At 45.5% G+C, this 57,671-nt stretch carries 52 protein-coding genes and 1 pseudogene (1 of these 53 cut by a window edge); 33 read left to right on the top strand and 20 right to left on the bottom strand.

Annotated elements, in window-relative coordinates; all coding sequences use genetic code 11:
* From priA to L5M51_RS12120, 4 genes are all read left to right on the top strand, one after another.
* On the top strand, positions 1–1,388 hold the 3' portion of the coding sequence (priA, locus tag L5M51_RS12105; protein WP_113940093.1) for a primosomal protein N'. Its footprint begins 808 nt before the window's first position; only the last 1,388 of its 2,196 coding nucleotides appear in the window; its start codon lies beyond the left edge, outside the window; the stop codon is at positions 1,386–1,388.
* A gap of 123 nt (positions 1,389–1,511) precedes the next feature.
* Positions 1,512–3,257 carry an arginine--tRNA ligase gene (gene argS, locus L5M51_RS12110; protein WP_105251263.1) on the top strand — a complete coding sequence of 582 codons (1,746 nt, stop codon included), beginning with the start codon at positions 1,512–1,514 and terminating at the stop codon, positions 3,255–3,257.
* A 3-nt stretch (positions 3,258–3,260) separates the two neighbouring features.
* Positions 3,261–3,977 (top strand): SPOR domain-containing protein, encoded by a 717-nt coding sequence (locus L5M51_RS12115; protein WP_168825699.1) that lies wholly within the window; start codon positions 3,261–3,263, stop codon positions 3,975–3,977.
* A gap of 315 nt (positions 3,978–4,292) precedes the next feature.
* The gene (locus tag L5M51_RS12120; RefSeq protein WP_006083282.1) at positions 4,293–4,517 is read left to right on the top strand and encodes a hypothetical protein; all 225 of its coding nucleotides are present in this window, start codon (positions 4,293–4,295) and stop codon (positions 4,515–4,517) included.
* A 181-nt stretch (positions 4,518–4,698) separates the two neighbouring features.
* Here L5M51_RS12120 and L5M51_RS12125 read toward each other — a convergent pair whose 3' ends face one another.
* From L5M51_RS12125 to L5M51_RS12135, 3 genes are read right to left on the bottom strand one after another with little or no spacing between them, the layout of a single operon-like run.
* The gene (locus L5M51_RS12125) at positions 4,699–5,637 is read right to left on the bottom strand and encodes an SPFH domain-containing protein (protein ID WP_168825701.1); all 939 of its coding nucleotides are present in this window, start codon (positions 5,635–5,637) and stop codon (positions 4,699–4,701) included.
* Positions 5,637–6,572, bottom strand: coding sequence for an SPFH domain-containing protein (locus L5M51_RS12130; protein WP_263172935.1), 936 nt, complete (start codon positions 6,570–6,572; stop codon positions 5,637–5,639). Before L5M51_RS12130 ends, L5M51_RS12125 begins: the two co-directional genes overlap by 1 nt.
* A 12-nt stretch (positions 6,573–6,584) precedes the next feature.
* On the bottom strand, positions 6,585–7,055 hold the full coding sequence (locus L5M51_RS12135) for an NfeD family protein (protein WP_212600510.1): 471 nt from the start codon (positions 7,053–7,055) through the stop codon (positions 6,585–6,587).
* A 475-nt stretch (positions 7,056–7,530) separates the two neighbouring features.
* On the opposite strand from L5M51_RS12135, the gene L5M51_RS12140 reads away from it, so the two are divergent.
* Complete coding sequence (locus L5M51_RS12140; protein WP_028759442.1) at positions 7,531–8,283, top strand: outer membrane protein OmpK; 753 nt, start codon at positions 7,531–7,533, stop codon at positions 8,281–8,283.
* A 101-nt stretch (positions 8,284–8,384) separates the two neighbouring features.
* On the opposite strand, the gene udp is transcribed toward L5M51_RS12140, so the two are convergent.
* A complete protein-coding gene (udp, locus tag L5M51_RS12145; protein WP_263172938.1) occupies positions 8,385–9,143 on the bottom strand; it encodes a uridine phosphorylase in 759 nt (252 codons plus the stop codon).
* Between the two features lie 413 nt (positions 9,144–9,556).
* On the opposite strand from udp, the gene L5M51_RS12150 reads away from it, so the two are divergent.
* Positions 9,557–9,769: a YdcH family protein gene (locus tag L5M51_RS12150; RefSeq protein ID WP_006083288.1), complete on the top strand. Its 213-nt coding sequence runs from the start codon at positions 9,557–9,559 to the stop codon at positions 9,767–9,769.
* Positions 9,770–9,834: 65 nt separating this feature from the next.
* Here the strand turns inward: L5M51_RS12150 and L5M51_RS12155 are convergent, their stop codons facing one another.
* Positions 9,835–11,010, bottom strand: a complete 1,176-nt coding sequence (locus L5M51_RS12155; protein ID WP_105251256.1) for a type III PLP-dependent enzyme — start codon at positions 11,008–11,010, stop codon at positions 9,835–9,837.
* A 377-nt stretch (positions 11,011–11,387) separates the two neighbouring features.
* On the bottom strand, positions 11,388–11,867 hold the full coding sequence (locus L5M51_RS12160) for a hypothetical protein (protein ID WP_105251255.1): 480 nt from the start codon (positions 11,865–11,867) through the stop codon (positions 11,388–11,390).
* Positions 11,868–12,036: 169 nt separating this feature from the next.
* Here L5M51_RS12160 and L5M51_RS12165 point away from each other — a divergent pair, with 169 nt between their 5' ends.
* The 3 genes from L5M51_RS12165 to L5M51_RS12175 all read left to right on the top strand — a co-directional run bounded on the left by L5M51_RS12165 (position 12,037) and on the right by L5M51_RS12175 (position 15,538).
* A complete protein-coding gene (locus tag L5M51_RS12165; RefSeq protein WP_131523458.1) occupies positions 12,037–12,873 on the top strand; it encodes a mechanosensitive ion channel family protein in 837 nt (278 codons plus the stop codon).
* Positions 12,874–12,991: 118 nt separating this feature from the next.
* The gene (locus L5M51_RS12170; RefSeq protein WP_263172943.1) at positions 12,992–14,530 is read left to right on the top strand and encodes a tetratricopeptide repeat protein; all 1,539 of its coding nucleotides are present in this window, start codon (positions 12,992–12,994) and stop codon (positions 14,528–14,530) included.
* Between the two features lie 231 nt (positions 14,531–14,761).
* Positions 14,762–15,538: a substrate-binding periplasmic protein gene (locus L5M51_RS12175; protein WP_168825709.1), complete on the top strand. Its 777-nt coding sequence runs from the start codon at positions 14,762–14,764 to the stop codon at positions 15,536–15,538.
* A 33-nt stretch (positions 15,539–15,571) separates the two neighbouring features.
* On the opposite strand, the gene L5M51_RS12180 is transcribed toward L5M51_RS12175, so the two are convergent.
* Positions 15,572–16,411: a LysR family transcriptional regulator gene (locus L5M51_RS12180; protein ID WP_263172946.1), complete on the bottom strand. Its 840-nt coding sequence runs from the start codon at positions 16,409–16,411 to the stop codon at positions 15,572–15,574.
* Positions 16,412–16,603: 192 nt separating this feature from the next.
* Between L5M51_RS12180 and L5M51_RS12185 the strand changes: the two genes are divergently transcribed.
* From L5M51_RS12185 to L5M51_RS12205, 5 genes are all read left to right on the top strand, one after another.
* Positions 16,604–17,335 carry an SDR family oxidoreductase gene (locus L5M51_RS12185; protein WP_105251250.1) on the top strand — a complete coding sequence of 244 codons (732 nt, stop codon included), beginning with the start codon at positions 16,604–16,606 and terminating at the stop codon, positions 17,333–17,335.
* A gap of 495 nt (positions 17,336–17,830) precedes the next feature.
* A complete protein-coding gene (locus L5M51_RS12190) occupies positions 17,831–18,160 on the top strand; it encodes a c-type cytochrome (protein ID WP_105251249.1) in 330 nt (109 codons plus the stop codon).
* Between the two features lie 191 nt (positions 18,161–18,351).
* Positions 18,352–20,076, top strand: a complete 1,725-nt coding sequence (locus L5M51_RS12195; RefSeq protein WP_198573047.1) for a DUF3373 domain-containing protein — start codon at positions 18,352–18,354, stop codon at positions 20,074–20,076.
* Between the two features lie 55 nt (positions 20,077–20,131).
* On the top strand, positions 20,132–21,520 hold the full coding sequence (locus L5M51_RS12200; RefSeq protein WP_263164305.1) for a tetrathionate reductase family octaheme c-type cytochrome: 1,389 nt from the start codon (positions 20,132–20,134) through the stop codon (positions 21,518–21,520).
* Between the two features lie 314 nt (positions 21,521–21,834).
* The gene (locus L5M51_RS12205; RefSeq protein ID WP_263164304.1) at positions 21,835–22,995 is read left to right on the top strand and encodes a putative sulfate/molybdate transporter; all 1,161 of its coding nucleotides are present in this window, start codon (positions 21,835–21,837) and stop codon (positions 22,993–22,995) included.
* Between the two features lie 104 nt (positions 22,996–23,099).
* Here the strand turns inward: L5M51_RS12205 and L5M51_RS12210 are convergent, their stop codons facing one another.
* From L5M51_RS12210 to L5M51_RS12220, 3 genes are read right to left on the bottom strand one after another with little or no spacing between them, the layout of a single operon-like run.
* Positions 23,100–24,092: a polysaccharide deacetylase family protein gene (locus tag L5M51_RS12210; protein ID WP_263172950.1), complete on the bottom strand. Its 993-nt coding sequence runs from the start codon at positions 24,090–24,092 to the stop codon at positions 23,100–23,102.
* Complete coding sequence (locus tag L5M51_RS12215) at positions 24,089–24,727, bottom strand: ester cyclase (RefSeq protein WP_263172955.1); 639 nt, start codon at positions 24,725–24,727, stop codon at positions 24,089–24,091. The genes L5M51_RS12210 and L5M51_RS12215 overlap by 4 nt, the downstream gene beginning before the upstream one ends.
* Positions 24,727–25,863, bottom strand: a complete 1,137-nt coding sequence (locus tag L5M51_RS12220; protein ID WP_263172956.1) for an alkene reductase — start codon at positions 25,861–25,863, stop codon at positions 24,727–24,729. Before L5M51_RS12220 ends, L5M51_RS12215 begins: the two co-directional genes overlap by 1 nt.
* Before the next feature lie 111 nt (positions 25,864–25,974).
* Here L5M51_RS12220 and L5M51_RS12225 point away from each other — a divergent pair, with 111 nt between their 5' ends.
* The 3 genes from L5M51_RS12225 to L5M51_RS12235 all read left to right on the top strand — a co-directional run bounded on the left by L5M51_RS12225 (position 25,975) and on the right by L5M51_RS12235 (position 28,545).
* Positions 25,975–26,886 carry a LysR family transcriptional regulator gene (locus tag L5M51_RS12225; RefSeq protein WP_006087077.1) on the top strand — a complete coding sequence of 304 codons (912 nt, stop codon included), beginning with the start codon at positions 25,975–25,977 and terminating at the stop codon, positions 26,884–26,886.
* 408 nt (positions 26,887–27,294) lie between these two features.
* Entirely contained in the window at positions 27,295–28,122 is an 828-nt protein-coding gene (locus L5M51_RS12230) for a hypothetical protein (protein ID WP_263172959.1), read from the top strand.
* A gap of 96 nt (positions 28,123–28,218) precedes the next feature.
* On the top strand, positions 28,219–28,545 hold the full coding sequence (locus L5M51_RS12235; RefSeq protein WP_263172962.1) for a hypothetical protein: 327 nt from the start codon (positions 28,219–28,221) through the stop codon (positions 28,543–28,545).
* Positions 28,546–28,609: 64 nt separating this feature from the next.
* Here the strand turns inward: L5M51_RS12235 and L5M51_RS12240 are convergent, their stop codons facing one another.
* Entirely contained in the window at positions 28,610–30,421 is a 1,812-nt protein-coding gene (locus L5M51_RS12240) for a PhnD/SsuA/transferrin family substrate-binding protein (RefSeq protein ID WP_263172964.1), read from the bottom strand.
* Between the two features lie 212 nt (positions 30,422–30,633).
* Here L5M51_RS12240 and L5M51_RS12245 point away from each other — a divergent pair, with 212 nt between their 5' ends.
* From L5M51_RS12245 to L5M51_RS12285, 9 genes are all read left to right on the top strand, one after another.
* The gene (locus L5M51_RS12245; protein WP_263172966.1) at positions 30,634–31,236 is read left to right on the top strand and encodes a response regulator transcription factor; all 603 of its coding nucleotides are present in this window, start codon (positions 30,634–30,636) and stop codon (positions 31,234–31,236) included.
* 210 nt (positions 31,237–31,446) lie between these two features.
* The gene (gene fliB / locus L5M51_RS12250) at positions 31,447–32,631 is read left to right on the top strand and encodes a flagellin lysine-N-methylase (protein WP_263172968.1); all 1,185 of its coding nucleotides are present in this window, start codon (positions 31,447–31,449) and stop codon (positions 32,629–32,631) included.
* 428 nt (positions 32,632–33,059) lie between these two features.
* Positions 33,060–33,335 (top strand): hypothetical protein, encoded by a 276-nt coding sequence (locus L5M51_RS12255; RefSeq protein WP_006087082.1) that lies wholly within the window; start codon positions 33,060–33,062, stop codon positions 33,333–33,335.
* Between the two features lie 15 nt (positions 33,336–33,350).
* The gene (locus L5M51_RS12260) at positions 33,351–33,902 is read left to right on the top strand and encodes a dihydrofolate reductase family protein (protein WP_107946418.1); all 552 of its coding nucleotides are present in this window, start codon (positions 33,351–33,353) and stop codon (positions 33,900–33,902) included.
* Positions 33,903–34,095: 193 nt separating this feature from the next.
* Entirely contained in the window at positions 34,096–34,674 is a 579-nt protein-coding gene (locus L5M51_RS12265; protein ID WP_261274000.1) for a type II secretion system protein, read from the top strand.
* Positions 34,675–34,823: 149 nt separating this feature from the next.
* Complete coding sequence (hslV, locus tag L5M51_RS12270; RefSeq protein WP_011918556.1) at positions 34,824–35,348, top strand: ATP-dependent protease subunit HslV; 525 nt, start codon at positions 34,824–34,826, stop codon at positions 35,346–35,348.
* A gap of 19 nt (positions 35,349–35,367) precedes the next feature.
* A complete protein-coding gene (gene hslU, locus L5M51_RS12275) occupies positions 35,368–36,696 on the top strand; it encodes an HslU--HslV peptidase ATPase subunit (RefSeq protein WP_105251238.1) in 1,329 nt (442 codons plus the stop codon).
* Positions 36,697–36,890: 194 nt separating this feature from the next.
* The gene (locus L5M51_RS12280; protein ID WP_063883307.1) at positions 36,891–37,277 is read left to right on the top strand and encodes a gamma-butyrobetaine hydroxylase-like domain-containing protein; all 387 of its coding nucleotides are present in this window, start codon (positions 36,891–36,893) and stop codon (positions 37,275–37,277) included.
* A 119-nt stretch (positions 37,278–37,396) separates the two neighbouring features.
* On the top strand, positions 37,397–37,981 hold the full coding sequence (locus L5M51_RS12285; protein ID WP_263172979.1) for a DMP19 family protein: 585 nt from the start codon (positions 37,397–37,399) through the stop codon (positions 37,979–37,981).
* Between the two features lie 34 nt (positions 37,982–38,015).
* Here the strand turns inward: L5M51_RS12285 and L5M51_RS12290 are convergent, their stop codons facing one another.
* Complete coding sequence (locus tag L5M51_RS12290) at positions 38,016–38,492, bottom strand: hypothetical protein (RefSeq protein WP_263172981.1); 477 nt, start codon at positions 38,490–38,492, stop codon at positions 38,016–38,018.
* Positions 38,493–38,783: 291 nt separating this feature from the next.
* Positions 38,784–39,278 (bottom strand): annotated as a pseudogene (locus tag L5M51_RS12295) (transposase); the annotation flags it as partial.
* 209 nt (positions 39,279–39,487) lie between these two features.
* On the opposite strand from L5M51_RS12295, the gene L5M51_RS12300 reads away from it, so the two are divergent.
* From L5M51_RS12300 to L5M51_RS12315, 4 genes are all read left to right on the top strand, one after another.
* Entirely contained in the window at positions 39,488–39,925 is a 438-nt protein-coding gene (locus L5M51_RS12300) for a hypothetical protein (RefSeq protein ID WP_263172983.1), read from the top strand.
* A gap of 709 nt (positions 39,926–40,634) precedes the next feature.
* Positions 40,635–42,200 (top strand): cryptochrome/photolyase family protein, encoded by a 1,566-nt coding sequence (locus L5M51_RS12305; protein WP_263172984.1) that lies wholly within the window; start codon positions 40,635–40,637, stop codon positions 42,198–42,200.
* Between the two features lie 71 nt (positions 42,201–42,271).
* Positions 42,272–42,979: an SDR family oxidoreductase gene (locus tag L5M51_RS12310; RefSeq protein WP_263172987.1), complete on the top strand. Its 708-nt coding sequence runs from the start codon at positions 42,272–42,274 to the stop codon at positions 42,977–42,979.
* Between the two features lie 520 nt (positions 42,980–43,499).
* Positions 43,500–45,833, top strand: a complete 2,334-nt coding sequence (locus L5M51_RS12315; protein WP_263172988.1) for a M4 family metallopeptidase — start codon at positions 43,500–43,502, stop codon at positions 45,831–45,833.
* 189 nt (positions 45,834–46,022) lie between these two features.
* Here the strand turns inward: L5M51_RS12315 and L5M51_RS12320 are convergent, their stop codons facing one another.
* The 3 genes from L5M51_RS12320 to L5M51_RS12330 are packed head-to-tail and all read right to left on the bottom strand — an operon-like array spanning position 46,023 to position 48,804.
* On the bottom strand, positions 46,023–46,574 hold the full coding sequence (locus tag L5M51_RS12320) for a response regulator transcription factor (RefSeq protein WP_263172991.1): 552 nt from the start codon (positions 46,572–46,574) through the stop codon (positions 46,023–46,025).
* Entirely contained in the window at positions 46,571–47,881 is a 1,311-nt protein-coding gene (locus L5M51_RS12325) for a sensor histidine kinase (protein ID WP_198573033.1), read from the bottom strand. The genes L5M51_RS12320 and L5M51_RS12325 overlap by 4 nt, the downstream gene beginning before the upstream one ends.
* Positions 47,882–47,889: 8 nt before the next feature.
* Positions 47,890–48,804, bottom strand: a complete 915-nt coding sequence (locus L5M51_RS12330) for a dTDP-4-dehydrorhamnose reductase family protein (protein ID WP_263172994.1) — start codon at positions 48,802–48,804, stop codon at positions 47,890–47,892.
* A gap of 178 nt (positions 48,805–48,982) precedes the next feature.
* Here L5M51_RS12330 and L5M51_RS12335 point away from each other — a divergent pair, with 178 nt between their 5' ends.
* Positions 48,983–50,833, top strand: a complete 1,851-nt coding sequence (locus tag L5M51_RS12335) for an alkaline phosphatase family protein (RefSeq protein WP_263173034.1) — start codon at positions 48,983–48,985, stop codon at positions 50,831–50,833.
* A gap of 4 nt (positions 50,834–50,837) precedes the next feature.
* On the opposite strand, the gene L5M51_RS12340 is transcribed toward L5M51_RS12335, so the two are convergent.
* The 4 genes from L5M51_RS12340 to L5M51_RS12355 form a co-directional block, all read right to left on the bottom strand.
* Positions 50,838–51,230 carry a hypothetical protein gene (locus tag L5M51_RS12340; RefSeq protein WP_263172995.1) on the bottom strand — a complete coding sequence of 131 codons (393 nt, stop codon included), beginning with the start codon at positions 51,228–51,230 and terminating at the stop codon, positions 50,838–50,840.
* Between the two features lie 147 nt (positions 51,231–51,377).
* The gene (locus L5M51_RS12345; RefSeq protein ID WP_263172997.1) at positions 51,378–52,295 is read right to left on the bottom strand and encodes a pseudouridine synthase; all 918 of its coding nucleotides are present in this window, start codon (positions 52,293–52,295) and stop codon (positions 51,378–51,380) included.
* A 53-nt stretch (positions 52,296–52,348) separates the two neighbouring features.
* Positions 52,349–52,924, bottom strand: a complete 576-nt coding sequence (locus tag L5M51_RS12350) for an LON peptidase substrate-binding domain-containing protein (protein WP_105251225.1) — start codon at positions 52,922–52,924, stop codon at positions 52,349–52,351.
* Between the two features lie 197 nt (positions 52,925–53,121).
* Entirely contained in the window at positions 53,122–54,177 is a 1,056-nt protein-coding gene (locus L5M51_RS12355) for an alpha/beta hydrolase (protein ID WP_263173000.1), read from the bottom strand.
* A gap of 347 nt (positions 54,178–54,524) precedes the next feature.
* Here L5M51_RS12355 and L5M51_RS12360 point away from each other — a divergent pair, with 347 nt between their 5' ends.
* Positions 54,525–56,918 carry a TonB-dependent receptor plug domain-containing protein gene (locus tag L5M51_RS12360; RefSeq protein ID WP_263173003.1) on the top strand — a complete coding sequence of 798 codons (2,394 nt, stop codon included), beginning with the start codon at positions 54,525–54,527 and terminating at the stop codon, positions 56,916–56,918.
* Between the two features lie 176 nt (positions 56,919–57,094).
* Positions 57,095–57,556 (top strand): YhcH/YjgK/YiaL family protein, encoded by a 462-nt coding sequence (locus L5M51_RS12365; RefSeq protein ID WP_105251222.1) that lies wholly within the window; start codon positions 57,095–57,097, stop codon positions 57,554–57,556.
* Positions 57,557–57,671 lie beyond the last annotated feature (115 nt).

Below are 57,671 nucleotides of genomic sequence, written 5' to 3' on the forward strand. Positions count from 1 at the left end.
GCTTCAAAGTCAATGTTGCCATTTTGCATTCAGGGTTAACCGACAATCAGAGACTCGAAGCATGGCGCCAAGCCCGCTGTGGTCAGGCTGCAATCATTATTGGCACGCGTTCAGCCTTGTTCACACCTATGGCGTATCCCGGCATCATCATACTCGATGAAGAACACGACAGTAGCTTCAAACAACAGGAAGGCGTTGGTTATCATGCCCGCGACTTGGCAGTCATGCGTGGCCATTTAGAAGCGATTCCGGTGATTTTGGGCACAGCGACGCCCTCACTCGAAAGTCTACAAAATGCCTTAAGCGGCCGTTACCATCATTTACAACTGGGTGAACGCGCAGGTGCGGCTAAAAAAGTGCGCCAAGGCATTATCGATATTAAAAATATGCCGCTGAAAGCCGGTATGTCAGTGCCGTTACTGAACGAAATCCGCTTGCATTTAGACGCAGGCAACCAAGTCTTGTTGTTTCTCAATCGCCGCGGCTTCGCACCAGCCCTGCTTTGCCACGAGTGTGGGCACTTACACGAATGCGACCGCTGCGACGCGTTTTTCACAGTACATCAATCCCTTGGCGAAATTTGCTGTCACCATTGTGGCAATCAATACGCTATCCCCAAGCAGTGTCACAAATGTGGCAGTACTATGTTGATGGGCCAAGGCATAGGCACAGAACAGCTCGCCGAAGCGCTGCAACAAGAGTTTCCTAAACATCCAGTAGTGCGCATCGACCGTGATACGACCCGCCTTAAAGGTTCATTAGAAACCCACTTAAATGCGATTCATAAGGGGGAATATAAAATCCTCGTCGGCACGCAAATGCTAGCTAAGGGCCACCACTTCCCTGATGTGACGCTTGTTGGGTTACTCGATGTCGATGGCGCTTTATTTAGCGCCGACTTCCGCGCGCCCGAACGTTTTGGACAACTCTATACCCAAGTTGCAGGTCGCGCAGGGCGCGCCAGTAAACCCGGCACGGTATTATTGCAAACTCACCAGAGCGACAATCCCATTTTGCGGGATTTGCTGCACCGCGGTTATGGCGAGTTTGCTCGCAGCCAGCTCAAAGAACGTCAACAAGCACTGCTGCCGCCAGCATGGCACATGGTGTTGGTGCGCGCCGAAGCACATTTAGCCAGTGATGCCGATAACTTTCTCAACGCCTTTGCCGCGCTTTTGCCGCAAGATAAAGAATTTGAGGTGATTGGTCCTATGCCAGCGCCCTTAGATAAAAAAGCCGGCAAGTTCCGCCGCCAACTCTTATTCCAAGCTAAAAACCGCAATCGCTTACAACAAGAGTTTGAACGTATTCATCCGCTTGTAGAACAACTTATCGAAGCTAAACGCTGCCGATGGAGCTTAGACAGAGATCCACAGGATCTCCTCTGAGTCGAGTATTTGACAATCATTTGATAAAAAATCATCGGGAAGATAGCAATTGTTAACCACAAACGGCTAAAATATGCGGTTATTCCCTGTATTCACTCTTAAAGTTAGTGCCGATTAGAACCCATGAAATCACATATCCAATCATTACTTGAACAAACTCTAGAATCCTTTAAACAACAAGGTATTGTGCCTGCTGACTTTGAAGCACGCATTCAGGTAGATCGAACCAAGGATAAGAGTCATGGCGACTTGGCAACCAACTTAGCCATGATGCTGACCAAGGTCGCAGGCAAGAATCCACGCGAATTAGCCCAACTGATCATAGATACCTTACCGGCTTCGGCTTTTGTGGCTAAGGTTGAAATTGCAGGCCCAGGCTTTATCAACTTTTTCATCAACGACAGCGCCTTAGCAGATCAACTGCAAAATGCCGTCAACGATGAGCATTTAGGCATTAAGTTACCGACACCACAAACCGTTGTTGTCGATTACTCTTCACCCAACCTCGCCAAAGAAATGCATGTAGGCCATCTACGTTCAACCATCATTGGTGACAGTGTTGTGCGTGCGTTAGAATTTTTAGGCCACAAGGTTATTCGTCAAAACCATGTGGGCGACTGGGGCACACAATTTGGTATGTTGCTGGCCTATATGGAAGAGCTGCGCGCCAAAAATGGTGAAGAAGCTCAACTTGAACTGTCTGATTTAGAAAACTTTTATCGTGCCGCTAAACTGCGTTTCGACGAATCAGCAGAATTCGCCACCCGCGCTCGTCAGTTAGTGGTTGAACTGCAATCTGGCGACGAGTATTGCAACAAACTGTGGCGCGAATTTAACGATATTTCGTTAAGCCACTGCCATGAAGTCTACGCCCGTTTAGGTGTGAGCCTGACCCGCGCCGATGTACACGGTGAAAGTGCTTATAACGCCGATCTCGAGCAAGTGGTTAAAGATTTAGATGCCCAAGGTTTATTAACCGAAAGTAACGGCGCTAAAGTCGTATTCCAAGAAGCCTTCCGCAACAAAGAAGGTGAGCCATTGCCTGTTATCATCCAAAAAGCCGATGGCGGCTATTTGTATGCCACCTCAGATCTTGCGGCAATGCGCTACCGCTCGAACGTGTTAAAGGCCGATCGCGTCCTGTATTTTGTTGACCTACGTCAGGCACTGCATTTCCAACAAGTCTTTAGCCTAGCGAAACTGGCTAAGTTTGTCCGTGAAGATATGTCGTTAGAACACTTAGGTTTTGGCACTATGAACGGCGAAGATGGCCGTCCATTCAAAACCCGTAGCGGCGGTGTCGTTAAGTTAGTTGACCTGTTAGAAGAAGCCAATGTGCGCGCGCTAGAACTCGTTCGTAGCAAAAATCCTGATATGGATGAGGCCACGCTGACTGAAATTGCCCGCGTCGTTGGGATCAGCGCCGTTAAATATGCTGACTTGTCGAAAAACCGCACCAGCGATTACATTTTCAGCTTTGAACAAATGCTCAGCTTCGAAGGCAATACCGCACCTTACCTGCTGTACGCTTACACCCGTGTTGCGGGCATATTCAAGCGAGTAACCGATCTGGATCTCAGCCAAGCGAAAATCGTGCTTGAGCATGAAAAAGAGAAAGATCTGGGTAATAAGTTGGCACAGTTCGGTGAGATCCTCAATCGTGTTGTCGATAAAGGTCAGCCGCACGTACTGTGTGCTTATTTATATGAATTAGCGGGTGCTTTCTCTAGCTTTTACGAAGCTTGTCCAGTGCTTGCCGCCGATAATGACGCGCAAAAGAACAGCCGTTTATTACTCGCGCAACTGACGGCTCGTACGTTACAAAAAGGCCTAAATCTACTCGGTATTGAAACCTTAGAGCGGATGTAAGCCATGAGTAATCGCGATTATGCCAATAGAAGGCCGCAGTCGGGCGCTAAACCGCGCCCAATCCGCGCGACTCGCCCAACTCGAGCAAAGCCTTCACAATCTAAATCGGCGCCGCGTAAGAAGCTGCCGCTGACCTTGATAGGCTTTGTCATACTCGCTGTGGGTTGTTTCGTCTATTTCCTGTCAAGCATTAAAGATAATGCTAAGCAAGAAGTGAAGCCGATACCCGCTCCAGCCAAGAAAACGGAAGTACAAGTTAAGCCTCAAGAGACAGCAGTGCTTACTCCTAAGGTCAAAGAACCTGAACGCCAAGCGGTCGTTATCCCAGTAGAGACAACTGAAACTGCTGAGCTTATTGTTCCGCCAAAGAAAGATCCAAATGCTCTGCCACCACAACCAAAGGAAGAATGGACCTATCTCAACGAGCTTGAAAATAAGCATGTTGAGGTCGATATTCCCGATATTGTTGCGAGCAGAACACCGATGCAATATCAGTTGCAGTGTGCTTCTTTCCGCCAAGAATCACAGGCGAACGAGATGAAAGCTGTCATCGCTTTCCAAGGTTTAGAGGCGCAAGTGAGACAAGTCGAAGGTACGACTGGCGTATGGTACAAGGTTGCTTTAGGCCCCTTCGAGCGTAAACGTGATGCAGAGCGTAAACGTCATACACTGCAAAAAGCGGGAATTAATGGTTGCCAGATTCTGGCGATTCCTAAATAAGGCTTTAGCCTACTCCTGATAGACTATTAAGAATAAATAGCGGCCAGCGTTTTATCGCTCGTCGCTATTTTTTTATCCGTATAACATGACTTACTTATTGATTCTGCCTACCCATAAAAACTCAGTTTTAAACAACAACTCATTTCAAATTTTCTGATCTACTAAATTTATAACCCATTATTTGTAAACAACAAAATCCTTTATTAAGAAAGATTAATATGCAGTTTAATTGACCTAGATCAAACTTAGGCGTATCTCTTAATTAACAGCAAGACCGCTGTATCTGTGTCAAATCCAACCTCAGGGTGAAGTATTATGAATGCATTAATCGAGATAGAAGCCACCGAATTCAGCCAATTGTTCAAGAGTGGCGACATGCTGGGAATTAGGATGTTTATGGAACATGTGCGCATGCCACTGGATGTTCAAGACAAGATTTATGACGAAATTTCTGCGCTTCAGCAATTAGAACAAAACCAAATTGCCAAGCTCATTGAAACCCACGCCCATTCCCAAATTCATGAACGCCTAGCTTATTAGCCTTCCATTCAATGAAAAATTTAACTATGCCCAACTGCAGCTTCTGGCGGTTCATTCAACAGAAGCTGTCTAACCCACCCACTCTCCATCACACAGAATCAAATTTCAGCCAAAAAATAAGGCCAAACACCTGAGTATTTGACCTTAATGAACTAGTTAGTTTCAGATTTTAACCACAGCCTTAGCTCGGTTTTTCTTCCGTTAAGCCTATGCTATTCATCCAGTAATCGAAATCCACCATATTACCCGGCAATACGACTCGACTATTCTTCTGGCTTAAGCCATCGAGCTGTTTAAAGTATTGCTCACCGAGTTGCATCCGCAGGGCATTGTGACCACCCGGTGCGGCAATAACAGAGGCGAGACGTTCAATCGATTCTGCCGTCGCACGGGAAATGGTTAAAATTTCCTCAGCCTTACCTTCGGCTTCGTTAATCCGGCGCTGCATCTCACCTTCAGAACGGTTTACCGTTTCAGCTTTAACCCCTTCAGAACGGTTAATTTTACTCTGTTTGTCACCTTCACTCTTAGCCAATAATGCACGGCGCTCACGCTCGGCATTTACTTGCATTTCCATGGCATTTTTAACGGTTTCAGGTGGTGTAATATTTTTAATTTCATAACGATGCACGCGTATTCCCCACAGGGCACCCGCTTGATCTAAGACTTGCACTACCTTGGCTGAAATCACATCACGCTCTTCAAACGTACGATCAAGATCAAGTGTCCCGATGACAGAGCGCGTCGTCGTTTGCGCCAACTGAATTGCTGCATAACGATAATCAGTAATACCATAGCTGGCCTTCACTGGGTCAGTCACAGAGATATAAATCACCCCATCCACTTCAACGTTTACTTCGTCGCTCGAGAAACATTCCTGCGGTGGTACGTCAATGGTTTCTTCTTTCAAATCATGAATAAAAGCCACTTTATCCACAAAGGGGATCAAGGTATGGAACCCTGCATCTAACGTACTGTGATACTTACCTAAACGCTCAACAATAAAAGCCGATTTAGTGGGTACTAGGCGGATCGATTGAAATAGTTTAATCACAAAAATGGCAAATATCAGGCCCCAAATCGCCATCACAATCAAATCTGTATCTACTGGAATATTCATTATCGCGCTCCTTTGCCAAGATTATTCTGGCCACTCATAGTCTGAGTGACTTGCTCCATGCCTTCGAAGAAACCTTCAAGTTTTGCCATTTCAGCGGGAACAACAGAGACTTGTGCAACATTGAGGATCTTGCCAACTTGAGCAATAAACTGTTCTTTTAATAGCATATTCATCGCATCTGTACCGCCATTGACGGCTAATGCTTGCGAGATCATTGCCATACCTTCGGATTTTGCTTTGGCTATGATAGCGATCTCCTGACCTGTACCTTTAGCTTCATTAATCCGTTTCTGTTTTTGACCTTCTGACAGGTTAATGGCCTCTTGGCGCTCACCTTCAGACATATTGATCATCGCGGCTTTTTCGGCATTCGCTAAGGTAATTTCGGCACGTTTACGACGCTCAGCTTCCATCTGCTTCTCAAGAGTGTGGATCACATGGCGTGAAGGCGTGATATTACGAATTTCATAGCGCAATACCTTGATTCCCCATGGCTCGGAAGCCTTATCTATTTCCCGCACGATTGATTCATTTAAGCTATCACGCTCAGAGAAAGTCTCACTCAAACTCAGCTTACCGATTTCAGATCGCATAGTGGTCTGGGCTAAATTCACCGCTGCTTTACGGTAGTTTTCAATACCATAACTCGCCAATTTGCCATCCATCACTTTTAGGTAGACTAAGCCGTCCACTTCAAGTTGAGTGTTATCTTTGGAGATACAACTCTGTGGCGGCACATCTAATACTTGCTCACGGGTATCGTGACGGTAGGAGACGCGATCGAAAAAAGGGATCAAAATATGAAATCCGGGGTCTAATACTGCGCGGAATTTGCCAAGACGCTCAATGACATGCACTTCACGCATCGGCACAATTAACATCAACTTATAAAGAATAAAAAAGATAAATAAAATGACTAAGGTAAATACAAACATAGATTCCATCCTTTAGTTTTTGGAAGCTTCTATTGAAATAGGCTCAACGACTAGAGCGATATTTTCACGACAAATAATTCTGACTTCGGTACCCGCCTCAATAATGCTGCCATCGCCAAGCGCTGGCCATTCACTACCTTGAAACTCCACCCGCCCAGGTGTTTGCCCAGGACCTATGGTCTGCTTTACGCGAACAATTTGATTGTATAGTTCGATTGCTTCATCCGTGTTATCCACATGGGAATCACCACCAACGAGCCTCTGAGTGACTTGCCTGAAAGCCAATAACAATACAATGGCAGAGATAAACCACAGGGTCATGCTCTGCACGACACCTTCGACCAGTCCTATGCCTAACGCACTTGCCACGACTAAACAAGCCGCACCCAGCAACACTATGATGCCACCTGGAACCACTATTTCGGCGAGCATTAACACTAAACCAATCACTGCCCACACTAAAATCGGATTTGAAAACTCCATATTTCCCCCTGAAATGAGAGTGTCCTTTACTGCACTATAACAGCAGAGTTTCGGATAATCGACATAATATGTCAAAATTTACCCTGTCAAAACGCACACTCAATCACCTATGACTTAATCCTCATTCTCCCATATCCGCCCACGAAAGCCGTCAGGTTGTTTTAAAATTAAGCATAATCAATTCAAAAAGATAGCAAGCCCCCAATCCACAAGCGGCGCAATGACAATAAAAAACATTAAAAATCAATTATCTAAAAATAAAACTCCTCACTAATGATTATGTGATTTTGACAACAACATTCGATAAAAACTTTGAATAAATGTAAATTTTTGCATATATTGCCCCCACTTTTGTGCCAGTCCTTTGACGTACACTCGCGCTAGGTTTGAACTTACCCATCAAACCATGCCATAGGTCAGAGAGCGGATTGAGTAAGACACGAATTAACTTCGACCTATACAACAGGAAATAACAATGAAAAAAACATGCCTATGCCTAGCACTAATGCTTTCTCCTCAAGCATTTGCGGGTGACTTAGTACAGTGGTGGGATTTCAGTGCAACAGCCCTCTATGGCGAAGACTACGATTTAGCGCCATCAGATAAACAAGCCACTATTACCTTAGAAACGGCTGGCGGCTGGAAATACGGTGATTGGTTTGCCTTCCAAGATTTTATCTATTTCAAAGGTAACGATACAGGCATGGAAAGCACTACCTATGGTGAAATTTCGCCACGTTTTAGTGCCAGTAAAATTCTTGGCGAGAAAATCGCCTTTGGCCCAATAACAGACTTGTCTCTAGCGTTAACCTATGAAGAAGGTGAAGGCCCAGTCCATAGCCTACTTTACGGCCTAGGGGTCGACGTAGCAGTACCATACTTTACTTATCTTAACTTTAATACCTATCGCCGCGATGGTATGAGCACTGGTAACAATAGTGACGGCTGGCAGTTCACTCCTGTATTTCGTATCGATATCCCTGTTGGATCTGCCAACATAGTACTCGATGGCTTTATCGACTGGGTATTTGCCACCGACGATAACGGCTACGAGGAAAACTTCCATTTCAACCCACAGCTAAAATACGATCTCGGTAAGAGCCTGTTCGGTGATCATCAAGCCAATAAATTATTGGTGGGTATCGAATACGATCTGTGGACCAATAAATACGGTGTGAAAGGCGTCGATCAAGACACTTACTCTGTGATTGCTCAATACCATTTCTAATCGGTATCGGCATAGTTTTAAAGCAACAAAAAAGGTGCCATTGGCACCTTTCTATTCTGAGCACTCACTTTGCAGGGGAGTGTTGCTTAGCTTACTAAAAATTAAGCTAACAATTTTTTCGCTGCTGCAACCACGATAGAAACCACACTCACTTCAGTTTTCTTCATTGTGGCTTCATTAGGAATTTCTTGTTGGGTGCGGTTTACAATCACACCAGCAACGCAGGCTGCACGCCAACCTTGAGTAGCACACATAGTGAACAAAGTGGAAGACTCCATCTCATAGTTCAGTACGCCCATATCTTGCCATTCTTTCATTGAACCCGCGAAACGACGCGTTACACGGCCTGTGACAGTGTCATAACGCTCTTGGCCTGGGTAGAAAGTATCAGAAGAAGCTGTTACGCCAATGTGTGGCTCAACGCCAGCATCGCGACACGCCGCAACCATAGCAGTGGTACATTCAAAGTTTGCAACCGCTGGATATTCCATAGGTGCAAAATGTAAGCTTGCGCCATCTAAACGCACTGAAGCTTGAGTCACAATCACATCGCCCACATTTACATGAGGTTGGATTGCGCCTGTAGTCCCTACACGCAGGAAGGTATTCACACCTAATTGTGCAAGTTCTTCTACTGCAATAGAAGTAGATGGACCACCGATACCGGTTGAACACACTACTACTGGCTTGCCATCGGCATACGCTAAATAGCTTGTATACTCGCGGTGGCTAGCAAGAAACGTCGCATTGTCCATTAGTTCGGCAATACGTTTTACACGCTCTGGATCACCAGGAACGATTGCTAAGGTTGCACCATCGAGCATCGCTTTGGTCAAACCTAAATGAAATACATCAGCCATTGTGAAAACCCCTTTCATTTTTGATAATTAAATTCTTATAAAATCGACTTTAACCTAGTATCGAAGCGGTGAAGGTTAACTTGATCACAGAATTATCGGCAAGAAGTAATTGTTTAGTCGTAATGAAATTACCAACTACACCAGCATCTGCTCACAAGATAGCAAATTTGCCCATATTTCGAATGTCAGTCTGATTTATACCAAACAAAGTGTGAACCAGATCCAGAACTCATGCCAGAGGCTGTGGCAACAAATACCTAAGATACTGATTTAAAATAGATTAAAATAAATCATCCATTAGTATTAATCTAAGTGACCGCTAAAAGTGATCTAAGTCACGTTTAACGACTTGGTATAAGGTTAGGGTTAAGGCGTAACCTGAAGTGTAGTAAATGACGACAAGGAGAATGCCGATGTTTCCAGAGTACAGAGAATTAATTTCCACCCTGAAAACCCAAGATGCTCATTTTCAACGTAAGTTTAATGAGCATAATCAGTTAGACGAGGAAATCAAACAACTGGAAAAACGTGTCGCCAGTGATTTCAACCCCACTGTGAAAGAACTCAAAAGCAGAAAGTTACACTTAAAAGAGGAAATTTATCAGATCCTCAAATCCCACGAGTAATCCCGCTATTACTCTAAAGACAAATAAGGGCGCCTAAGCGCCCTTATTAATGTCACCACAATCGCTTACAGATAGTAATCCTTCAGCGGTGGGAAACCGTTAAAGCATACTGCTGAATACGTCGTCGTATAAGCCCCTGCGGTTAACCAATACATACGGTCGCCAATGGCTAAGTCATTTGGTAAGCCATAGCTATAGTGCTCATACATGATATCTGCACTGTCACAGGTTGGGCCGGCAATCACGCATTTATCCAGCTCGCCTTGACGCTCAGTATAAATCGGGAACTTAATCGCCTCGTCCATCGTTTCAATCAAGCCAGAGAATTTACCCACATCGGTAAACACCCAACGCTCTAACGCTGTGTAAGATTTTTTGCTGATCAGTACCACTTCAGACACTAAAATCCCCGCGTTAGAGATCAACGAACGACCTGGTTCCAAAATAATTTGTGGTAAATCATCACCAAAATCTTCCTTCAAGAAGTGGGTGATTTGCTCGGCATACACACCCAATTGATTGGTTTTATCAATATAGTTAGCAGGGAAACCGCCACCCATGTTGATCATCTTCAAGGTGATATTGTGCTCATCACGCAAACGGTCAAAAATACTTTTCACTTTACCAATAGCGGAATCCCAAGCACCTATGTCACGTTGCTGAGAACCCACATGGAAAGAAATACCAAAAGGCTCTAAGCCTAATTCCTGTGCCAATACTAATAGCTCATAGGCCATTTCGTTTTGGCAGCCGAATTTACGGGATAACGGCCAATCAGCGGTATCTGTACCTTCGGTCAGAATGCGCACATAAATACGTGAACCCGGTGCTTCTTCAGCGATCATTCGCAAATCAGCTTCTGAGTCAGATGCATACATACGCACGCCACGCTCATAAAATGCACGCACATCTTGGCGCTTTTTAATGGTATTACCATAGCTGACTCGATCGGTTGTCACACCGACATTCATGACCATATCTAGCTCATAAATCGAGGCAATATCAAAGTTTGACCCTTTATCTTTTAGTAAAGATAAGATCTCGGCCGCGGGGTTTGCCTTAACTGCATAATAAACGTTGGCGTAAGGAAAACTATTAACCATGTCATCGTATTGTTTCGCTATGATACTGGTATCGATCACGACGAACGGGGTTGCTTTGTCTTTGGCAAACGCTTCAATACGCTTGAATGTGTCCATATCATAATAGTCAGCAACATCAATAGATTGAAATTGGCTCATTGGGCCAGAGTCTCCTTTGGGTCAGATAGATAACAGTAAGTGTGATGTATTAAAAACGTGCGCAGTAAACGATATTTTTTCGCTTTACGCAACGAATTTTTATGCTGAATTAATAACTTTTTATTCCACAACTCTTTAAGGAACTGAACCATCAAAAAAAGGCGCTATAAAACAAATAATTATGCACACAAACCTTAAGGTAAATTTGTGCTCATTATCAGAATAAAAAGTGAATTTTTTACGACGTTATCGGAAGGGAGATGGATAGACTGGCTGGGGCCAAAATATCCATCTAAAAACAGTTATCTTGAAGTAACAATCACACAGCGAAAAGAAGACTAATGGATGCCTTAAAATACGTCCGTTAAATCGAGTCGTTACTGCGGCTGATTGAGTTTTGCGAGAGCTTGGTTCAAGGCTTCACTGGAATCAAAATAGGCAATGTCCAAAATGTTACGCTGCTTGAGCAATATCATAGTGGCCATATCTTTGTTATCAGGTAATAAACGACTGATCTCACCATCCCTATCTAACCCAATCGCAAAAGGTAAATCTTGCATCTGTGGCACAGCCACAAATTTAGCGATCAAAGAAGGCATACCACTGATATCGGCAACATAAACTAAACCCGTTGGCATTTGAGTCGCGCTCAAGGGAGTAAGTGCATCCTTTATCACATCACCGCCTTTCATGCTGCGACTAAAGAGCAGCACTTGAGTCTCATCAGTCACATTAATGGTTTTATCATTTTGGTCGAGAAGTGAAATGGGATTAATCGCATCTCCGGCAACATAACTCGCAGCATACGCCCAGATTGGGGTTAACAGACAAGACAAACATAACAACAGCGTTTTCATAAACACTCGACTCCATTATTGGATAGGCGAACAGCATACCTGACTCCCCCTATCGACTCATTAAACCAACCACGATTACATGATACGCTTCACACATGAAGGGCGAAAAGTATTTGGTGAAATTTCTACGCTATAATCGCACAGTTAATTTTATTACAAGGATATCATAATGATAACACCTGGACTCGATCAAGAATTGCAGCAACTACAAGGCGTTTATCAACTCATCACCGAGTTTTTAGTCACCTACAGCTTTCAACTCGTAGGTGCTTTGCTGATCTTTTTGTTAGGTTTATGGGTAGCCAGTAAAGTATCACGCTTAGTCGCTAAGCAATTCGACAAACACAATATCGATATCACCCTAAGCAATTTTGTCAGCAATCTTATCCGCATTCTGATCATCGTCATGGTCGGGATTATCGCCCTCGGCAAGATCGGCATCAGTATTACCCCTATGGTTGCGGCAATTGGTGCCGCCTCCCTCGGCGCAGGTTTAGCCTTACAAGGTATGCTAGCGAACTATGCCGCAGGCGTGACTATTATCGTCACCCGCCCTTTTGTGGTAGGCAATACTATTGAAATTAAAGGGGAAAGCGGCGTTGTTAAACGTATCCACTTAGGCATGACCATACTGACCAATGAGGAAGGTGAGCAAATCAGCATTCCTAATAAGCATATCGTCGGCGAAATCTTGCACAACTCCTTCAGCAATAAGCTAGTCGAAACCCAGTTCAATCTCAGTTACAACACAGATCCCGAACGAGCCATTAGTGTGATTACTGAGTTATTGAGCAATAATCCCTATGTTTATCAAGAGACCACACCTAATATTGGCATCAATGGTTTTAATGCTAATGGAATTGAAATGGGGGTTCGTTACTGGGTGCCCACACAAAGCTATTTTCAGCATAAATATAAGGTGAACCTTGCTCTTTATAACGCCCTTAAGCAGGCAGGAATCGAGATTGCCTGCCCCATTAGGGAGATCCATCTGCAAGATAAATAACGCTAATGCCCATGGGATTGATCGGCTTAGTCGATCAGCCTAGCCCAAATTGTAAACTTGCATTCTTGTAAAAATTTACGTTTACTATACTCCCAAATATCGATAGTGATGGACTACTATGTTGTTGATACTCATAATTATTGCTTTTATTGTACTGTTTATTTTTTTCGCTAAATATCAAAAAAAACAAGTGCAAGCTAAAGCACTTGCCGCAGGTGATCCTACTGCGCTACTCAATCATGGCTTAACACTGATTAATCAAGGCGAAGTCAACTCTGGCCTAGATTATATTCAGCAGGCAGTCGATAAAGGCTTAGCCGTTGCCGCCATTGCTATGGCCGAACTTTATTCCGGTCGATTCCCACAAGTTCCCGCCGATCCCAAGGCATCTAACGATTGGTATAAAAAAGCCGCCGAAATAGAGCCTCAATATTTACCCATGCTCACCCTACCTAATTTGCTCTCTTCTGAGTCGCAAACACTCGATGAGTTAATCGCACAGGTAGAACAGCTCAAACCTAATGCCGAAGCGGGGCAAGCCGAGTTTCAATATGAGCTTGCTTACTTGTATCTAAGCCAGCCCTTTCTCGATCCCTATGCTAGCCAAGCAATTTACTGGTTCGAAAAAGCCGCCGCACAAGAAAACCAAAGAGCCTATTACCATTTAGCCACACTCTACTGGCATGATGAGCGCGTCACTTCGGACTATATCAAAGCACGGGAATACTTTGAGAAATCCGCCGCCGCTGGTGATGAATTAGCAAAAGATGATCTAGGACATATGCTTGCTGCTGGCCAAGGTGGACCTAAAGATTTAGCGCGTGCAGAGGCATTACTAAGCGAGCGCGCCGCAGACGATGATTTCCGCCAGTATTATCTTGGTAAACGTTTCCTCTACGGTGAAGATTTGGCTGTCGACTATGACAAGGCGCGCCATTGGTTAAGCCAATCTGTCGCTAGAGGTAATGACTTCGCTAAGATTGAATTTGCTCATCTTTTACTGAAAGCGCCACAAAATGAGAGTGATTACCAACAGGCTAAAATTGACTTTGAAGAATTCGCACTTAAGTGGAATGAAGACGCACTGCTAGGCTTAGGCAAGATTTATGAGCAAGGTTTAGGCGTGAGTCGCCAACCGATTAAAGCGTTAATGTATTACCAGCTCGCGGCCATGAGCAATAGAGCCGATCATCTAAAAGAATTAGCCAGATTCAGTCAGCAACTAGGTACCTTAGAGATAAAAGAGGCTGAGCGTCTACGTGACAGTTTCTTGCATCAGCATCCAATCCCCGCTGAGCAACAACAATATTTTTATATCTATAAGGCTGCATCATTTTTAAGTGATGAAAAACCCACTCAAGAGGCTCTACAAGCGGCAGAAGCTTGGTACGTCAAATCGGCAGAGCTAGGTCATGAAATTGCTATGCGGGAACTGGTCAATATTTACGGCGCAGAACAATTAAATAAACCTATACAAATGTTTATTTGGTCTAGTTTATTGCTACGTCATTTTGGTAAATACGGGATGAATAGCGCTCAACGACTCCATCAAAACACCGCAAAATCATGTTTAACCGAATCCGAACTTGCCTACGCCGAAACTCAAATTGAGGCTATTGAAACCCAATTAACGCCCCATCTTGAGTCGGATAGGTAAGTTTCCTAGCAGCGAATGAGCCCCTGAAAAGGTTTGGTCAGATTTAACAGACCAAACCGTTTGGTTACAAAATAGAGTGAATTTATAATTACTTAAAAAGCACAGTGGATGTATAAGCACTACAATCAATTATTGACCAAACCTGCGCAGCTAAACGACTCAAAAATAAAACCTAGTCAGGTTAACTGCCCAGTCCAAAATTAAAACTGACCATTTTAATAGGCAAGATGTATGAGGCTGATACTGATCATTGTCATTTCATGCTTATTTCTGCCCCAAGCAAGGGCAGAAACCTCTGCCGTTGTCTGGCAAGCACACTGCCGCGATAGGCATCCTGTTATTTATGTCGAAAATGGTGATTGCAAAGGCCCAGGTGCAGCTGTCATCAATGAAGTCATCGCCCGCCTAGGTCACAAGATAAATTGGAGTAATGTACCTTGGGCACGCACAATTAAAGTGGCAGAAATGGGACAAGTCGACCTAATCCCTGTCCATTCGATGACACCAGAGCGCAACGATTTTCTAGACCCTATGCTACTGGGATACGACAAGCGCTACGTCTATTACTTTGCCCTTGCGAATAGACAACTTGAAGTCAAACATTTCGATGAACTAAAACCTCATATCATTGGCGCACTTAGAGGCGCTTTTTACTGTCCACAGTTCAATGACAATCAAAACCAACTAAAAGTGTCTTTTGTTAATGATAACGGTCAGTTAATCAATATGTTGAAGGCTGAGCGTATCGATTTAGCCATCACCTCCGAACAGCATGAGATGCAATTTTTTGCTAAAGATCCCCAGCTTAAGCAGATGGCATACGTAGATATCAGCAAAAATGGCCGCTATTTCAGTATTCCGCTCATGTCGCCGCAGCATCAATATGCCAAGCAAGTTCACCAGATAGTCGACGACATGCGTACCTCAGGTGAAATTACTCAACTATTTAAATCCTACGGCGTCGAGCCTCCACTTAATCTCACTGAATCGCCCTTAGCGACTCACTAATCTGAATGCTGATAACCCAAAACTAACTTGGAATTAATTCGATCGAGCGGCTAAATGCCGTAACAAGGTCGCCAATGTTGGCGCAACTGCCTGATGGGAGGGATAACACAAACCAATACGACGGAACATTCTCGGACCATCAAATTTCACTTGCTTGAGCCTAGGCTCATCTTCAATCAAACCATCGGGTAAAAAACTCACGCCAAATCCGGCTAACACTAGCGACATCACAAGAGACTTAGATTCGGCCTTAGCGACCAAATTAAGCGACATATTGCTGCACGCCAATAAACCTATCGTTTGCTGATGAGCTTCACAGGGTGGGCACTCAATAAAGTCAAAGCCATTGAGCTGCTCGGGGCGTAGGCTATCTACTTGGGCGAGGGTATGATCCTTGGGGACGCAGAGCACATAATCTTCTTCCCATAGCGGGAAAAACACTTCATCTTCATGGCGTAAACTGTCGATAGTTAAACGACAATCTGCGGGGCTTTGGTAATCCACCAGCTCCAGATCTAGCTTATCAATGGCTTGATTCACCTGCTGTAAAAATCCTGCCAAACGCCGCTGGCTTAAGTCTGGCATCACAGCCAAACGTAGCTTTTGCCGACTTGCCTTCGCCATAAACAAGCCTGGTAACTTACTCGCCTCCTCGACTAATTTAACCGCCAAAGGGTATAGATAGTGCGCGCTGTCCAAAGGTTTAACGCCTTTTTTGCTGCGCTCAAATAACTGACCACCAAGCTCTTCTTCGAGTTGCTTTAACCCAGCAGACAGTGAAGGCTGGCTCACAAAGCAACGGTTAGCCGCCGAGGTAATATTGTTCTCTTCAAAAATTGCGATAAAGAAACGCAGCAAACGCAAATCGACCATTTAATCTTCTCCGACAACCGACGAGTTCAGCACAAAGTTTCAACAATAGTGCCATAGGCTGAGCCTATCATATCCAGCTGGAATAAGTATTTTTCGACTGAAAATCCCCAGTCTATACTGGTTAACAAGTTCAAGACGCCGAACAACAGTTTGTTTACGGCTTACATTGGCTCCAATTAATAGGAAATACTAATGAATCAAGTTACTAAATCACTGGTTGTCATCACAGGCGCCTCATCGGGTATTGGCGCCGCTATGGCTAAAAGCTTTAGCGCTGCAGGCCATCCGCTGCTATTACTGGCACGCCGAGTTGAAGCAATGCAAGCGCTTGAATTACCAAACAGCCTTTCTATCAGCGTCGATGTCACCGACGGCGCAGCTATTAAAACAGCCATAACCCAAGCAGAAGCGCAATTTGGCCCAGTCGGCTGTCTTATCAATAACGCGGGAATCATGCTACTAGGCCAAATCGATGTGCAAGATCCCAATGAATGGAGCCGCATGCTCAATATCAATGTGATGGGCGTGCTTAATGGTATTCATGCGGTATTAGCCGACATGAAAGCTCGCAAAACTGGCACTATAATTAATGTCAGCTCAGTGGCGGGGCGTAAAACCTTTCCAAACCACGCCGCTTACTGCGCTACTAAATTCGCCGTGCACGCCTTAACAGAAAACATTCGTGAAGAGGTCGCCATGGATGACGTACGCCTTATCACTATCGCCCCAGGCGCAGTAGAAACCGAGTTGTTGAGCCATACCACCAGCGATGACATTAAAGCGGGTTACCATGACTGGAAAGAAGAAATGGGCGGCGTTATCGCCCCTGAAAATGTCGCCGCTGCTGCGCTGTTTGCATGGCAACAACCGCAAAATGTGTGCGTACGCGAAATCGTTCTAGCACCAACGCGCCAGCAACCTTAATCCGTTCTGAGTCTACTTTTATCTAAGTTATCTTGCTTCGAAAGACAACCAAACCTATCCCCAAAATCAATAATGCCAGAATCAATAATGCCAGAATCAACTCTGGCATTATTTACTTCCCAATAAAGCCTGCCAAACAGCTGCTAAGTTTCAACATCACTACTTTAGTGAGTGCATATTTTACAAAGTGTTAGCTTAATCACAGTCCATTTTTGTGCTTTAGGCGCAAAACTCAAGACTCAAAGTTATCAGCGCTAATTTAGCACGTAGACTAGTTCATTGTTTTTAAATAAGAAAAAAATAATCATACCACTCTACAACATCATCAATTAGATTTTTATCAATGAACTTTTTATCAATTAGATTTTTTTAATGAAAGTGATATACCTCAAATTTACACACCGTAGGATTTGATAAATTAATTTACAAAGTGGAATCAATAAAAACACTTAAACAACAAATAAATGTAAATGATCACAAAAAGTAAGGAATGAGATGATGAAAACGTCAACTAAGATAGCAATTGCCATGGCAGTGATCGGCAGCTTGAGTATTAATGCGTATGCCGCAGAGGGAGGTAATCCAAAGAAAGGTAAACATTTGTACAAAAAAGAATGCAAAGCCTGCCATAGCCAAGGCGGTGAAGGTGGTGAACTCACGCCAATGGCCAAAACGATGAGCCAGTGGGATCGCTTCTTTGATAAAGATAAGCACAAATTCAAACCAGAGGTATTCAATGGCCTCTCGGAGCAAGACCTCAAGGATATACAGCAATTTTTGTATGACCACGCCGCCGACTCGGACCAACCCCAAACCTGCGGTTGATCTCTGCCAACGTTATGGCCTAAGACAATGGTAGAGAGCTCCCCTGCAACTGCTCACTAACACATTGAATTAAAAATTAAAAAACCAATTCGAGAAAAATGGGGAACACACCTCAGGGACTCCTATTGGGTAAATTTGGCGAAATGCACTTAGCGCAATCATGCCAACAGAACAACTCTGGGAGAAACCTTATGCGTACTCTTATCTCAATCCTCGTTGCCAATGCCTTGTTTATGTCAGGCCAATCTTTTGCTACACCTAATGATGTACAACAGGAAAATCAAAAAATTACTGAGTTAAAACAGAAGCTTGCCGATATTACCGAGCAATTGGATGATCTCAATAATCGCGTCGACAAAACCGAGCGGCACACATCGTTAGACCGCCTTGAAATTACAGGTGATTTCCGCACTAAAGCTCATTCACTACATTACCGCGATGTTGTCTGGAATCCGGCCATCAAAGTCAATTTTAACGACTTTGGTGCCAAAGCCATGTCCGGCGCTTTCGGTATGCCCAACGATCTCAACTCCCCACTAGGGAAAATGATGCAAGCTAATCCAGACCTTGCTGCAGCCTTCCAAAATGGCATGTTACAAGGTGTTATGCCCTATGTGCTCGCGCCCAAAAGTGTACAGGACATAGATAACGATATTTTTTACACCACTCGCCTGCGGTTAAATCTGAAAGCTAAGGTATGGGATAACGTCAGTTTTGCTGGCCGCCTCAGTATGTATAAAAACTGGGGTGATTCTACCGGAGTTCAAGTATTTGATTCTTGGCGGTCTTTCACTATGGATGGTACCAGTAGCGGCAATACCAGTGGTGACTGGCTGCGGGTTGAACGCGCCTATTTCGATTGGAAAAACATTAATGGATCAGAGTTTTATCTCTCTATAGGTCGTCGCCCTTCCACCTATGGTCCACCCAGCCACTACCGCGAGAATGAAATGCGTGGCGGCACACCTTCAGGACATTTAGTCAACTTCAACTTCGATGGCGCTACCTTAGGCTACAACCTAGGCGAAATCACAGGTATCGAAGGCCAAGTCGTCCGTTTCTGTTACGGCCAAGGCTTTGAATCACAATGGGGAAATGGCGAAATGTTTGGTGATATTGTCACCAAGGATACTCACCTTGGTGGCTTTAATATCGATGCGATCAACGATGGCACCAACTTCCTCCAGTTCACCCTGTTTGGCGCCAAAGATGTTAATGACGGCTTTAAAGGCACCATGGCCTTCCCTACCCAGCTTGCGGGCATTTTCGCCCCCACCATGTATCAAGATATGCAAAAGTTCGACAACTTTAACTTTGTCACCCGAGTGCAACCCAGCGGGGTTATCGGCGACATGTATCTAGGAGGAATTGGTTTTGCGCGTGAAGAAGCAAATGATATCAAATGGTTTGCATCATTCGGCTGGACTCGCGCCGAGCCTAACGGTAACGCAGGCATGTTTGGCGGCATGTTATCCGATGCCATATTTGAAGCCGAGCTAAACAGCACCGGCACTGAGATTATTATGGTGCCTAAAACCAGTGACGATACCGAAGCCAAAGACGGTTATGGTATTTATGTCGGCGTACAAATTCCTGCTCCCTACGGCAAATTGGGTCTGGAATATAACTATGGCTCCGAATATTGGACGCCTTTTACCCAGGCACAGGATGACCCTATTGGTAGTAAGTTAGCTACCCGAGGACATGTAGCAGAAGCCTATTACATCTTTGATATTAACCCCAAAATGTTTATCAAACTTGCTGGCCTTTATTACGACTACGAGTACACAGGCAGCGGTACACCTGTGGGTGCTCCACAAAAAATCGACGATGTGCTAGCTGGCTCTGCTTATTCCATGTTGCCAGTGGTTGATACCGCGTTTGATGTCAACGCCTCACTCACCATCAACTTCTAATCCGTCATTGATAACAACGATCAGCCCTCGGTTACATCGAGGGCGGGAGTACAAAATGAATAAGCTCATCCTCATTGCCTTAGCGGGCATGACATTAAATGCCTACGCCGCTAATCCCCATAAAGAGGCACTTAAAGGCCCGTTTACCACAGGCTCACAGGTGACCACACAATGTTTAGTCTGCCATGAAAATCAAGCGACTGACGTGATGAAAACCTCCCATTGGACTTGGGAGTTAGAACAAAAACTTCCCGATAGGACAGTAGTAAGAGGTAAGAAAAACAGCATTAATAACTTCTGCGTTGCCATTTCCAGCAATGAACCCCGCTGTACCAGTTGTCACGCGGGTTATGGTTGGAAAGACAGTAACTTTGACTTTAAAGATAAAACCAAAGTCGACTGCCTAGTTTGTCACGACACTACAGGAACTTATGTTAAAGATCCCGCTGGCGCAGGTGAACCTATGGCAAAGCTCGATCTGACTAAAATAGCTCAAAACGTTGGCGAACCTGTACGGGATAACTGCGGTAGTTGCCACTTCTATGGTGGCGGTGGTGACGCGGTAAAACATGGGGACTTAGACTCATCCATGTCTTATCCAGACAAAGCGACGGATGTGCATATGGATAGCGACGGTAATGACTTTCAATGTCAGAACTGCCACACCACTGAGAAACACATGATCTCAGGTAATGCTATGGGGGTTTCACCCGGTGGTGTCGACCATATTGGCTGTGAAAACTGCCACGAATCAGCGCCGCACGCGAACAAAAAACTCAATACTCATACAGCGGCAGTTGCCTGTCAAACCTGTCATATTCCGTATTTTGCTAAAAACGAACCGACAAAAATGCGCTGGGACTGGTCAACAGCTGGAGATGATAAAAAAGAAACACTCGACCAATACGGTAAGCATACCTACCAAAAGAAAAAAGGAGATTTTGTTTGGGAAAAAATGGTCAAACCCCAATACGCTTGGTACAACGGCACAGCCAATGCTTATATGGCAGGTGATAAAATGGATCCAAGTACAGTCACTAAATTGACCTATCCCATTGGCGATATAAATGATGTCAAAGCAAAAATCTATCCTTTCAAGGTGCACACGGGTAAACAAATTTACGATAAAAAACTCAATATTTTTATCACACCGAAAACCTATGGCAAAGGGGGATTCTGGAGCGAGTTTGATTGGAACTTAGCGGCAAAACTAGGAATGGAAGCGAACACGACTATGCTTGAGAAAGGCATCAAATACAGTGGTGAATATGACTTTGCAGCCACTGAAATGTGGTGGCGGATAAACCATATGGTGTCACCAAAGGAGCAAGCATTAAATTGTAACGACTGCCATAACAAAGGCACAAGACTCGATTGGCAAGCCCTAGGTTATCAAGGTGACCCGATGAAAAATAAACAAGGGCCAAAACACAAACAGCCTTGATTGAATCGTTCACTGATTTGAGCATCACAGATATCTTACTTTTAGTAAGGCATCGAAGTGAACACAACTGATGAACCAAATCGAGTTCCCAGTAATACCCTTTGAGATCTTAGTGTTCACTAAGATCTCTCTTTTTATTATCTTGTTACTCTCACTCAAAAAGACAATTAGACTCAGCCATTCTTCGACCTTGCCCCAGTTTGTCTCATTGAGTGACTCAATACGGTAGTTTGACTCTGTTTACCCCCCAAATCATCTGATTTTTATGGCATTTATTTTGCGTAGTCATAGCGTGTTCAATTACGGCAATCAGTATGACCTCGGGCAAAATTTCCCAAACAGTATCCAATCCTTCATTCAACCGTTTACTCGGTGAAACCAGTGGCGCTTTTGCCGACTTAGGCACTTTTTTACCTTTGGTGTTAGGGCTAATTGCCCTCAATCAATTTTCACCCCAAGGGATATTTTTGGGGTTTGGTCTATTCGCTATTCTCAGCGCGCTGTTTTACCGTCGCCCGATTCCGGTACAACCGATGAAAGTCATCGCTGCACTGGTGATTGCTCAGGGCTTAACCCCAGGCATGTTGCAGGCAAGCGCCATGTTAATGGGCATTATCCTGTTAATTCTCGCCTTTAGCGGCGCTATCACTTGGTTAGCCAAACAGTTATCCCAAGCTGTGAGTGTTGGCATTCAACTCGCCATAGGTCTGCAACTGATGTGGATGGGCACTAAGATGATGAGTGAATTTTGGCTGGTTGGCGTGGGGGCATTTGTACTGTTATTTATCAGTAAATTTTTGCCGCTGCGCTACCTTGCCATGCCCTTAGTCATAGCAGCGGGGATGATTTGGCAAGCAAGTACACAAACTAATTTAGCCACTAACTTTGATATTCAAGCAGTGACAGCGCCATTTCAATTGGCTTGGCCGACATCAGTTGAATGGACCTCTGCCGCCCTTTTGTTGGTTTTGCCACAACTGGCATTAACTTTAACCAATGCGGTCATTGCCACGTCTGTAATGGCACAGGAGAAATTCCCTGAAGATGCCGCCAAACTCACGCCCAAAAACTTCGCCATTAGCTCTGGTCTTGCCAACTTATTGCTCGCGCCCTTTGGTGCCTCGGCAATGTGCCACGGTGCGGGCGGACTTGCGGTGCAATACCATTTTGGTGCTCGCACTTATCTGGCGCCGTTAATTTTTGGCAGTACGTGCTTAATGATAGCCCTGTGCTGGGGTACTAATATCGCTTGGCTATTAAGCCTTATTCCTATGGCAATCCTCGGCAGTTTACTGACCACTGCGGGGCTGCAACTGGCGTGGTCGAAACGCTTAATCGATGGTAAGCCCTTCTGTATCTTTGTGATTTTATCAACCGCGGTGACTTGCCTCGCCATCAACGCCGCTGCGGGACTTGCCGTGGGGATAATTCTGGAGCAAGGTCGTCGCACTTGGGCCATGTTGGCCATGCGTTAATCGCTTCCGACTCGCAGTAATAAGGGTTCCCAAAAACAAAAAGCGCGTTAAACAACGCGCTTTTTGTTAACCATTAAAACCTCTTCCAACAAAGCTACAGCAGGCTAAAATGTTCTTGCAGGATTGGTCGGTGTGTCCTTTTGCGCCAGCGCCCATTTAGCAATGGCATCTTTACGCATAAAGCCTACATTGGTGTGATCTTTAGCGTACTGAATAAACTTATCTAAAGCGGTCACAAGTCCAGGAGCGCCACCAATACGGTCGTGCACACTGATCGACATCATCCGTCGCTGCGTCGAACCTTCTTGATAGAGCATATCGAACTCATCCTTTAGTTCCTGCAAAAAAGCCGCGGCCGTCATAGCAGTGTTGCCACCAAAACGTCCGATATCATTGTTACGTAAAGTGTAAGGCACAACCGCAAAGGGCTTATTTCCTACAGGGATAATTGAAGGTTCGTCCCGCGATAGGTCATCAATGTGATAAATAAAACCTAAGTCCTGCAAAATATTGAGGGTTTGAGTGCTATGGCGCATCCAAAAGGCATTAAAACCTAAGGGGCGCTGACCAGTGATCCTTTGCAGCGTCTCAATACTCGCCACATAGGAGGCGCGTTCCTCTGCTGGCGACATGCTGTATTGTGGCGTCCACGTTTGTCCGTGACCCGAAATCTCATGCCCCTCATCTGCAACTTGTTTGGCAAGTTGAGGATGTAACTCAGCGGCGCGCCCAACCATGTGAGAAGTCACCTTGATATTGTGCTTACGCCACAAGCGCAGCAGCCTTGGAATACCTTCGTTCATACCGTAATCGTACCAAGTCGGGGTGATGGTATCTGGATAGCCCTTTTCCATCGGCGGAAACGGCCCTTCGGCATTTTTATCTTGAGCACCTGCTTCAAACTGCATTGAGATTGAAATCACTAACTGCTCACCACTTGGCCAAAATATTTTGTTCATACCACTGCCACCTGAACTTTTGGAGTCATTTTCTAAGGTATCTAATGATGGTAAACCAATAGCAAGCGCCGTTTGGCTTAGGCCGAACCCAGCAGCGATGGCGCCACCTGCCATTAAAAATCGTCGACGTTGATTCATGATTGAGTCCCTGCAGCTAATTGAGAAAATAGCGTTTGATAATCTTCGAGGTGCCAGTTATCTGTGATGAAACCATCCCGTACTCGATACATGTCAACAGCACGAAAATCGATTTTCTGCCCTTGGCCTTTTTGCTCACCAAAGACACCAGTGAAGCGGCCATTAAAACGCAGACGTACCACTGCACGATCGCCAACTATTAGCAAATGCTCAACTGAAACAGAGAGATCGGGGACCGCTGCCCTAAATGCCTTTGAGGCTTCGAGTGGCCCCGTGATTCCCTGTGCGCGGCCAGCGGGCAGAGTACGGTCGATAAACCCAGTCGCCAATGCGCCGTGGGCAAAACTTGCATCGCCCGTGTGCCAAAAACTGGCATATAACAAAGCGGCGCGGGCGATAGCTAGTGCCTGCGGTGATTCATCAGAAATCGTTTCCATTGCAGCCACTTTTGGCACTAATGTCGCTCGCACTTTAGCACTATCCTGTGTTGTTGCCCCTTGAGCGGCTAACGCATCCATGCTCAGACTTGCTAAGCTAAAACCCACAATAGCGATACCTATAAAGCCTGAAAACCATAGGCTTAAACTAAGCCAAGCGGGTAAGCGCTGAACATACAAAGTGTTAACCCGATCCATTATGCCACCTCATCGTCAGCGGATCGGATGACGGCTCTCAATGCTTCGTTGTGTGTAGGATAATCGGTATAACCCGCCGCACTACCGCCAAACAAGGGCCCTTTGTCGAATGCAGATAAAGGCAATTGATGCATTAAACGGTAAGGCAAATCAGGATTCGCAATAAAAGGTCGACCGAAGGCAACTAAGTCCGCATAACCGTTATCAATCACTTCATTGGCACGCGCCACATCATAGCGACCCGCAACAATAATGCTGCCCTTAAAGACTTTACGCAGCTCGACTCTAAAGGACTCTGGCACCTGTGGCGCATCATCCCAATCCGCCTCAGAAAGATGTAAATATGCCACGCCCAATGCCGATAAATGCTTAGCCGCCAACAGAATAGTGTCTACAATTTCAGGACACGCCATATCTTTAAACGTCACGTAAGGGGCGAGGCGAACCCCGACTTTATTGGCACCAATTTTCGCACTCACGGCTTGGACAATTTCGAGTAAAAAACGAATGCGATTTTCCTGAGAACCGCCGTAGGCATCAGTTCTGTGGTTTGAATTGGTGCGTAAAAACTGGTCAATTAGATAACCATTGCCACCGTGAATTTCGATGCCATCAAAACCCGCCGCAACCGCATTCACTCCCGCCTGTGCAAAATCGGCCACAACGCGGTCGATATCGGCTTGCACCATAGCCCTAGGTTCTGGGCAATCCACCATTTGTCCTTCAGGATGCGCTTCATCCACAATCCATACTTTAGTGCCAACGGGCGCAATGGCCGATGGCGCAATCGGGGCATTACCCTGCTGAAAAATCGGGTGCGATACACGGCCAACATGCCAAATTTGATTGAAGATTTTACCACCAGCCTGATGCACTGCCGCTGTGACTTTTTTCCAACCCTCAATTTGCTCCGCGGTATACACGCCCGGCGTAAATGAATAGCCTTGACTGTCATCGGAGATTTGTGTCGCTTCTGTGATGATTAACCCCGCCGAGGCGCGCTGGGCATAATATTGCGCCATCAGATCATTAGGAATATTGCCTGGCTGCGTAGTACGCGCCCGAGTCATAGGGGCCATCACAATGCGATTGTTTAATGCCAGTGACGCTAATTTGTAAGACATGAATAGACTCATACACACTCCGAACCAGAAATTAAGATGAAACATCAGTGGTGCAATTGTGCATTAGTTAATCTATATTGATAATCAGGCTATTATTAAAATCATTTTCAAAAATAATTTGATATGTATCATTTAAACGATCTGCAATTAGCGCTGCGTATCGCAGCCTTAGAAAGTCTCTCGGCAGCCAGTAAAGAAATAGGCATGACGCCGGCAGCGGCAAGTGCCGCGCTGCAAAGATTAGAGAAAAAGCTAGGATGTCAGCTATTTGCTCGCTCGACGCGGCGCTTACAGCTCACAGAAGAAGGGCGGATCTTTCTCGATTCGGCGAAACCCGCACTGGCGATTCTCGAAACCGCCAGCGCCAATTTAGCCGAACACAGGGGTGAGCTTAAGGGCGAAGTACGCCTCGCCTTACCTTCGGATATTGGCCGCAGCCAGATCCGTGCTTGGCTCGATGAATTGATGGACAGCGCCCCAGAACTGACAGTGCAGCTGTATTTTGGCGATCATATGACAGACTTAATCGACCAAAATATCCATTTGGCTTTGCGCTATGGCCAACTTGACGACTCAAACCTTAAAAGGCGTCAGCTCGCCATGACCCCAAGGGTACTGGTCGCCTCACCCGCTTATCTGGCACAACACGGCACACCAAGCACGCTAAATGAACTTAGCCAACACGCAGTACTGATCTTAAATCGCGGCGGTGAGCCGTGGCAGAAATGGAAGTTAAGTCATAACGGCGCCCCCGTTGAAATCGAAGTCAGGGGCCAACGTTTCTGTAACGATGGCGCAGTGATCCGCGACTGGGCACTCTCAGGTCGTGGGATTGCCTATAAGAGTTGGCTCGATGTGGCGCAAGATGTGACCGAAGGCAGACTCCACTTAGTGCTAGCCGATAAAATAGCCCCGCCGATCCCACTGCAATTGGTATACCTACAAACCGATTATCCCAGCCATAAGATCCGTCGCACCATAGAGTTTTTAGTAGAAAAGCTTGGTCAGTTCGCCCAAAACTATCCACTGCCCTAAATTGCAAACGTCCAAAGTATCCTAATAGAAAACCACGATAAACAAGTGGTCATGTGAAGAAAATAACCACCATCAAGTCGTTGCTAGATGATAGAAAACTAAAAGTAAATATGCTTTATAGGTTTAATGTCGTTGAGATGATGTAGTACCTGTGTCAACCAAAATGTAAGGCCAGAATACTCGAAATCAACGTCACTAATAATGCAAACGTAATGATAAAGCTAAAACAATATCAAGCAATTACCACCCAAGTTGTATAAAAACCACTACCCTGTCAAAACAAATTCCTATAGCATCATTCACACCAATTAACATCGTCGTAGTAGCCAAGTCGAACAAGTGATTTATGTCTCGCAAACAACGCTACACATTAATACTCAGACGTTAAGTGAAAGCATTAATTCGAATATGGATAAGAAAGCGAAGAAAATATTATTCTCCACCTACTGGAAAAATGGATGGATAGACTCAAAAGATAGACTCTTATCTGATGGAGATTTTGAGTACGCAAAGTCACAAGGATTGATGTTTGATCCGATTTCGATTTCTCATGATGACTGCATAGATACCATTGCAAAAATAGTAAAAACAATATCCAGAGCACAAATTGCTAAAGGTTTTTTAAGTAGCCTGACAACTCGCCGCTTAGACTTAAGATCTTCTTTATCATCCTATTCAATTGCCAAAAATATCCCAGAGCATAAATATACACCCGTTATATCCGGCACTTCATATTCCGACGGAAAACCAACTTCACACTCCTACACCTGCGGTGTATGCCGAGACAGCAAATACGGGATAAGGGGCAGTCACAACTATAACAACACAGATATAAACGTATTGAATTTCGAGCGTATCAAATGGGGTGGTGTCCGTCATGGCGATATTTTATATACATATTTTGACTTAAACCAATTTATAAATACGGATATCCCTGACCCAACTGATGAAGACTTAAATTGTTTCAAAGAAATATTAAACACTATCGAAAGTTCGGAATCTACTGATTATCCCAGTGCCCTTGAAAAAAGATTGGCTAAGGTCGTAAAGTCCAGTAAAGCAGAAAGGCAGGTATTAATAGAGATTTTAGCCAGTATTGGAGTGTTACGACCAAGGAGCTACAATCGCCCTTCTAAAGGCAAAAATGACTGGGTGTTCGCTGAGTATTGGCGAGGTGAAGATAAATACTGCCATAAAACTGTCGATGAATATTTTGGTAAATATCTACAGTTATGAATGAAGTGGATCAGAGATCAAGCGAAGGCTTTTCCATCCCAAAACTAACCGCAAATAAGGCGCGGGAATGACTAGCTGTATCACAAAAGGTGCGTAATGCGTTTAGAATTAACTCTCAAGAACATGTTGGATAATATTGAATCTTTAGATTGGAAGTGGGATGTATATATACCTTCTAATAAAGAAATTAATGACTCGATATTATGTCTTGTACTTGACGATGACACAGAAGAAGATCGTGGTAGTGATGATGAACCAATTTACCCAACATCTATTGGTTATAAAAGCTTCTTAAGTGTGTCAGATTTGCAAAGTATTAAGAATAATTTGCTGCAACAAAATTCTGAAGCGGGGCTAAATGAATTAATTAGTGCAGCAAAATATTATTATGAAAATGATGCTTTTATTAATATTAACCGCTAACCAATAAAGGCTATCGGATGCTCCGCTAATGCGCACATTAAGGGTTACTCATAAGTGTATAACCCTATCCCTTGGGAAGTACGACTGTCACCACACAGCCCTGTTGCCAAGGCAGTAAAGCTTGCGTGGATTGCTGACAGTTTTCGATTTGAATGCTGCCGTGATGGCGGGTAACCACATCCTTACAGATGGCTAAGCCAAGCCCTAATCCCGCATCTTTGGTTGAGGCAAAAGATGCCATCAACTCACTCGCCTGCCCCTGTAGCCCTTCGCCATTATCAATAACTAACACTTTGATTTCATTAGGATGATAATAGATATCGATCCATAATTGACGCACACGATTATCGCCGCAGGTTTCTAACGCATCTAAGCTATTTTTTACTAAATTGACCCACATTTGACTTAAACCAACGCTATCGCCCATCAGTTCAAAGGGCTCACCCTGCACTCGCACATTCACTTGCACATTCGCTCGGTCTAGCTCGCGCCGCAACAGAGCTAAAGCTTCTTTCACCACTGGCACTATATCTAAAGGTTCGGTCTTGGCCTGACGCCGCTTGAGTAAACCGCGAATACGATGCACAACCGCTCCGGCGCGAATCGACTGCGCATTAATTTTACCGAGTACATCATAGAGTTCCGGATTATCTTGCCCAAGCCTTTCCAGTTGCAGCATGGCACCTTCGCTGTATTGGGTAATGGCGGCTATGGGTTGATTGAGTTCATGGGCAAGTCCTGCACCTATTTCCCCAAGAATCGCCGCACTTTGCAGTCGCTCAAGCTGCAGTGCCTTGTCCTTTAATTGACGCTCAGTGCTAACTAAAAACTCACTTTTCTGGCGAAACTTATATTCAAGCCACAGGTGATAAATGGTGGAAATAATGAAAATTAACAACAGTGCACCACCCCATTCTTTATTTTTTGCCATCCATTTGTATACGGTTTGATAAAGTGGTGGTGATGCTCCCTGTAGTTGTAATTCTTTAAATAACTCAATCACTTTTAACTGGCTTACGGGCGCAGTCCAGCCCAAAGTATCGGCGGTAATTGCTGCAATATGATCGGCGGGTAAATCGAATAAGGCACGGGTAATCGCCATCGTCAACTTAGGAGAAACCGTATCCGCCGCAGCGAATGACCAGTTTGGGTATAACTGAGTGCTCACCTCGCAATCATATCCTGCAGGCGTGGCAGGATGGATAACCCGATAATCGACCTGATTAACAAGACCCGTTGCGATCATTTCCTCTAAGGTACAAAAAGGCGCTATTGCGGCGTCGGCACTGCCATCTCTGACTTGATAGATAAGCGGTTCTAACGGGAACCCGAGGAAGCGCACTTGCCCAAAAAATTGTTCGGGTAAAAACCCCATTTTATGCAGTAACCCCATTGCCGCTTGATACCCCCCCAAAGCCTGCGGATCACTGGCGACCACATTGCGCCCGCGCAAATCCTGCAAGGTACGGATAGGGCTGTCGGCGCGGACAATAATGGTCGCGCCTATGGTAAAAGTGCTGCCTTGATGCTTACGGCTCTTCATTGTCGCAAGCCAAGACAGCGGGAAGTTGTTACTTAGATGCAGATATTGCCCAGGGTTAGTGACGATAAACTGCAAATCATGCTCAAGTAACTGACTACGCATGCCATTAAAATCCACAGGCACGACTTCAAAATGACTATTAGGCACTTGCTCACTGAGGTAATCCATCATAGGTTGCCAACGCTGCTTGGCCTGTAACACGCCATGATTTGCCAGCACTCCGACTCTAAAATGGTTCACTTCTGTCACTTCGCTGGCATTGGACGGATTAAGCCCAATGACACTCAGCAAGAATCCCATCAATATCGCTTTACACCAAGAGTCAATCGTCATCGCCTCTATTACCCACTCTTATATGCCATTGTCATGGAACGACTTTAGCTCGCAGATAAAAATCAAGCTGTGAAATGCCGCCAAACTCTGGTTTATGCCCAGAGGGGATTGGCTAATTTAGTGATGCACCTCCCAAGACCTAGGCTTAAAATTGAGCGCACTCCGCACCCAGCTTAAGCTGATAGCATGCTTACCGCCCTACAAGGAACACCATGTCGATAAAATTGCCACTCTATCTAGTCGATGACGATGAAGCGATTCTGGATTCACTGGGCTTTATGCTCGGACAATTTGGCTATCAAGTGCAAACCTTCAACAGCGGCCGCGACTTCCTTGCGCACTGTGCATTATCGCAGGCGGGCTGCGTGATTTTAGATAGTCGAATGCCAGAAATCACCGGCCAAGAAGTGCAGCAAAAACTGATCGAAACCCACAGCCCGCTAGGCGTGATATTTCTCACTGGCCACGGCGATTTACCTATGGCACTCAGCGCATTTCGTAAGGGAGCCTGCGACTTTTTTCAAAAACCCGTATCGGGTAAGGCATTAGTACAAGCGATAGAAAAAGCACAGCGTGAAAGCCAAGCGGCCTTCGAGCAGCAAAGTCTGCAGCATAAGTTTGACCAACTGACCGAGCGCGAACAGCAAGTGTTAGCCCATGTGATCCAAGGAATGACTAACAAGCAAATCTCGGAGGCGATGTTTTTATCCTTGCGCACGATTGAAGTGCACCGCGCAAAAATCATGAAGAAACTCGAAGTGAATAATATGGCAGAGCTAGTGCAACACTTAGGCAATCTACATTCTGTTTTATAAATAATGAACCAATATGCAGTGCGAAATAAATGGCATTCTAATAAGCGTACAAGTTCTAATCAAAAAACGTCTAGCGCACTAGCTGAGAAGAGTTAAATATTAATTTTACCTAAATTAGCTGATATCTAATCGTCATTTAACAAAACTGGAATAAGGCAGTTTGATTTGTTACCTTTGTCCTAAATTACTGTAAATTTGACGAAATTACCGATGGACAACCTCATAATAAAACCCGGTTATGTCACTCAATTCCAATGTGTTGGACCTGAATGTGAAGACAGTTGCTGTTACGATTGGCGAATATCATTTGATAAAAAGAGCTATAAAAACACGATTAAACACCCACTGCTCGCTACAACATCGAAGACAGCATTTATTGAAACAAAGAAAAGTACAAGCGATTGGGCCGACATTAGACTTAATGCGCAAGGTGCATGTCCATTTGTTAACGAACATAAGCTTTGTGATATCCATGCAAAAGCGGGTGAACAGGCCTTAAGTCATACATGTAAAACTTATCCAAGGATCCACAAAGTCATTGGCGGTAATAAATACGAAAGCCTCTATCTATCTTGCCCAGAAGTCGCTCGCTCAGTGTTATTTAATCCTAATGCTTTCCAATTTGATTCCAATATAAGTGGCATAAAACAGCCTTCAACGCCAAGTCCTACATGGCTAGAGAAAACCCATGAATACAGTCTGGACCTATTATTGAATTTGGGAGGTGGTTGGCAACAAGCACTGCTAGCCATAGGGCTATTAATCAAGGTCAGTGACCAAGTTCGTCAAAATATCTTACCAATAGAAGAACTAGATAAGCGCTTACAACAACTAAAATTGTATGCACAGTCAGGCGCATTGGGAGAGCAATATAAAAACTTACCTTATTCCCCACAGCCGCAGATGCACGCTTTTATTGCTGTCCATAATGAGTTGTGTAAAACTCATTCCAGAGGTGTACGCGCAAGATTTACTTCATTAAATCAGGCTGTTGCTGCACTGTGTAATGAAGAAAATAACTATCAAATTGATGCGTTGAATCAAGCATGGGCTGAGCATGCAGTACCCGCATTGGTTAACCATACGGAACTTTTTGAACGATATATTTTGTATTCAATTTACCACTACCATTTCCCCTTACTAGACTCACAGCAATTATCTTGGGAAGCATTCCGTTTACTCGTACTCGATTGTTTTATGATCCGCAGCTATTTATCTGCTATGGCCTTTAAAAATAAAGGACTATCTGAAAGTGATATCGTGATGTGTTTTCAGCTTTATCAAGTCGTTAGGCAGCATAAAATTGAATTTGTACAAAGTATGAGCAAAACATTAGAGGAATGTGGAATCGACAGTGTACCAGCTGCGATTTGCCTTTTAAAAACAAATACCTAAACGTATACACAGCCTCACACATTAGCAAGAAGAAAACATATAACGAAGTGAAGCAATACCGCAGGTGTGAAGCTTCACTTTGCAATATAGATTTACCCTGTAAGGTGGGCTTACTGCATAACAAATTCATTCTACCTGCGACAAGCTGTCGCAGTTTGTGCATTTGGCTTTGTTAAATATCGTATCAGCCCGCACAATCACGCCATAGGTTCCTTCCTTTGTGCCCCGCAGGCGCTCAAGAAATCCACTGCTTTTTGAACCTCCACCCGAGGGTAACTATGCCCTCGGGGATTTTTTCTCCCACCCGCGAATGCCTTACTCCGAGATAACAACCAAAGTGGAAATGAAACGATCCAGTTCTCGCTCAGCCTGCAAAGCAGTTATATACTTTCCAACCGTCTTAAATAACAAGAATCATGGAAGAGCGAATGTTCAAGCCTTTAATATTACTCAGTTTTAGCGCATTAGCCTTGACATGCATGAGTGGCTGCGTTGGGCCGCTTAATTCAAAATGTGATACAAATTCCCCCTACAGCAAACAAGAATGCAATGCAGCCGATGCCGCTGTTTATGTTGCAGCCGCCATATTGGAAGGCCCAGATAAAGGTCAAACGTGTAACGATATGTCGGGCAAAGCAAAACAGGACTGCCTCGCTCAGCAACAAGCACTAAAAGAATCACTAGAGAAACACGCGCGAAAATAGCTTTAAGGAAGATGAATGAAAGCCTCCGTTTTTATTGCCGCGACCCTCGACGGCTATATCGCAACGCCCGATGGGGATATCGACTTTTTAAACCAGCATCCCAGTACAAATCCCGATGAAGATTTTGGTTACCATGCTTTTATCGACACTGTCGATGCGATAGTGATGGGACGTAAAAGCTTTGAAAAAGTCCTCTCCTTCGATTGTGATTGGCCTTATGTAAATATCCCAGTGTTTGTATTAAGCCGCAGCGGTGTAACTGTGCCGTCGGCGTTAAGTGAGCACGTACAAGTGCTTAATGGCGATGCAGCAAGCATTAGCGAACAACTCAAAACCCGTGGCTTTAAGCATCTCTATATCGATGGTGGACAAACGATCCAAGGTTTTTTAGCGGCGGGGCTAATTCAGGAGCTCACGCTCACTCGTATCCCCACTTTACTGGGTAAAGGCATTCCCCTCTTTAGTGACGTCCCCCAAGCCATACAATTAATGCCCATCCACACACAGCAATACGACAATGGCTATGTACAAACCCGCTACCGCGTCATAGACGAAACCGCTTTATAAGTCGTTTACATTCGGCAGATGGCATTGAAAGATGAAGTGATGGCTTGCCATTTTGCGGCTTGCCCGCTTCTATTTGAGTTCATGTAACCAAAACGTTAAACAGAATGTTAAACAAATAAATACTATCAATGACTTACTGATTGCGAATCGAAGTTCCGTTAGAATATCCCCCTCTAACAGATAGGTGAGCAATATGAGTCGTTTGCAGTCATCGAAGGGTTTTACATTAATAGAACTGGTTGTGGTCATTATCATCCTTGGGATCTTGGCCGTGGTCGCAGCACCACGGTTTTTAAACCTAGGCCAAGATGCTCACGATGCCAGAGCCAAAACCGCATTTGCGGCCTTTACCTCTGGTGTTAAGCTTTACCACAGTTGTTGGCTTGCGGGCGGTCACTCTGGTTATATCCAAGATCTCGCCTGTTATGGTGATGGAAAAATAGATTCAACCTCCACTGGATTTCCACTCGGTATCGATACAGCAAGTAGCAGTAATGCAGGAACCCAATTACAGGGCGAGTTTTGCGGTGAGCTATGGCACAACCTAATTGGAAACAATGAATTTGTCCTAGCTAATCACTTCGACTGGCAGCAAGTGCCCAACACTGACATTGTTTATTGGTACAGTGGCGGCCCAATAACTAATCCAAATACCTTTTGCTATTTCAATTATGTCTCAGATGATCGTCGTTTAGGCAGTGAAAACTGGGATTTAAAATACTATCCCTTCGATGGCCGCACTATTGTAGGTCGATCCACACTTTCCCAATAAGCGCTTATTTTTATTGCTAAAGGAGCGCGAAAGTTCGCAAACTCCTTTGGCTTTTCTCGCTATAACTTGAATTATTGTCATCTATCCCCATATCTACTGCATCATCCACCGCATGATTTGTCATTGCGGGCCAGAGAAGAGGATTCATTGTGACCACTATCGTATCAGTACGCCGTAATAATCAAGTTGTCATCGCCGGCGATGGCCAAGTCTCCCTAGGCAATACCGTAATGAAAGGTAACGCCAAAAAAGTGCGTCGCTTATATCACAACAAGGTACTGGCAGGTTTTGCAGGCGGCACCGCCGATGCTTTCACCCTATTCGAGCGTTTTGAGGCCAAACTCGAAATGCACCAAGGCCATTTACTGCGCTCGGCCGTTGAGCTTGCCAAAGATTGGCGTACCGACCGTATGCTGCGCAAACTCGAAGCCATGCTCGTTGTTGCGGATGCCGAAGCCTCGCTGATCATCACAGGTAACGGTGATGTCGTACAGCCAGAATATGACTTAGTTGCCATAGGTTCAGGCGGCAACTATGCCCAAGCTGCGGCGCTCGCCCTACTGCAAAATACCGAATTGTCTGCGCTAGAAATTGCTGAAAAGTCCTTAACAATTGCGGGCGATATTTGCGTATTTACCAATCAATTCAAAACGATTGAAGAACTCAATTACTAAACAGCCCGTGAGGAATATTATGTCTGAAATGACCCCCCGTGAGATTGTCCACGAGCTGGATGCACACATTATTGGCCAACAAAAGGCCAAACGTTCTGTTGCTGTCGCCCTGCGTAACCGCTGGCGCCGCATGCAACTGGACGCCGACTTCCGTCAAGAAGTCACCCCAAAAAACATCCTAATGATTGGCCCAACGGGTGTGGGTAAAACTGAAATTGCCCGCCGTTTAGCCAAACTGGCGAACGCGCCTTTTATCAAGGTCGAAGCGACTAAATACACAGAAGTGGGTTATGTCGGTAAGGAAGTCGAGCAAATCATCCGCGACTTGACCGATATAGCCATCAAGCTGACCCGTGAACAGCAAATGGGCAAATGTCGCCAACGCGCCGAAGAAAATGCCGAAGAGCGCATTCTCGATGCCCTGTTGCCTAAGCCGAAAAACGACTGGGAAAGCACTGAAACCGATTCCAACTCAAATACCCGTCAAGTCTTCCGCAAAAAGCTACGCGAAGGCCAATTAGACGATAAAGAAATCGATATCGATGTGGCCCAACCGCAAATTGGTGTTGAAATCATGTCGCCTCCAGGCATGGAAGAAATGACCAACCAGCTGCAAAGTCTGTTTAAAAACATGGGCCAAGCACCAGCAAAACGTCGCAAGATGAAGATCAAAGAAGCCTTTAAGCTATTGATCGAAGAAGAAGCGGCCAAACTGGTCAATCAAGAAGATTTAAAAGAACAAGCCATTGAAATGGTTGAGCAACACGGCATAGTGTTCCTCGACGAAATCGACAAAATCTGTAAGCGCGGCGAAACCTCAGGCCCCGACGTTTCCCGTGAAGGCGTACAACGTGACTTACTGCCGCTGATCGAAGGCTGCACTGTCACCACAAAACACGGCATGGTAAAAACCGACCACATACTGTTTATCGCCTCTGGTGCATTCCAGATGTCTAAACCATCGGATTTAATTCCTGAATTACAGGGTCGTTTACCGATCCGTGTCGAGTTAGATGCGCTATCAGCCAATGATTTTAAACGCATTTTAACCGAGCCACACGCCTCGCTCACCGAGCAATATATCGCGCTGATGGGCACAGAAGGCGTGAAAGTTGAATTCAGCGAATCGGGTATCGACAGCATTGCGAAAGCCGCATGGCAAGTGAACGAGCGCACCGAAAACATCGGCGCCCGTCGTTTACACACTGTGATGGAAAGGCTGATGGAAGATATCTCCTACGAGGCATCGGAAAAATCGGGCTCCGCCTTTGTTATCGACGCCGACTATGTCAGCGCCCACTTAGACAACTTAGTCCAAGACGAAGATCTCAGCCGCTTTATCCTCTAGTACTAAACCGTTCACCGCCAAGCTCAAACGACTTGGCGGTAAACGACTCAAATGCAAAAGTGTGACTTAAACGAAAAAGCCTGACCAAGGCTCTCGCTTACCCTTTGTATCCTTGGCCGCGAGTGGTTACATTAGTCAGGTGTTATTTTAATGAGTCGTTATCCTATCCTTAGCATTTTCTTGGTAGCCAACCTATGACCACAGCAACGCCCAATGTCACCGATCTTAAACTGAAACGTAAATCGCGCATTCTAGAAATCAGTTTCGATAATGGTGAGCAATATCAGCTCAGCTGCGAGATGCTCAGAGTCTACTCGCCCTCGGCCGAAGTGCATGGTCACGGTAATCCAAAGCTGGTCACCCACAAGAAAAACGTCAACATCAGCGCCATTGAACCCGTCGGCAACTACGCAGTGAAAATCGTCTTCGATGACGGCCACGACACAGGCCTATTCTCGTGGAAAGTCCTCTACGATCTCGCCACCCACCAAGTGGATCTATGGGAAAAATACCTCGCCCGCCTACGCGCAGAAAAAGCCTCACGCGAACCGCTGATTGCGATGAATATAAAGTACAACTAGTACGTTAGGTAAATAGACGCTTAATTGTGGAATGTAAACTCTAGAAACAGAGAATTTAACAATGGGTAGCTTGTGAAGCTGTGAGTTCTCTTACTGACTTGAGTATCAAAGGAAAGACCATGTCGGAAAAAATCCCCTGCCAAGAATGTAACACCTTAATCCTTCCGAGTACCGCCGAGAAAAATGAGGGTTTATGCATGCCCTGCAAAAATGGCATACGTGCAAACCTCGAGCGTGCGAAGGAATACTACCAACAAGAGCGTGAACTCGATAAAACCTGTCCCTTTCGAGCCTTTTGGCGAGATCTTGTTGTAAGGGTACATAACAAAGATCAAGGTTTTTATACGCTTAGACCAGAGGAACAAAACTACTATGCGGTGAACTGCTTATCTGGCGAAGTCTATAATGGTGGATTTATTCAGTATTTCGACAACTCTTCAGGTGAGCATTACGCCTTCGCCGAACGTGGACTTATCCAAATGGGAGCAAGCCACTCGTTAAACTTATTGCACCAAGCAAAACAGGCCGTGTTTGGCGAAAAGCCAGTACCAATAGACAGAGATCGTCATTTAGCCGCCACCGATAACCAAGACCTGTACAGCGTACTTGATAAGCTCGATGACGAGTTTTATAAAGATCTAGATGATCTCGATGCCAAGCTTGAAAGCTACGCCCTTGATTACGGACTGGTAAATAAGACTTAACTGGCGATTGTCGGTAATCACTTACAGATAAAGGCTATCCTTGGCAGAAATAAGCATAATTGAGCCTATCTTGCTGACCCCATACCGCAGTCCAGCCATTCACATCACTCATGTAAGCGAAATAAATGGATTGCGTTTTAAGACAAACATCTTGAAATGGCGCTTTATTCTGATTAATAAAATGCGCCGACCTAACCAACACATCGGTACAAACGTCTTCATCCTCCACTAACCAAATAAAATCATCACGCCATTCATCCAATGCTATCGCTGCCTCTGGGGAATAGAGTCTCAATTTATCTTGAGCGAGTGCCATTTGCTCGGGAGTCACAGAACATGAAACCGCCAACTTATCGAATACACCTGAGCCGCCAGCCCAAAAAGACAAATCAAATTCCAACCTATCCTCTAGCGGCGTAAAACCCAATAAATTTTCGATAATCATCAAACTTTTAGCTAAATCGGCATCAGGTCTTTGGTAACGCTTTTCAATTCCATCATATTCCCGCATACAAACTAAGCTCCTGCTGCGTTAAGTGACGCATCAAAATTGAGTAACATACTATAAAATAATAACTTTTCGTGCAATGCACTCAACGATTAAGACTATTACGCCAGTGACTCGCCGACTTTGATTTAAAAATGAGTTATCCCTAAGCGCTCGATGACGCCATTTGCAGCATAAGGAAGCGCGAACACCGCGATCACATGGTCAAGGATAATGAAATGAAAATTATCAGGCCTACCATTTTAAATCAGCAACTTCATCAAGTAAGGCCTGTGATTAAAACCGTCCCTCCTAAAAGCGACCTGTACAGTTATCTTCTTGATTTGCTTGTCTTGCTATTAGCTCATTCAAACATCGCGCTCTTTTGAAAACTTAGGCATGAAATATCGCATAATCGCCTGCGATAAATTGCGATTGAATGCTTTAATCGGTTGACCTCATGCGCCTCAACTAGCTCTCCTTGAACGGATTTTTGCGTTAACTCATCGCCTTTAAACAACTTATGCCACTGCTCAAGTACTTCGCGATCAGTCCAACGATTGGTACTGTCGATATCGACTGGCAGCACCACATGTAGATGATTTGACATCACCGCAAAGGCTGCAACATCGATAGCAAAAACGGCTTCAAGTTCAAACAGTAGTGACTCAACCCAACTACAGCGATGGTCATAATTTCTCCCAGAATAGGCATCATCGCCACATAAAAAAGCACGCCGCACAACGCGGCTATAGCAATGGTAATAGGGAATGTCTTCAAGGCTTATTAAGTTCTGAGAGGACGCGGCATATAAACCTTCTTATTTAATGCTTATAGTCGGAGGTTAACTACCACGCCATTTAAGCTGGGTGTCTTGAAAACAGCTTCTTTGTAGGCAACCTGAAAGTGCATTATATTGTTGCTCTAAAATGGATGGCCAGATTTATTATTAGTCCTGCATATGTGATAAAACAGTTAAACCTTCGCTGGAAACAAATCTTAGAAATGGAGTATTGTCAGTGACAACGAGAACGGAATTACTCAATAAATTAAGCGCCTTATCGACCGCCGATCCAGTGCACTGTCCGGTAGTGACATTAAATGAGTACTTTTTAGAAAACGAAGATGAAGAGTCTATCGCACCCAATAATTGGGGTTATGGTCGACCATCCATCAAAGAAATCTATCGTTGCTTGAAAGAAATCGAACATAGGTCAGATGTGCAAGGTGTTTATGTTGGGATGCACGATGAATGGTCCGAAGCACTTGAGGATGATGAGCTATGGCCTGCAGCTGAGAACATTCATATTCTTACCTGTGCGCTTCTGGCGGAAGTGGAAGAATGGATTGAAGGAATCGCGGCAGATGGAATGGGGACAGGCTGGCCCTATGGCGAACATCAACTATCCCCTAAGCCGTATGCTGGCTATCATGTCTATACAGTATATTGGGATTAGTGGTTAGCTATCTCACTGTTTATGTGAATTTTATTGCATCAGACAACCCCAAAACATCGGTCTAGGCCGATGTTTTTATATCTAAGGATACCCAATCTCATTTTTGTAATATAAAACGTGCTCCACCAGCCTTATTATATGAATTAGCTCTTGTTATTTAGACTCCCATTGTTAAATTTTAAAAATGGAGTGTTAGTACTCTTTTTAAATACTAACAAACAACCCTAAAACTTCAGAAGTTCACCTTCCCCTGCGAAGTTGCTGAAGGGCGTTGAAGAAAATCGCGTGAGCAAGACATGGATGCCGAGTTAGCTTTCGGATTCTTTATTTGATTAATAGGGATGTACCACCGAAAGCGTTAGCGATTTTGAATAAGCACGAAGCCCTGCTTATAAATAAAGAGTTAATGCATGTAACTTCGCTAGGGTGAGTGCTGCGAAAACAGCGGTACGAACGAGAGCCAAAGATTGTGAACTGGCAGTTAGACATCGACGTTGTTCGGCAAGGGCTCTTGATTGAGAATCAAGGGATGAAGCCCCCGACTTTGACTTCGCTTTAAAAACTATCAAACCAAGTTTAGATAAACCTCCTTGTCGAAATCACGACAAATACCCTGCTTTGTGATCCTCACTGCAACCCAATTCGTAATGTCCGGCAATATCCCATCGCGAAATGCTTAACCGCGAAAGTCATTCAACGAGTCCACTTAATGCAATTACAGCAATTCCATACAGTTAGACTAATTTTAGGTGATCAACTCAATGCCCAGCATTCTTGGTTTAACCGTGTTGATGAGCAAGTGCTGTATGTGATTGCAGAATTGCACCAAGAAAACACTTATGTAACGCATCATGTGCAAAAAATATGTGCCTTCTTTGCGGCAATGGCGCAATTTGCCCAAGAGCTGCGTACGCAAGGGCATCAAGTGCTCTATCTCACCCTTGATGACACCTTCAATAACACCCAAGGCTTTAGCGATCTACTGACGCTGATTCAACATCAGGTAACACAGGTTGGCGCGATCAAGTTTGAATACCAAAGGCCAGATGAATACCGCCTACTTGAGCAATTGAGTCAGCTTAAGCTCAACACAGCCATGGTGAACTGTGTCGATACAGAGCACTTTATCTTGCCCTTTGACGAAATCGATGCGCAGTTCCCCGTCGGCAAACACATTATGATGGAGCACTTTTATCGCCGCATGCGTAAGCGTTACAACATCTTGATGCAAGACGCAAAACCACTCGGCGGGCAATGGAACTTTGATGTCAGCAACCGTCAGAAACTTAAAACTCAAGATATAAAAGTCTTGCCTGAGCCATTAATGTTTAGCTTCGATGTGACGGAAATTCTCGCACGTCTTGAACGTCATCAAATTCCGACCATGGGTCGTATTGATGCGCCATTGCTGTGGCCGATAAACCGTGCGCAAAGCCTCGAATTATTAACGTATTTTTGTCAGGTTTGCTTGCCTTCCTTTGGCCGTTTTCAAGATGCCATGACAGCGCAACATCCTGCCAAGTGGAGCTTGTACCATAGTCGACTATCATTCAGCCTTAACAGTAAATTAATCAGCCCGTTAGAAGTCATCAATGCGGCCATCGACAGTTATCAAACGAATGCTGAGATTGATATCGCCCAAGTCGAAGGATTTGTGCGGCAGATATTAGGTTGGCGAGAATACGTTCGCGGCATTTACTGGGCGAATATGCCACAGTACGCCAGCACTAACGCGCTCGATGCCCATGGAACACTGCCCGATTATTTTTGGCATGGCGACACTCAGATGAGCTGCATGCGACAAGCCTTATCCCAATCATTAGATTTTGCCTACGCCCATCATATTCAGCGCTTAATGGTGATCGGCAATTTCTGCTTATTAACCGAAATCAATCCAAATCAAGTCGATGAGTGGTATTTAGGCGTGTATGTTGACGCCATCGAATGGGTTGAAATGCCCAACACTCGCGGCATGGCATTGTTTTCCGACGGCGGCATTATCGGCACTAAACCCTACGCCGCCAGCGGTTCCTACATCAATAAAATGAGTGATTACTGCAGCGGGTGTCATTACAAGATAAAAGAGCGCAGCGGCACACTCGCCTGCCCGTTCAATAGCTTTTATTGGCGCTTTATGGACAAACACCGCGCGCGATTGTCACAAAATCCTAGGATCGGCATGCTATACCAGACTTGGGACAAAATGGACGAGTCCGTAAGGAGTGCCATATTAGCCACAGCCGAGCACAACCTAGTTCACCTAAACCGTTTGTAGCTGAGTAATGCTAAGCGTGACTCATTGATATAAAGAGTTTGATATAGATATTTGGATAGGGAGAGTTTGCTATGAAAGTACTTATCGTCGGCGGGAGAGGGGGTATTGGCAGAGCCATGGTTAAGCGAATTCAAGAAAGCTATCCCAACGCCACTGTGCACGCCACCTACAGGCATCATCTTCCCCAAGACAGGCAGGAGAAAATCCAATGGCATGCATTAGATGTGACCAATGAAGCTGAGATTAAACAGCTAAGCGAACAGCTCACTGAATTAGATTGGATTATTAACTGTGTCGGCATCTTACACACCCAAGATAAAGGGCCAGAAAAAAGCCTACAGTCACTGGATATCGACTTTTTCCAGCACAATTTAACGCTCAATACCCTACCCAGCATCATGTTGGCAAAGCACTTTGCTAAGGCATTAACACAAAGCCACTCGGCAAGGTTTGCGGTGATATCGGCGAGAGTCGGCAGTATTACCGATAATAAATTAGGGGGCTGGTACAGCTATCGCGCCTCAAAAGCCGCGCTGAATATGTTTCTCAAAACACTGTCGATTGAGTGGCAACGCACCATGAAACACGGCGTAGTGTTGTCTCTGCATCCGGGCACGACAGACACGCTATTATCTCAGCCATTTCAACAGAGTGTCCCCAAAGGCAAACTGTTTACACCTGAGTATGTCGCCAACAGCTTACTGCCCATCATTGCCAATGCTACACCCTCACAAACAGGGCGTTTTTTTGCCTACGATGGCACAGAGTTACCTTGGTGAAATAAGCTGAAGAGCAAGTCAAGCAGCGGCAACTCCGATGGAGTCTTTCTAAATTAATAAATCAAAGCCGAGGGTTTTAACCCCTTGATAGGATTATGCCCCCAACGCACACCCCATCCTTAATCAAGCCTTTTCAAGAACACTGAAAAATAAACAATTGAAATAAATCATTAAATTATTTTAAAACACTCAAGTGCATCACCCTTCCGCTTGGCTAAATCGCTATTACCCAAAAGTCCTAATTCAGATTTAAAAGCGTCTAAATGAACGTTGAAGATAGTTCCTTTGTACGATTGTTAACACTTTTACATTTAAATAACATCTAGAGTCATGCGGTTATTCACGCTTTGCACAGAATAAAAATCTGAGAATTCCCGCCTGAGAAACAGCTCATTCTATGCGGCCATGGCAGAGGGATGCCGACGACCCTGTAGAAATCACAATAAAAAACGCTCGCCCGAGCCAGTTAAGCTGTATGGCATTCCAACGTTATTTACAAAACGGAAAAAGGATTTCAAGCATGATGCTAAACAAAAAACTGTCGCTACTCTTCATTGCTGTGTCGGCCACTTTAGGCACATCCGCATTTGCTGCCGATGTTGTCGATGTCGGTACTCTTAGAAGCGCGTCTTCAAGCAATAACTTAGTGTCTCAGTTCAGCTTAGACGCAGGTAGCCAACTCAAAGTCGAGAAAAAACTCAACCTAGGTCAAGGCAAGCAAAAACAACGTTTACAACAATATTTCCATGACGTACCGGTTTATGGTTTCTCTGTTGCGACGTCACAATCGAGCATGGGCTTTTACAGCGACATGTCTGGCCGCGTATTAAAAAATATTGAAAAGTCGGCTGATTTTGTCAAACCCACTTTAACGGCTAATAAAGCGTTAGATATTGCGATCCGTGGCAAGTCTGACAAAGCCGTTGCAGGTCTAAAAGCTGAAAACAAACAAGCAAAATTATGGCTTTACCTCGATGATGCCGCTAAAACTCGCCTCGTTTATGTGACCTCATTTGTAGTATATGGCGATGAGCCAAGCCGTCCATTCACTATGGTTGACGCGCACTCTGGTGAAGTGCTCAAGCGTTGGGAAGGGATTAATCACGCTGCAACGGGCACAGGTCCAGGCGGTAACATTAAGACTGGCCAATACGAATACGGTACTGATTTTTCTAGCTTAGACGTTGAAGTGAGCGGTGACACTTGCACCATGAACTCACCTAACGTGAAAACCGTTAACCTAAACGGTGCCACTTCAGGCGCCACCCCCTTCTCTTATACTTGCCCACGCAATACAGTCAAAGAGATCAACGGCGCTTACTCGCCATTAAACGATGCGCACTACTTCGGCAACGTGATCTACAAGATGTATAGCGAGTGGTACAACACTGCACCGTTAACCTTTCAGTTAACGATGCGAGTTCACTACAGCAACAACTACGAAAACGCTTTCTGGGACGGCAGCGCTATGACCTTCGGTGATGGCGCAACTACCTTCCACCCATTAGTGAGCTTAGATGTCTCGGCACACGAAGTGAGCCACGGTTTCACTGAGCAAAACTCAGGGCTGGTTTACGCAGATCAATCTGGCGGCATGAACGAAGCCTTCTCAGATATGGCGGGTGAAGCCGCTGAATTTTACATGCACGGCACAAACGACTGGTTAGTCGGCGCCGATATCTTTAAAGGCAGTGGTGCACTGCGCTACATGGCAGATCCAACCTTAGACGGTATCTCTATCGGTCATATCGACGATTACTATGATGGCATCGACGTGCACCACAGTTCAGGTGTATTCAATAAAGCTTTCTACACTTTAGCTAACTTACCGGGTTGGGATACGCGCAAAGCATTCCAAACATTTGTAGTCGCTAACCAATTATATTGGACGGCGGACAGCTTATTCTGGCAAGGCGCCTGTGGTGTTAAATCGGCCGCAACTGACTTAGGCTTAAGTGCTGACGATGTGGTTACTGCGTTTGCCGCTGTGGGTATCACACCTTGTGAAACCCCACCACCACCGCCACCACCAGAAGCCACTGAGCTCGCAAACGGTGTCGCTGTGGCAGGTTTAGCCGGTGCGTCAGGTAGCAAAAAATACTACAAACTCGATGTCGCTAGCGGTGCAACTAACCTGAGCTTCAATATGTCAGGCGGCACAGGTGATGCGGACATGTATGTTAAATTTGGTCAAGCACCGACGTCTAGCAGCTATGATTGCCGTCCATACAAGTCAGGTAATGCCGAAAGCTGTGCTATTGATCCTGCTCAAACGGGAACTTATTGGGTGATGGTCAGCGGCTATAGCAGCTACACAGGTGTGAGCCTAGTGGGTGCTTATGACGGCGATGACACTCCAAACCAAGCTCCAACCGCAGGCTTTACTGCAAGCTTTGCTAACGGTAACGGCAGCTTCACAAGCACCAGTACTGACAGCGATGGCGACCTGACGTCATGGAACTGGGATTTTGGTGATGGTACAAATGCCGCAGGTGCGAGTGTCAATCATCAGTATGCCGAGTCAGGCAGCTACACAGTCACACTGACAGTAACTGACAACGATGGCGCAACAGCAAGCACTTCGGCAGAATTTGCGGTTGAAGTCCCTGAAGTCGCATTAGAAATGGCAGTAAAAAATGCGAACAAATCTCGTCGCGGCAGCATTCGTGTTGCACTCGAATGGGAAGGTCACAACGCTGATGAATATACTATCTTCCGTAACGGTGTTGCGGTTGGTACTTCAAGCAGTTCATCGTTTATTGACCGCTTCACTGACCTAGCTGGCGCAAGCTTCACCTATAAAGTGTGTGAAACTAACGGCCCTTGCTCAAACGAAGAAACCGTTAATTTTTAATCGCATAACCTAATCGTGCAATGGCGCTAGCGTAAAATCCTAGCGCTAATTCATCGATTCACTTCTCGTTTTCTTGTTAATGCCACTCAGCCCTTTTGAGTGGCATTTTTTATAGTCAAACGGCTCAGCCTCAGCACCTCATCAGGTTTGCCTTAAGCTGTTGCCCCTTGCCCACATGTGGATGAATCGTTACTTCAAATGTCCACTTTCACCCACAGGTTTCTTCAGCAATTTACGTTGTAACGTCCGACGATGCATTCCCAATTGGCGAGCCGTGGCGGACACATTGCCTTGGTTAGCATTGAGCACTTGCTGAATATGCTCCCACTCCAAACGCTTAGGATTAAGTGGCGAATCATCGACTTCATCTTCTTGAAGAGTATGGGAATGCCCATCTATTTCCAGTGCGGCGAGCAAGGTTTGGGTATCCACAGGTTTAGCTAAATAATTATCGGCGCCGAGACGAATCGCTTCCACCGCTGTAGCGATACTGGCGTAGCCGGTGAGTAACACCATAGTCACCTTGGGCAGCAGATGACGCAGCGGCACAATTAACCCTAAGCCATTGGCTTCGGCAAGCTTCATATCTAAAAGAATATGGCTAGGACGAAACTCCCGCGCCACCAGCAGAGCATCGCTGGCATCATGGGTTAATCGGCATTCAAAGCCATGGCGTGTTAATCGGCGGCCTAAAATACTCGCAAGGGAAAGGTCATCCTCTACAATCAACAAACGTTTCATGAACTTACCTCGTCACTAACCTTAGTCTTGTGCGATACAGACGACGCCAGCTCCCTTAATATAGTGAAACGAATTTGTGCCACAGTGCCACCTTGGGGATGATTAGCCAAAATCAACTCTGCGCCCAAACGCTCTAAACTGGCATGACTGAGTAGCAAAGCGACACCTAAACCCTTGGGACTTTCTATGAGTAAGGTGCCCAACTGTGGCAATAAATCGGGCGCGATACCAGTGCCATAATCGCGGATCTGCAAGTAGATCTGCTCTTCGTTTGGCGCTATATCTAAACTGATATCCACCTGCGGCGCACCTAGGGTTTCGGCGCTGGCACGGGCAGCATTTTCAATCAAGGCCATGAGGGCTGGCGTTAAACTCATATCAGTCAGAATACTTTGCTCTGCCAGTTGTTCAGGCATACAAGTGATCAACCAATTCAGTTCAGTTTGCGGCATTAACAACAAGGTTTTTTGCTTTAAACTGTCCACCAGCTCAATGATCTTTAGTGGGCGCTGGCGGCGATCGCGGATCGACTCCGTCGCTAATCTCAGCTCGGCAAGCGTATGTTCACAGCGACCTAACGCAGTTTCCATCTCGACAATCGTTATCGAGGTATCGCTCATGTCTTCTTTTACTTCATCGAGTAATAACCTCAGACTCGAGAGCGGCGTGGCCAATTGATGCGCCATCTGCGCCGATACTGTACCTAGGGCTAAGAGTTGCTCCTGACGCAATTGCCCTTCGCGCATATAAGCTAACTGCGCATCTTGGCGGCGCATACGCTTAGTGATTAACGCTACGCTGGTTGTCATCACCAAAGCTGAAATCACAAAGTTGAACCACATGCCTAAATAGTGGGAACTCATGTCCATACCGTGGTGCTGCATGGGGGATTCGGGCACAGTAAAGATCATCAGGCTGTAGGCAAAGGTTGAAATAGCCGTCAGTGCCCAAGGCGCCCAGATTGGCAAAGTCACAGCCGCAAGTGCAATCGGCAACAGTAATAACGAGATAAACGCATTGGTCGCGCCGCCGGAAAAGTGCAACCAAGATATCCAAAATAATGTGTCTAAGCTGAGCGCAATAAAGAGGCCGCGCTCCTTAGCAAATAAGGGTTTACGTAGCGCCAATGTGAGCGAGAGGTATAACACCTCTAGCACTAACACATGCACTAACGGCTCCATTTGCAGGCTAAGACCAAAAGTATCGGCGGCAAACGTGGTTAAGCCTATTTGCAGCAACAAACCTAAGGTTCGCAGTAATGCGACTTGGTCGGCAGCCTGTAGACTGGTCCCTAAGATCTTAGCCATGGCGATTCCTACAGAGTGAGTCCGAGCGTGGCAAGTGCACCACTCGATTGTGCTAATGCTTGGCGCACGCCAGTGGCAAAATTGATTTCAGAACTAATCCCCAGCGCAGCTAAACGCGCACAGCTTAAGGTGCAGTCCCTTGGCCGCTTGGCGTTATCTGTCGGCGTCGACTCAGGCGTTAAGTGCGCTGTACTGAGTTGTAAAATCTCTCCTAAGGTCAACAACATCTGATACTTAGTCATAGTCTCTGCGGCGCTAAAATGATAAATCCCCTGCATGGTAGAATGTTCAATATGCTGTGCAATCATCTTGTCTATGGCTTGGGCAATATCGGCGGTCGAGGTTGGACTGCGTATCGCCCAATGATCAACACCCTGAGCGCGACGCTCAATCAATTGGTTAACCAGCACTAGCACAGCAGATTCACTCAGCTTTTCTACTTGGCCGTAAAGGATTGGCAAGCGTAGCACGGCAAAATCAGCGCTAGTGTCTAGCACTATCTCTTCGCCCTTTAGCTTAGATTCACCATAAAAATTAACCGGATGAGTGGCTGCATCTTCAGCGTACTTAGGTTGAGTGCCATCGAACACATAGTCAGTGGAAATATAGATAAGCCAAGCATTATTGGCCTTAGCTGCCATAGCTAAGGCTTGGCTGGCGGTTAAGTTAAGTGCCAATGCCGCCTGCGGATTTTGCTCGGAGACATCGGGGCGACGCTCGGCGGCGCAGTGCACTATCACTTGCGGTTGCTCGCGGGCGATAAATGCCTCGACATCTAAAGGGGCGGTAAGATCGAGTTTATGCACTCGTTCACTTGCGCGGCTAAAACCTGTGGCGATAACCTCATGTCCCGTTAATTCAAGCTGTTTTACAACTGCTCGGCCGAGTAGCCCTGTCGCGCCTGTTACCATAATCTTAGCCATATCGCCCCATTCAGTTTCAACGCATATTTATGGCTAACAATTCTAAAAGCTTTTCATATTCAACGCACTTGTTTACTCTTCTAAACCAAACTTACTTAGGGTTAACTCATGCAAGATTAACCCAAATACCCATAGGCAGAATTTGAGTACGACACTTCCTCTGATATTAGCTGGCCCCATGCTGCGCCACTGCGATGCCTCACACTTTACCCTGTGGTTTGTAAGTCGTGAGCCATTAACTGGACTTAAGCTGCGTCTTGGTGAGCAAGAGTACCTGTTGCAGGATGCCGATTTACACTATGTGCCACTCGGGCAACATGCCCATCAATATCTAATAATACTGTCGCGCCCAGAGTTGCTCGCGCCCAATATCGTCACACCTTACCAAGTGTCTACCGCTCAGCATTGTGATATTTTTGCCACGATAAGCCAGCTAAACTACGGCGATGCGTCGACGCCAAGTGTACGTTTTACCCCTGAATTAACCCAAGTATTCCACGGTTCCTGCCGCAATCCGCATCACCACAGTGACGATGCACTGGTCGCCGCCGATACCCATTTAGCCAAGATAATCAACAGGGGTGCGGAGGATGATCGCCCTGCACTTATCATAATGAGTGGTGATCAGGTCTATATTGATGATGTTGCGGGACCTATGTTAAGCGCCATAGGGCAAGTCATCGATTTGCTTGGTCTTAAACATGAGCAATTTGAAGGCGCGAGCATCACCACTAGTGAAGACATTCATTATCAGCCCGCATATTTGTATCAACGGCATAAAAACCTGTTGCCTCATACCCAATATCCGGCTAAAACCGCGCTGTGGCGTTGGTATCGCAATCACCCCATTTTTACCTCCTCCATCGCCGTAAATCATTTGGTCAGCCTAAATGAAATCATCGCCCTGTATTTACTCACTTGGTCACCTGAACTGTGGGAATTAGTGAATATCTCGAAGGATGTCGACGGCTTATCACCCGCCAATACCGCCCGCTGGCAAAATGAGTGGCAACACTTGCTTGGCTTTAAAGCTGGGCTGGGGCAAGTCAGGCGCTTTATGGCGCACATTCCCGTTTATATGATGTTTGATGACCACGACGTCACCGATGATTGGAACCTGACGGCTAAATGGGAACAAGCGGCCTACGAACACGCATTTTCGAAACGCATTATTGGTAATTCCTTAATCGGCTACACCTTATTCCAAGGACTTGGCAACGCGCCTGATAAATTTGCCGCCGATATCCGCCCGCTGCTCGATGCGTTTTTTACGCGACAAGAAAGCGAAAGTCAGGATCTGCTCATCGATGAATTACTTAAATTTGAGCAGTGGCATTACACCTTAGAGTCCTCGCCCAAACTGGTCGTGCTCGACACGCGTACCCGCCGCTGGCGCAGTGAATCTAATCTCGCAAAACCTTCCGGCTTGATGGATTGGGAGGCGTTAATGGATTTGCAGCAAGAGTTACTCGGCCAGTCTAAGGTCATTATCGTCTCACCTGCGCCCATGTTTGGGGTCAAGTTGATTGAAGCTGTGCAGCGTACAGCCACTCTGATCGGTGGTTCCCTGTTAGTAGACGCCGAAAACTGGATGGCCCACCCGGGCGCCGCCAATGCACTGCTGAGTATTTTTATGCACCGTAAAACCCCTGAGGAGTTTGTGATCCTCTCCGGCGATGTGCATTACTCCTTTAGTTACGACATCAGTATTCGTTTTAGACGCAGTAGCCCTAACATCTACCAAATCACCTGCAGCGGTATTAAAAATCACTTCCCCGAGAAGCTGTTACCGATTTTCGATAAACTCAATGGCTGGTTTTACGGCCACTTTTCACCACTTAACTTGCTGACAAAACGTAAACGTATGTTACTCCGTGGCAGGCGACCAAATGGTGAGCCGAGTAAACGTCTAGTGAATAAAAGCGGAATAGGTATGTTGGAATTAGCTGATGATGGTGCACCAACAAAAATTGCGGTTTTACATGGCGATATGAGCGAAACCCTGTTCGAACCACCCAAACAGGAATAACAGATTAAACGGGTTTATTATGTTTAACCGTTTCAGGCTGAGTGGCACCAGAGCCAGAATCCATCAAGGGCGTATTTTTGGATAGCGCCTCATCGGTTTTGGCAGGTTTTGGCTGAGCCTGATTGAAAATCAGTGCTTCTGGCTGCGACTTATTCGACGGTTTTTCATGCGCCATTTGATCCCAAATGATCTTAGGGCTTTGATCCCGCTGGGCATCGACTTCTGCTGTCGATGTGCCAGACGAACTCGGTTTCTTCGGTTCAATCACCGCACTCGCCTTACGGATCTCGGCGGCAATGTCATTCAGATAAGGCTGCTTAGTCCAGTCACCAAAATACATGGCCCCCACTAATACTGCAGCGCAAAGCAAGATAGAGAAGATCGCAGATTTGGTCATAATGGACTTCCTTTAAACAATCGTAATATGGCTCCCTATGGCAGAGACTCAGATACTGCAGATTGTATTCATACCATCACAGGGCCAAGCACACAATTGCACCCGATTATTTCCTTTAAACAGACTGGAAATAATGCTTTCCGCTGACTAAAACTCAAAACCTTGACATTGCATGTCGTGGTGCATCCCGCTCACTGGGTCAATAAAACGTAAACGCTGTGCCATCAATTTTAGGGGTGCCTCAAATTTATCCGGTCCTTTGGGTAATAAGCTTGGATAAAATCTATCGTTTAACAATGGCATACCTAAGCTTTGCATATGCACCCGCAACTGGTGGGTTTTGCCGGTAATCGGGCTCAGGTGGAACAAACCAAGATCGCCTTTTATGGCCACCAAACTGATTTCGGAATGGGTATTCGCCTCGCCTTCCACGATTTTCATGGTAAAACTCGGGTCGCTCGGCTGCATGCGGTTTTTTACCGTCCAGTGCAATGGCAAAGTTAAGCAGCCCTGTTGATATTGTTCAATAATCTCAGGAGTCAACTTGGCAATCGCTTGATAGTCTTTACGAATCGCATCGTCAATAAAGAGTTGATGATAGAGCGCGCGGGTTTCAGGCGCGACAGTCATCAGGATCACTCCAGCGGTTTCACGATCAAGCCTATGAGCGGGCGCGATAGTATCAATGCCAGTACGCAATCTTAGTCTATGCACCAAACATTCGTTCACATAGTTGCCACTTGGCGTCACAGGTAAAAAGTGTGGCTTATAGGCCAAAATGACATTGTCATCTTGGAATAGGATCTGTTCTTCAAAGGGAATTTTCGCTTCGACCAGCACTTCACGGTAGTAATACACCCGCGCCGCAGGGCGATATTCAGTGTCCAATGCGATCAAACAGCCATCCCGCCAATGCACTTTTCCATCGAGGATCCGCTGACGCCATACATCTTCACCTATACGGGCAAAATGTTGTGCAAGAAAGGCAAACACTGTGGGTTTATCTGTGACATTCACAGGAAGCACTATGTAAGAAGGTTGGGCGGCGCGGGCAGATGCAGTCATATCACAAAAAAAGCGGCTATAGAAAGCCGCTATTCTAGCCTTTTTGTGGTTTTTCAGTCCACATGGGACTTGATGAGTTGCAGCACGAAGTCCAAGGTTTTGTGGCAATCTGGCTGATTCACTAATACTAATTTATCTTTGTTATACATAGGCAAAACCTCGAGCCAGCGTTGGCTCACCCAAGCGGCGTCTTCTAAATGCACTTGAGAATAGAGCTCAAACAGATCGGGATTCACCTCATAAAATTGCTCTAATGCGGCGCTTATCAACTCAAATTCACCTTTAATCGGCTCTTCTTGCCAGTTACGGCAAGGTAAAGTACGCGCCATCCACAGCTTATCTTTGGCCTGCGCCGCTGAGAGGATGCTGACGCGTTGACGCCCTTCGAGCACTATGCTGAGTGAATCATCTTCTAGCTGATTAAAATCGATAATGTCACATTGGGTGGCAGTGGGATAACAGGGCGGACTACCACTGGGTCTAATGGTGGCAAAGGCGAGCACATACTTTCCCTTGAATACATCGGCCACCATGCGCAGATGACCTGGGTCAACCACGCGAACCTCCACCCGTCCCTGTGGCAGTAACAAGGCATCGCGCATGAGTAACGCCATTTCTCGTGTTTGCATAGCAACCTCCTGCCCAAAATAGAAGGAAACGAACTCAATGCATTCGTATTTCCTATTATTGTAGAGTGTAGCAGGTGAAAGAATTTCCTTCCTAAAGCCGCTGAGCGCACAAAGAAATTTGCGACCTCGCTATTTTGAATCAGGGCATTTCGACCACGTCATGTCAAACCCAGTTTTCGAGACCAAATCACTTCAACCTAGAGGTGCTCTAGCCGATCCAGCACATTTCCCCTCGCAACAACCGAGGCAAACTCCTCTGCAAGACGTTCACTCAAAGCCACAGACGTGCGCCAATATTGCATCCGCTGCGCCGTGTCCAGTTGCTTAAAATCTTCACGGTCGGGGATTTTGCCAAAGGGCAATGAAGCGACAAATTCGGCCGATGGCGCCAACACTAGCGCATTGTGATAATTAGCGCGACCTTGGCGCCACTTCAAGGATTTATCGAACCATCCTGGGCTGATGGTCGGATAAAAATGCGGATACAGCGTCAACCCCTTAGCACGGGATAAAGGCAAATCAAAATGATAGTCGGTAATGCCGCCATCGTAATACTGCCCATCGGCAACGCCTTCAATTTGGGACACAGGGGCCAGCAACAAAGGAATCGACCCCGTTGCTAACATCACAGCATCGACATTAGCCTCAGTTAATTCGACCTGCTGACTGGGTAAATCGTTGAGTTGCAAAAAGGGAGATGCTGCAGTTTGTTGGCTAAAGACCACACGCTCAAAATGCCAACCTAAACTCCGACGGCTCACTAAGTTGGTCGCCGCTGTCATCGCCAGCCCCGCCGCAAGCGGAAGCTTTGCCGTTAAACGATTTAAATGTTTAGCTCGGCACACGACGAAATGACTGTGAATATGAGCGTTATTAACGATTTCCCTGCCACCGTTTGCCCCTAAAATGCCCTGCACTACGCCTTTAACTTGCGCACTGACTTCCTGCGGTGTTGGCATATTGTCGTAACGCTGACCAATATAAAAATCCTCTAAGCGGCCATAGGCTATGAGGGGATCTTGCTGCGCCAAACACGCTAAACGCCAAGCCCCAGAGGAAGCGCCTAATGTATATAAAGGCGTTTGCCTGTCTTTGAAAAAATCAGCAAACAGATACTTATCTAACCCAGCGATACCAAGCCACTTAGGTCCACCAGAGGCGGCAAGCAACTGGGTAAAATGCTCAGCTTTAAGGCCTTGTTCTGCCAAGGTGTTAAATGCCGTTGGTCCTGCGAGAAATCGTAACGCTGACAATTCTGTGTTCCTTCAAATCAATGCCATTAAAGCGAAATAACGCATTAAACCACGATGGCGCACGTCAATAAACAATTCATATCATCGACTTAACTCAGTCGCAATGTGCAGGCAACAACGTGTATTGTGCCGTACAAAGCCTCAAAAGCACGCAGGTCGATAGTGAGGTTTTCATCAATATATTCAACTGCATTTTAAATATTATTTAGAACACTAGGCTCTGAGTTAGCATATTTACGTCTTAATGTAACAATTGTTACAGTGATAACCTTCTCGGCATCAGATTGTTATTTTATCTGCACACCTAAGTTCGAGTATTGGGTCACAAACATCATTGAGAGGTTTTTATGCGTCTAGCCGTTATCGCATTGGCAGTGTCATCCACACTGGTTATTCCAGCAGTCCAAGCCGAAGAGCAACAAACAGGCTTCGAAAAAATCGAGATCATAGGCTCACGCATAGCACTACGCACGGCAACTGACAGTGTTGCGCCGGTCGATATCATTACTGCCGAACAACTCGAATCAACAGGTATGACCGAAACCGCTAAAGCGCTGCAATTTGCGGCGCCAAGCTATAGCTTCCCATTCTCCTCGGTGACTGACGGTTCAGATGCGGTGCGCCCCGCGAGCTTACGTGGCCTGTCGCCAGACCACACCTTAGTACTCGTAAATGGCAAGCGTCGCCATGGTTCTGCCCTAGTACATTTAAGTGGCACTATGGGAAAAGGCTCCTCTAACGTCGATTTAAATGCGATTCCAATGACAGCGATAAAACGCATTGAAATTCTCCGAGATGGAGCCTCGGCACAATACGGTTCAGATGCGATTGCTGGCGTGATTAACGTGGTACTCAAGGACAGCGATCAAGGGGGAAGCGTCTCGGCGCAAGCCGGACAAACCTACCAAGGTGACGGTGAGCAATGGCGTGTAGGCGTTAACCATGGGATCAGTTTAAGCAATGATGGCTTTGTGAATGTAACCCTAGAAGCGCATCACAAAGACAGCACAAACCGCGCAGGATTAGATCCACGGCAGCAATACCCTAAGTTAGCAGATGGCTCAGCAGATCCGCGCGAAGCGACATTTAACCGTAAGAGCCACCACGTTGGTGATGCCGAATATGATAATGTCGGTTTATTTATCAATGCGGCTCAGCCTATATCTACCGACGGAAAACTGTATGCCTTTGGTGGTATTAGCCAACGTGAAACTAAATCGGGTGCTTTTTACCGTTTAGCTCTCGATGCCCGTAACTTACCCGAAGTGTATCCCGACGGTTTTTTACCGCAAATTAACCCCAAAATTATCGATTCATCTCTTACCCTAGGCTATGAATTCAACCTGAGTGACTGGGACATTGATGCCTCAGTAGGATATGGTAAAAATTCATTTAACTATAATATCGTCAATACCTTAAATGCTTCCTTAGGCCCTGAAACTCCTACTGAGTTCGACGCAGGAACGTTATCGACCCGTGAAGCCAATATCAATTTAGATATTTCCCGTTATTTTGCCTTTATAAACAATTCTGAAATTCTGTTTGCGACCGGTGTTTCATGGCGCCAAAACGGCTATGAAATTGAAGCCGGAGAAGAAGATTCGTATATCAATGGTGGCTATAATGGCAAAGCGGCAGGTAGCCAAGGCTTCACCGGTTTTACCCCTGAGTCTGAGGTTGATGAAACGCGCGATAACACAGGCATTTATGCCGAACTTGAAAACCAATTAACCAACGAGTTTTACTGGGCGGCAGCGCTACGCTACGAAAACTACTCTGACTTTGGCGGCAACACGAGCTGGAAACTCGCGGGTCGTTACGATTTTACCGACAACTTAGCCCTGCGTGGCACTATCAATACAGGCTTTAGAGCGCCGAGCGTACAACAACTGTACTTCAGCAATATCTCGACGTTGTTTAATCCCGATCCAGTGACGGGGCAACTGGTTCCTATTGAATCAGGCACCTTCAACACCTTATCACCAGTGACAAAGGCGCTTGGAATTAACGAACTAGAACCTGAAATATCGCAATCATTTAGTCTCGGTCTTGTTTATACCAATAACGCTGGCCTCGCGGTAACACTCGACACTTACCAAATAGAGATTGATGATCGCATCATCTTATCTGGCTCCCTAAGAGCGACTGATAGCCCTGCGGTTGCAGCGGCACTTGCGGGCACCAATGCCGATTCAGCACGATTTTTCGTCAATGCCGTCGATAGCCGCACTCGCGGGGTCGATCTCGTTGTTAGCCAAGATATTGATATTGGCACTTGGGGCGATTTACAGGCGAATTTAGCCTATGCCTATAATAAAACCGAGATCCAAGACATCAATCTGCCATCTATTTTAGGCGGATTAGAAAAGAAACTCTTTGATGGTATAGAAAGAACCCGCATGACGTCTGCTACGCCGCATAACACGGGCAGTATTGGGCTAACCCATGAACTCGGGGATTTTAAAACCAATATCCGCTTAAACTACTTTGGTGACTATAGTGAAGGTTATTCAACGGGCGATGTAAACTATAGCGATCAATGGGTGATGGATCTGTCGGTAAGATACGCCGCCACCAATGCGCTAAGCTTTACCGCTGGGGTGCAAAACTTGTTTGATGTGTATCCAGAAAAACGACCAGATAACAATAACTTCAATGGTATCTTTGTATACCCATTAACCAATACCCCCTTTGGCTTTAATGGTGGCTACTACTTTTTAGAAGCCAAATACACTTACTAAACTCGTTTTAGCTAAGTTGAATAATACTTGATGTAGAAACAGGCCATTCAATGGCCTGTTTTTTATGCCGACATGTTTAGACCTGCTTCCAATCGACAAAGCTTATGTCCTAACTGTGGTGATCGGATTATAATCTTTACAATTCACTCATTCACATCCGCCATGTCGAGTAACCGATGATCGTCGATACCTTAAAAAACCGCCATATTTATCAATCGTTAAGCCCTCGGCTTGCGACTGCATTAGAACATCTAGCGACAACCGACTTTAGTCAGCTACCCGTAGGTAATTATCCCCTCGATGGCGACAATATTTTTGTGATAGTGAATGACTATCAAACCAAACATAAGTCGACAGAACCCTTTGAAGTTCATCAAAAATATATCGATGTGCAATATGTTTTCAGCGGTGAAGAAGAGTTTGGTTACTTGCCACTAGCGGAGCAAACACCCTCGAAACCCTATTTTGAAAAACACGATTACGCCGAGTTTGATTACGAGGCAAACCAAGCCAATGCCTCTTATATCAAACTCAAAGCAGGCATGTTTGCGTTATTTTTCCCCGGTGACATGCATATGCCCGGCACAGGCGATATCGCCACGGCGGTGCGTAAAGTCGTGATAAAAGTGAAGATCTAAACCTTAAGCCATCTTTGCCGAACCTGAGCGTTCGATTGTTAGAGAAATAGCAACTGAAGAGCGCAGTGATATGCGCTTTGGCTATTTCCGATTAAAGCCAAATATTGCTAAAATT

The organism is Shewanella sp. SM73 (assembly GCF_025653795.1).
GTDB lineage: Bacteria > Pseudomonadota > Gammaproteobacteria > Enterobacterales > Shewanellaceae > Shewanella > Shewanella oncorhynchi.

Coding starts and splice junctions, on each gene's coding strand:
- L5M51_RS12115 (WP_168825699.1), top strand. CDS start 3,261: ATGAGTAATCGCGATTATGCCAATAGAAGGCCGCAGTCGGGCGCTAAA.
- L5M51_RS12150 (WP_006083288.1), top strand. CDS start 9,557: ATGTTTCCAGAGTACAGAGAATTAATTTCCACCCTGAAAACCCAAGAT.
- fliB (WP_263172968.1), top strand. CDS start 31,447: ATGGACAACCTCATAATAAAACCCGGTTATGTCACTCAATTCCAATGT.
- L5M51_RS12235 (WP_263172962.1), top strand. CDS start 28,219: ATGCGTTTAGAATTAACTCTCAAGAACATGTTGGATAATATTGAATCT.
- L5M51_RS12135 (WP_212600510.1), bottom strand. CDS start 7,055: ATGGAGTTTTCAAATCCGATTTTAGTGTGGGCAGTGATTGGTTTAGTG.
- L5M51_RS12165 (WP_131523458.1), top strand. CDS start 12,037: ATGATAACACCTGGACTCGATCAAGAATTGCAGCAACTACAAGGCGTT.
- L5M51_RS12315 (WP_263172988.1), top strand. CDS start 43,500: ATGATGCTAAACAAAAAACTGTCGCTACTCTTCATTGCTGTGTCGGCC.
- argS (WP_105251263.1), top strand. CDS start 1,512: ATGAAATCACATATCCAATCATTACTTGAACAAACTCTAGAATCCTTT.
- L5M51_RS12285 (WP_263172979.1), top strand. CDS start 37,397: ATGTCGGAAAAAATCCCCTGCCAAGAATGTAACACCTTAATCCTTCCG.
- L5M51_RS12180 (WP_263172946.1), bottom strand. CDS start 16,411: ATGGTCGATTTGCGTTTGCTGCGTTTCTTTATCGCAATTTTTGAAGAG.
- L5M51_RS12170 (WP_263172943.1), top strand. CDS start 12,992: ATGTTGTTGATACTCATAATTATTGCTTTTATTGTACTGTTTATTTTT.
- L5M51_RS12245 (WP_263172966.1), top strand. CDS start 30,634: ATGTCGATAAAATTGCCACTCTATCTAGTCGATGACGATGAAGCGATT.
- L5M51_RS12210 (WP_263172950.1), bottom strand. CDS start 24,092: ATGAATCAACGTCGACGATTTTTAATGGCAGGTGGCGCCATCGCTGCT.
- L5M51_RS12345 (WP_263172997.1), bottom strand. CDS start 52,295: ATGACTGCATCTGCCCGCGCCGCCCAACCTTCTTACATAGTGCTTCCT.
- L5M51_RS12290 (WP_263172981.1), bottom strand. CDS start 38,492: ATGCGGGAATATGATGGAATTGAAAAGCGTTACCAAAGACCTGATGCC.
- L5M51_RS12125 (WP_168825701.1), bottom strand. CDS start 5,637: ATGAATATTCCAGTAGATACAGATTTGATTGTGATGGCGATTTGGGGC.
- L5M51_RS12340 (WP_263172995.1), bottom strand. CDS start 51,230: ATGACCAAATCTGCGATCTTCTCTATCTTGCTTTGCGCTGCAGTATTA.
- L5M51_RS12310 (WP_263172987.1), top strand. CDS start 42,272: ATGAAAGTACTTATCGTCGGCGGGAGAGGGGGTATTGGCAGAGCCATG.
- L5M51_RS12335 (WP_263173034.1), top strand. CDS start 48,983: ATGCTGCGCCACTGCGATGCCTCACACTTTACCCTGTGGTTTGTAAGT.
- L5M51_RS12175 (WP_168825709.1), top strand. CDS start 14,762: ATGAGGCTGATACTGATCATTGTCATTTCATGCTTATTTCTGCCCCAA.
- L5M51_RS12230 (WP_263172959.1), top strand. CDS start 27,295: ATGGATAAGAAAGCGAAGAAAATATTATTCTCCACCTACTGGAAAAAT.
- L5M51_RS12205 (WP_263164304.1), top strand. CDS start 21,835: ATGACCTCGGGCAAAATTTCCCAAACAGTATCCAATCCTTCATTCAAC.
- L5M51_RS12140 (WP_028759442.1), top strand. CDS start 7,531: ATGAAAAAAACATGCCTATGCCTAGCACTAATGCTTTCTCCTCAAGCA.
- L5M51_RS12200 (WP_263164305.1), top strand. CDS start 20,132: ATGAATAAGCTCATCCTCATTGCCTTAGCGGGCATGACATTAAATGCC.
- L5M51_RS12190 (WP_105251249.1), top strand. CDS start 17,831: ATGATGAAAACGTCAACTAAGATAGCAATTGCCATGGCAGTGATCGGC.
- L5M51_RS12265 (WP_261274000.1), top strand. CDS start 34,096: ATGAGTCGTTTGCAGTCATCGAAGGGTTTTACATTAATAGAACTGGTT.
- L5M51_RS12160 (WP_105251255.1), bottom strand. CDS start 11,867: ATGAAAACGCTGTTGTTATGTTTGTCTTGTCTGTTAACCCCAATCTGG.
- L5M51_RS12365 (WP_105251222.1), top strand. CDS start 57,095: ATGATCGTCGATACCTTAAAAAACCGCCATATTTATCAATCGTTAAGC.
- L5M51_RS12130 (WP_263172935.1), bottom strand. CDS start 6,572: ATGTTTGTATTTACCTTAGTCATTTTATTTATCTTTTTTATTCTTTAT.
- L5M51_RS12155 (WP_105251256.1), bottom strand. CDS start 11,010: ATGAGCCAATTTCAATCTATTGATGTTGCTGACTATTATGATATGGAC.
- L5M51_RS12305 (WP_263172984.1), top strand. CDS start 40,635: ATGCAATTACAGCAATTCCATACAGTTAGACTAATTTTAGGTGATCAA.
- L5M51_RS12330 (WP_263172994.1), bottom strand. CDS start 48,804: ATGGCTAAGATTATGGTAACAGGCGCGACAGGGCTACTCGGCCGAGCA.
- L5M51_RS12195 (WP_198573047.1), top strand. CDS start 18,352: ATGCGTACTCTTATCTCAATCCTCGTTGCCAATGCCTTGTTTATGTCA.
- udp (WP_263172938.1), bottom strand. CDS start 9,143: ATGGCTGATGTATTTCATTTAGGTTTGACCAAAGCGATGCTCGATGGT.
- L5M51_RS12360 (WP_263173003.1), top strand. CDS start 54,525: ATGCGTCTAGCCGTTATCGCATTGGCAGTGTCATCCACACTGGTTATT.
- L5M51_RS12255 (WP_006087082.1), top strand. CDS start 33,060: ATGTTCAAGCCTTTAATATTACTCAGTTTTAGCGCATTAGCCTTGACA.
- L5M51_RS12220 (WP_263172956.1), bottom strand. CDS start 25,863: ATGAGTCTATTCATGTCTTACAAATTAGCGTCACTGGCATTAAACAAT.
- hslU (WP_105251238.1), top strand. CDS start 35,368: ATGTCTGAAATGACCCCCCGTGAGATTGTCCACGAGCTGGATGCACAC.
- L5M51_RS12260 (WP_107946418.1), top strand. CDS start 33,351: ATGAAAGCCTCCGTTTTTATTGCCGCGACCCTCGACGGCTATATCGCA.
- L5M51_RS12185 (WP_105251250.1), top strand. CDS start 16,604: ATGAATCAAGTTACTAAATCACTGGTTGTCATCACAGGCGCCTCATCG.
- L5M51_RS12320 (WP_263172991.1), bottom strand. CDS start 46,574: ATGAAACGTTTGTTGATTGTAGAGGATGACCTTTCCCTTGCGAGTATT.
- L5M51_RS12120 (WP_006083282.1), top strand. CDS start 4,293: ATGAATGCATTAATCGAGATAGAAGCCACCGAATTCAGCCAATTGTTC.
- L5M51_RS12280 (WP_063883307.1), top strand. CDS start 36,891: ATGACCACAGCAACGCCCAATGTCACCGATCTTAAACTGAAACGTAAA.
- L5M51_RS12350 (WP_105251225.1), bottom strand. CDS start 52,924: ATGCAAACACGAGAAATGGCGTTACTCATGCGCGATGCCTTGTTACTG.
- L5M51_RS12325 (WP_198573033.1), bottom strand. CDS start 47,881: ATGGCTAAGATCTTAGGGACCAGTCTACAGGCTGCCGACCAAGTCGCA.
- L5M51_RS12215 (WP_263172955.1), bottom strand. CDS start 24,727: ATGGATCGGGTTAACACTTTGTATGTTCAGCGCTTACCCGCTTGGCTT.
- L5M51_RS12240 (WP_263172964.1), bottom strand. CDS start 30,421: ATGACGATTGACTCTTGGTGTAAAGCGATATTGATGGGATTCTTGCTG.
- L5M51_RS12225 (WP_006087077.1), top strand. CDS start 25,975: ATGTATCATTTAAACGATCTGCAATTAGCGCTGCGTATCGCAGCCTTA.